This window comes from Halomonas sp. KHS3 (assembly GCF_000830495.1).
Lineage (GTDB): Bacteria > Pseudomonadota > Gammaproteobacteria > Pseudomonadales > Halomonadaceae > Vreelandella > Vreelandella titanicae.
Genome location: NZ_JWHY01000004.1, coordinates 288,358 through 346,028, shown reverse-complemented (window position 1 = coordinate 346,028; position 57,671 = coordinate 288,358). Strand labels below are relative to the sequence as shown.

The following is a 57,671-nucleotide window of genomic DNA, read 5'->3' as shown; positions in this document are numbered from 1 at the left end:
ATCGCCTCACGGTGGCGGTGCCCTACCCCGCTACATTGACGCGACTGGATGAATTGCAGTTTGCAACAGGCCTGAGCATTGAAGGTATCCTCGCGCCTGTTGATCAAATCACTGTCGTTCTCAATAGCTACCTTGCTCACAACGAGCGCGGCATGCTGGATGAGTTGGACGATGTGGTCAGCTCGCTGAGCATTATGCAGAACAACGGCGGTAACGATGTACCGCTGGAAGAGTCTTCCCAAAATAGCGAAGATGCACCCATCGTTAAATTTGTGAACAAAATTCTGCTAGATGCTATCCGCCGAGGCGCCTCCGATATCCACTTCGAACCTTACGAAGCGCTTTACCGAGTACGCTTTCGGGTTGATGGAATGCTCATAGAAGTGGCACGGCCACCATTCGCCATGCGCAATCGTATCGCGGCCCGGCTAAAAATCATGGCCCGCCTTGATATTTCCGAGCGCCGCCTGCCTCAGGATGGCTCGATAAAACTCAAGCTTTCGCGCACCCGCTCCCTCGATTTCCGGGTTAATTCGCTACCTACTGTCTATGGTGAAAAGTTGGTGCTGCGAATATTAGACCCTACCGCAATGCAGCTGGGTATTGAGCAACTTGGATTTACCGACGAACAACGGCGCCATTATGAGTACGCCTTAAAACAACCCCAAGGCATGATTCTAGTAACCGGCCCTACCGGTAGTGGTAAAACCGTTTCGCTGTATACCGGCATTAATATTCTTAATAAAGTGGAACGCAATATTTGCACCGCCGAAGACCCGGTTGAAATCAAAGTCGCGGGTATCAATCAGGTGAACGTATTGCCTAAGATCGGCCTCGATTTTGCCAGTGCGTTAAGGGCGTTTCTGCGCCAAGACCCTGATGTGGTCATGGTGGGCGAGATTCGTGACCTTGAAACAGCCGAAATTGCCGTCAAAGCGGCTCAGACAGGCCACCTGGTACTTTCCACGGTGCATACCAACTCGGCAACTGAGACACTGACTCGACTGGCTAATATGGGAGTCTCTTCGTTTAATATCGCCAGCGCCGTTAGCTTGATTGTTGCCCAACGGCTGGCTCGCAAACTATGCACACACTGCAAAGAGCCCATTGACATTCCCCACGAGGCGCTGCGCAAAGAAGGCTTTAGTAGCGAAGAAATTCATCAGGCAACGATCTACAAACCGTTAGGTTGCAAGCACTGTACTCACGGTTATAAAGGTCGAATTGGCATTTATGAGGTAGTGCCGATCACCGAAGCGATGCGTCAACTAATTATGCGTGATGCCAACGCCTTAGATATTGATCAACAGGTGCGCAAGGAGGGCTATCCAAGCCTTCACCGCAGTGGGTTACTGAAAGTCATGCAGGGTATTACCAGCCTGGAAGAGGTTAACCGAGTGAGCAAGGAGTAAGGCATGGCTAAAACGGCACGTCGACGCCAAACGCCCGCCATCAAGCTAGCGCGCTGGAAATGGATCGGTAAAGGCCCCCAGGATAGAGCGCTAAGCGGTGAGATGATTGGCCGCAGTAAAGCCGAAGTAGCCGCTAAACTCACCAAGCAAAATATCGTTATCCGCCGGATTAGTAAAAAAGGCAACCTAGGCGGCAACGGCCGAGTTAACCCCAACGACGTTATGGTCTTTGCGCGCCAGATGGCCACAATGGTTCGCGCCGGTATCCCCTTGCTACAGGCGCTTCAAGTGGTGGCAGAGAGCCTCAAAAAACCTGCTATGGTTGCCCTAATGCAACAGATGATAAGCGATGTATCATCGGGCTCCAGCTTCTCTGATGCATTGAACCGCCACCCCAAACACTTTGATCGCCTGTTTGTTAACCTGGTCAGCGCCGGCGAGCAGTCAGGTGCGCTGGATCAAATGCTTGATCGTCTTGCGACCTATAAGGAGAAGGTTGAGTCGCTGAAAGCGCGAGTAAAAAAAGCGCTTTGGTACCCCACCACCGTTATGACGATTGGCATTGCTGTGACCATGTTGCTGTTGATTAAAGTGGTGCCTGAATTTGAAAGCATGTTCCAGAGCTTTGGTGCAGAGCTTCCAGCACTGACCCAGTTGACCGTGAATTTATCCGGGCTTGCCCAGCGTTATTGGCTAGCGGCGCTCGGCGCGGTGATTGCTGCCGTCCTACTACTCAGAATAAGCATTCAGCGCTCGCCTAATGTCGCTTACCGCATGCACGCTTTGCTGCTTCGGTTACCGGTCATTGGCGACATCGTGCATAAATCCGCGATCGCGCGCTTTTCGCGCACGTTAGCGACTACCTTTGCCTCCGGTGTACCGCTCGTAGAAGGCTTAGATACCGCCGCCGGTGCCACCGGCAATAAAGTGTACGAACGCGCGGTGGCACAAACGCGCCAGGACGTAGCCACCGGACAACAGCTACACTTCGCCATGCGGATGACCAACCGCTTTCCCCCCTTGGCAATCCAAATGGTCAGTATCGGTGAAGAAGCGGGGTCGCTGGATGCCATGCTTAATCGTGTTGCCGATTACTACGAAGAAGAAGTCGACAATAAGGTCGATGCTCTTACCTCGCTCATGGAGCCGGTTATTATTGTAGTACTGGGCGTGCTCGTTGGCGGTGTGGTTGTCTCTATGTACTTACCCATTTTCGACTTGGGCGCAGCCCTCTAAGCACCAAATGCTTAGGCTCTGTCAGAAAACTGGCTGCGCTCGACCATACGGCGTTAAAAATCGGCTCAAAGTACTCATTTACACCATGTAAACTCCGTCTTTTCGCCGATTTTTGCCTTGTCTGGCCTTCGCTCGCCGACTTTTCAGACAGAGCCTAAAAAAACGCTAATTTCTAGAAACCTAAGGAGTTCCATGCATCACCCTCCGTTTATCCTGTGGTTAATCGTTTTATTGATTGGGCTATGCCTGGGCAGTTTTCTAAATGTGGTGATTACGCGTCTGCCGGTGATGCTGATGCGTGGCTGGCGTAATGAAGCCCGCGAAGCACTTGAGCTTAGCGCTGAACACTCACCACGTTTTAATTTGGTCACACCAGGCTCTATGTGTCCACGCTGTGAAGCCCCCATTGCATGGCACGACAACCTGCCACTGATTGGCTGGATAAAGCGCCGCGGCCGCTGCGCTGAGTGCCAAACGCCGATTAGCGTTCAATATCCTCTGGTAGAAGTAGCCGGTGGCTTACTGGCCATGGCGGTGCTAGCGCTCCACGGGCTTACGGCAGAATCAGCCTTCGTCTACGGGGCCTGCCTGATGCTGTTAGTGCTCGCCGTGATCGACTTTCGCACCCAGCTTCTCCCCGACATCATCACCCTCCCCTTGCTTTGGGCAGGGTTACTGTTTCAGCTCCTCTTCCAGCCACTGATGCTGCCAAGTGCCGTTATCGGCGCAATGGTAGGCTATCTTTCACTGTGGAGCTTTTATTGGCTATTCAAACTGGCCACCGGCAAAGAGGGTATGGGCTATGGCGACTTTAAGCTGCTGGCAGCACTAGGCGCCTGGCTGGGTTGGAGTTTTTTACCGCTAATATTGATACTTTCCGCAGGGCTTGGGGCCATTGTTGGGCTAGTTGCCCAGGCCTACTCACCTAACCTACGCGGCACACCGTTTCCCTTCGGCCCTTTTCTCGCCCTCGCCGGCTGGGTGGCGTTGTTAGTCGGTGATGAAATAATGGCAATGTATCTCAACCTGCTTATGTAAAATTGAGCCATGTGAACTTTGGCCATGTGAAACGTGGCCCTATAAACTTTAGCTATATGAGGCAGCAGATGATTATCGGATTAACGGGTGGCATCGGGTCAGGTAAATCGACCGTCGCTCGCGCTTTTGAAGCACTCGGCGCTGCCTGGGTCGATGCCGATGATGTCGCCAGGGAAATAGTCTTACCTGAAGAACCGGCGCTGCTAGCTATTAAAAACCGCTTCGGTGATCAGGTCATGCACCAGGATGGCACGCTTAATCGCGCCGCCCTGCGCGAGATTATTTTTAACGATCCAGAACAACGCCAGTGGCTAGAATCCATCACACATCCCAAAATAAGGGAGCGGCTATTGCAGCATTTAGAGCGGCTCAAAGTCCAGGGAGCGCCTTACGTGCTGCTTGTATCACCGTTACTGTTTGAGTCGGGTCAAAACACACTAGTAAACCGCGCGGTGGTTGTCGATGTGCCCCAAGCGCTACAATTATCGAGAACCCAACAGCGTGATGGGGTGAGTGAAAGCCAGGTGCGTGCTATTCTCGCCGCCCAACTTTCCCGCGAACAACGGCTAGCAAAAGCAGATGACGTGATCGATAACAGCGGTGACCACGCCAGCATGATGGAACAAGTGGCACGGCTTGATGAACGCTACCGTCGACAGCTTAACTACTGAGATATCGCACTTGTTAACGCAATTGGAGTTTTTTTATGGCTCGCCCTGCAAACGATTCCCCGCTAGAAGTTAATTGTCCGCAGTGCGCTAAGCGCGTGCCCTGGTTACCGGAAAGCACTTACCGCCCTTTCTGCAGTAAGCGCTGCCAACTATTGGATTTAGGTGCCTGGGCCGATGAGTCACACCGCATATCGGGCGAATCCGCCATGGATGAAGCCGATATAGAAACCTTACTGGCGCAAGCCGACAAGGATGCACCACTGACCTAGTTTTTACGAAAACTGACTTAACGAGCACTGACACTGACTATGGCCGAGATAAACGCTAACCCATCATCGCCTTCGGCCTATCATCTGCTGCTTCAACTGGAGCAGCAGTTTGATCATCTACTTGCAACCATTGAAGCCGCTGTTTCACTATACGAACAGCAACTACCAGCAACATGGCTCTTTCATCAAACGACGCCGTCTAGCGATTGGTTGCGTAAAGCCCTGTTCGATATGTGGCATGAGCAGGATCAAGATGGCCGTGAGACGCGCAACTATATTGCCGTAGTAGCCGCTAATGACGAGCTACTAATGACAATAGACGCTGTAAATCAAGCCAAGGTCAGTTTTAGTGACCAATTACAACATATCAAACAGGCATTTCCCCAAACACTTAGCGATGCAAAAAGTCGCCTACCGCAACGCCACCCTCACGTTGATGAAGTGTTACGCCGCAATGGACTTGCCCGTTTACATCTTAAACAGAGCTGGCGGCAGCTACCTATCGCACAAGCGCCTGTCTCACGCATTCGCTTTGCTTGGTACAGTAGTGGTCGCTCTATTAAACGCCTGTCAGTTCAAGAAGCTGAACATAAGCTATTGCAGCTTGATACTGATGCACCGCATATTCGTATTCAGCTACGCAAGCTAGCCGGTATTCCAAGCGGCGAAGTGCTTGCCCAGGTGCAAACTCAGGCCCCGCTGATGCGGGCAAACCTGTTTTTTACCGAACCACTCGACGATGGGCATACACGACGGGCACTGAATGCCGCTATGCCTATTTTTGTGCCTGACAATAACCAGCGGCTGCCCCACATTAACCTGCCTACGCCAGAACCTCCCACTGCCCGCACACGGGCAAGACGACGCGATGAGAAACTAGAGCAGGATGTATTTCTACCGAGCTTGAGGATTTATCGCTACCGTTAGCATAAAGGCACCTGCAAAGACTTCTACGGTGTTTTGGATGTGCTAGCTGCAGGCACTACATCCTGCTGCCATACCCCATAGCCAAGCAGCGCTTCGATCAGCTCGGCCAGGTCGTAATGATCCACACCATACTCGCTCAACAAAGCTTCAAAGCGCTGTTTAAAAATACGCTCCCGCTCTTGTTGCTGTTCCTCCTGCTGGCTTTCTAAATCTTCTTGCTCCAATGCCGCAAGCGAGCGTACCGGCGGGCCTGTCGGTATATCGAAACCGCTCTCTGGGTCATCTAATTGGCGTAAAGCCTGCGCAAAAGCATCGTCTAACTCACGAAACTTACGCAGCTTCTCGCGCTCATCTATCGGCTTTTGAACCTTTTGATATTTCATCGATGTTTCATTTACACCTTGCTTGAAATGGTCGATATGACTGCCAATGTCGCTTTTTTTGGCAAAAACTGTGCACAAACGCGTAAAGCTAACGAGCAAACTTGCCTTTGCCACCCAATTACCAGCATAAAGGCATCATTATTAGGTATATGAGGGTAACCCACACATTTATCAAACACGTCACAGTCAGCGACAACGCATTAATTGATGCCTCGCATCAACATTACCCACAAGTAGCCTGAATAGAGATTCCACTCTCATCAGTAAGCTGAACTTTTTCCTTTCAGCCAGGTTACCAACACTAACGCACTGGGAGAGTGCATTACAGGCAAGATAAGCACGACCTGTATGATTCACGTATTAGAGGCCAGATAATGTTCAACGCGATGACACGAGCTGAGATCTGGCTGCAGGACACACTTGATAAGCCACTCGGTATTGAAGACCTTGCGAATCACATAGGGTATTCATCTTCCCAAGTTCGGCGCCAATTTCGCCAAAGCTTTGACATCTCACCTAGCGCCTACCGTGAAATAAGGCGATTGGAGCGCGCAGCGGTGTTGCTAGGGCTTACTCCTCTCAATATAGCGCAAATTGCGATACGTTGCGGGTACCATAACCACTCGTCGTTTTCCCGGGCATTTCAACGTCGCTATCAGCTGAGTCCGCGCCATTTTCGACAAACCCTGAAAACCACGCTCATTCAGCCAAAACCGCATCCTGTTTTTAACACGCGCATCGAAAAAAGCAATGACCGACAAATGATCCTAATGCGCCTCTACAAAGCTCCCACGCATATTAAGGGGCTAGGGGATGCCAGCTATCAGAATAAGCAGCTAGCGTGCTTACAGGCGCGCCTTAGACTATCAACGACCGTCATTGCACTGCCCGACATACTCGCAGATAAGGCTAATGCACTTAATAGTGAATTTTTTCATTCATACCGTACCGACTTTGGTCTTTACCTATCGGATACGGACAATGCACAAGACATTGCGTTACCAGTGCACTACCGGCGGGTCGACATTCCCACCCACCACTACGCGAGCACGTGCTTTGACGACTTAGCTGATCTAAATAGCGCGTTGATGCATACCATCATGTATCTACTTCACAAGAAAAATGTCTGTCACGTTAGCGGCCACCCTCCGCAGGTATTATGGAAAGCGAACCATTTAGAACTTCGTATTCCCTTAATAGCCTAGCAGTGATGGCCACGTCTTAGCGATATAGCTGAACACAGGGCAATAAAAAAACCGGCATTCCTGTACAGAAATGCCGGTTGTTAACTAACTTAGTCTTCCATGCGCTCCAGCCAAGACTCGACGGTTTCATCGCCATACTGATCTTTCCAGCTACGCAGGCCCTTATGGTTGCCGCCACGAGTCTCAATGACTTCCCCCGTTTTGGGGTTTTTGTAAATTTTAAGACGACGCTTACGACGTGCATTGCCACTGGCTGTGGTTTTAGCCGTACGCTGGTCAGCAGCCGGATCCAATAAGGCAATGACATCGCCTGGGCGCTTGCCAAACTCAGTCATTAGCGCTTCAAGTTTGGCCTTAAATTCCAACTCACTTTTTAGACGCTGGTCGCCTTCTAAGCGCTGCAAATCTTCCTGAAGCTGCTTTAGCTGCTGCTCTTTTTGGATATATTCGTTAAGTAATGACATCGAGGTTCCTTTAATAGCTTATCCAACTGAATGGGGCTCAGCTGAATGGGATCTAACTGAGGTGCAGATTGACAACCTTGACACCCACTAGTTCAGAATGCAGGGACATTATTCCTGTAAAAAGAGTAACTGACAACAGTCTAGTTGATTTTCACTCAATTACTAATCGTTTTTTTAAAACTCAATTGCTGCTTAAAGAGTTTAACCCTAATAGAACATGGCGACTATACACACCTACCGTAGAGCTATTACAAGCACTCAACCACTACAAACAAAAGCGCCGCCCATAAGGGCGGCGCTTTTACAAACCAATAACTAATCGATAATTAGTCTTGGCCCATCTGCTGCTTGATCAAATCACCGATGGTGGTCGGGCCACCTGCAGTTTCCGGCTCTTGCTCACGCATCTTCTTCAGGTTCTGACGCGTATCGTCTTGGTCTTTCGCTTTTACCGACAGATTGATCTGACGACTCTTACGATCAACACTTACGATACGGGCTTCTACGCTGTCGCCTTCATTCAGCACATTGCGCGCGTCTTCTACGCGGTCAGCACTGATTTCAGAGGCTTTCAGCACAGCAATAACGTCAGTCGCCAATTCAACTTGAGCTTCTTTAGCATCAACTTCAATGACGCGACCCGTTACGATGCTGCCCTTGTCGTTGACTGACAGGTACTCAGCAACGGGATCAGAATCCATCTGCTTGATACCCAGCGAGATGCGCTCACGCTCTGGATCAATAGACAGGATAACAGCTTCAGCTTCATCGCCTTTCTTAAAGCTGCGTACGGCTTCTTCGCCAGTATCAGTCCAAGAAATATCAGACAAGTGAACCAGACCGTCAATACCGCCTTCTAGGCCGATAAAGATACCGAAGTCAGTAATTGACTTGATGGTACCGGAAACACGGTCACCCTTGTTGTAGTCAGTGTTGAAGGTTTCCCACGGGTTAGCAGTGCACTGCTTGATACCCAGAGAAATACGACGACGCTCTTCGTCGATATCCAACACCATAACGTCAACATCATCGCCCACTTGAACGACTTTAGACGGATGGATGTTTTTGTTAGTCCAGTCCATTTCAGAAACGTGAACCAGACCTTCAACACCCTCTTCCAGCTCGGCAAAGCAGCCGTAGTCAGTCAGGTTAGTGACGACCGCGTGTACTTTCATGCCTTCTGGATAACGCTCTTTAATGTTGACCCACGGATCTTCGCCCAACTGCTTCAGACCCAGTGAAACGCGATTACGCTCACGGTCAAACTTCAGAACTTTGACGTTGATCTCATCGCCAACGGCAACGATTTCGGACGGATGCTTAATACGCTTCCACGCCATGTCTGTAATGTGCAGCAGGCCGTCAACACCACCCAGGTCTACGAAAGCGCCGTAGTCTGTCAGGTTCTTAACGATACCCTTGATCTGCTGACCTTCTTGCAGAGTTGCCAGCAGCGCTTCGCGCTCGGCACTGTTCTCTGCTTCCAGAACCGCACGACGTGATACCACAACGTTGTTGCGCTTCGGATCGAGCTTGATGACTTTAAAGTCCAGCTCTTTGTTTTCCAGGTGCGCAGTGTCGCGAACTGGACGAACGTCAACCAACGAGCCCGGCAAGAAGGCACGGATAGAGTCAACTTCAACAGTGAAGCCGCCTTTAACCTTACCGTTAATAACGCCCTTAATGATTTCGTCTTTCTCGAAGGCTGCTTCAAGAATCTTCCAAGCTTCTGCACGCTTGGCTTTTTCACGAGACAGACGCGTTTCACCGAAACCATCTTCTACGGCTTCAAGTGCAACGTGCACGTCGTCACCGATAGCGATGTTCAGATTACCGTGCTCATCGCGGAATTGTGACGCAGGGATCTGACCTTCAGATTTCAGACCAGCGTTGACAGTAACCCAGTCACCGTCAATGTCGACAACCTGAGCCGCGACAATAGCGCCTGGCTCCATGTTGATGTCGTTAAGAGACTGTTCAAACAGCTCAGCAAAGCTTTCGCTCATGGTGTTCCTACGTAATTACGTTGTTGAGGCATAAATGCCTTCTCCGCACCACCAGCAAGTGCGGGCCTAATGTCACTCAGCCTTTGGGGGTGTTAACGCTGGTTAGACCTGACCGGGCTCACCGATGTGAGTTTAGTGCCCTGCCACGTCGTGACACCTATCCAAAAGCGCCGCAAGGGAGAATCAGACGCCGCTTACCAGCCCTTTTTGGGCGAGCAGTTCGGTCAGTCGATCAACCACTTCCGGTATGCTCAGGCGCGTGGTATCAAGCGTAATGGCATCATCTGCCGGCTTGAGAGGAGCCACACTGCGCTGCGTGTCGCGTGCATCGCGTGCCTGAATCTCCTTTAAAAGACTCGAAAGACTAGCATCCACCCCGGCTTCCTGCAACTGCAGATAGCGTCGACGCGCCCGTTCATCGGCGCTGGCGGTTAAAAAAATCTTCAGCGCCGCGTCAGGAAACACCACGGTACCCATGTCACGACCATCCGCCACCAAGCCCGGCGCTTGGCAAAAATCGCGCTGGCGCTGTAGCAGGGCTTGGCGCACCGCAGGAAGTGCCGCCACTTGAGAAGCTCGCTCGCCGGCCTGTTCGGTGCGAATCACCTGGCCAACATCTTCACCTTCAAGCAGTGTACGTGGCTGTCCCTCTTCAACAGGAAACGCCACATCTAACTGCTCTGCCAAGCGTGCCAGGCCCAACTCGTCGTCAACGGCTATGTTGTGCTTAACTGCTGCTTGAGCCGTCAGTCGATAAAGTGCGCCACTATCGAGAAGATGCCAGCCTAGGCGCTCTGCCACCAAGCCACTGATCGTACCTTTACCTGCGCCGCCAGGCCCATCAATGGTGACAACGGGAGCAGCAGCAACACGATCATTCATGCGCGCCCTCCACGCTAACGCCCATGCCAATACGCGTGGCTAATTCGACAAAGTCAGGGAATGAGGTCGCCACATTGGCGCAGTCTTCAATAACAATTTCTGCACTTGCACGTAGTGATGAAATCGCAAACGCCATGGCAATACGGTGATCGCCCAGACTATCGACACGCCCACCGCCGTAGCTCGCTTTTTGCGCATCGCCATTGCCGACAATATCGATGCCGTCGTCTACAACGGTGTGCTGCACACCTAACACAGCCAAGCCATCGGCCATGGCCTGAATGCGATCAGACTCTTTGACACGCAGCTCTTCGGCGCCCCTTAGACGAGTCACGCCATCGGCGTTGGCGGCGGCAATAAACAGCGCGGGGAATTCATCAATGGCTAACGGCACTTGCTCTTCGGGAATATCAATGCCTTTCAGCGGCGCATAGCGAATACGAATATCGGCCACCGGCTCCCCCCCCACTTCGCGCTCATTCTCTAACGCCAAATTCGCCCCCATCAGGGTAAGAATATTGATTACGCCAATCCGGGTGGGATTAATGCCGACGTGTTCAAGGGTGATATCTGAGCCTGGGGTAATGGCAGCTGCCACTAAGAAGAAGGTTGCAGATGAAATATCCGAAGGCACATCAATGGGGCCTGCGGTGAGCTTACCGCCCCCTTTGAGCCAGCAGGTATCGCCTTCACGGGAAACCGCATAGCCAAAACCATTGAGCATACGCTCGGTGTGGTCGCGTGTCGGTGCAGGTTCGCGTACCCGAGTTTCGCCTTCGGCGTACAGCCCCGCCAGCAACAGGCAAGATTTTACCTGGGCACTGGCCATGGGCATATCGTAATGGATGCCTTTAAGCTTGGCGCCACCATGAATCTTCAACGGCGGACGCCCGCCCTCAGCGGTATCAATGGTTGCGCCCATCAAGCGCAGCGGGTCAGCCACGCGCCCCATAGGCCGTTTGGTTAGTGACTCATCGCCGGTCAGCTCGCTATCAAACGCTTGGCCTGCCAGCAGTCCTGAAAAAAGCCGCATGGCGGTGCCCGAGTTACCTACATAGAGCGGGCCTGCGGGGGCTTTTAAGCCATGCATACCCACACCGTGAATCGTCACGCGGCCCTGGTGCGGCCCTTCGATCGCCACACCCATTTCCCGAAACGCCTGCAGGGTCGCCAGGCTATCCTCACCTTCCAGAAAGCCTTTTACTTCAGTGACACCCTCAGCCAGCGCGCCCAACATAATAGAGCGGTGCGACATGGACTTATCGCCAGGTACGCGCAAACGCCCCTGGGCTTGACCGCCCGGCTGCACACGGTAGGTGACCTTACCTTGTGGTTGCATATGATATTCCGCCTGATAACTGGTTTTGTTCAATAAAGAGTCGAAATAGTGCCGGGCGTGGCTAGCCCGATCAAAGGTGGCAATCAGCGCATCGCTGTCACCGGCTTCTACCGCATGACGCAATCGAGAGAGCCCCGCTTCAAAATCATCCAGCGATGCTAACACCGCCTGCTTGTTGGCAATAAAAATATCTCGCCACATCACCGGGTCGCTTCCCGCGATACGGGTAAAGTCGCGAAAGCCGCCCGCTGCGTAACGAAAAATATCTAGCCGCTCATCCTGACGGGCCAGCGTATCCACCAGCGAAAATGCCAGCAAGTGCGGCAAATGGCTGGTACGCGCCAACACTTGGTCATGGCGCTCTACGTCCATTTCCAGCACATCGGCACCACAGGCTTCCCATAAGCAGCGCACGCGCTGCAAAGCCTCACGGTCGACGTTCAGCTCAGGTGTCAAAATAACCTTGTGGTCTACATACAAACGCGGATTCGCCGCTGCCACACCGCTTTTTTCTGAACCGGCAATAGGGTGCCCCAGCACCATATTAGTGGGTACCCGGCCAAATACACGCTGAGCGCAGGCGCGGATAGTCGCCTTGGTACTACCAACATCGGTAATCACAACGTCAGCCGACGCGTTAGGTAGCGCTTCGGCCAAGCTTGCCATCACGCTCTCCATGGCGAGCACCGGCACCGCTAGCACTACCATGGTGGCGTCATTGACTTGCTCATCAAGGTGGGTACTGCCTGAATCGATCAGCCCCATCTCAATACCGCGTGCAATCTCAGCTTCGTCAGGGTCACAGGCAACAATTTGCCCCTGAAACCCTACCGCGCGCAGCGCTGCCGCTAGCGAACCACCAATCAATCCCAGACCAACAATCAATAGACGCGACTCATGACAGCCTGATGTTTTTACACCGTCTTCGACCATTAACGTCACAGCACGCCTATGGGGTAAGAGCCCAGCACGCGTAGTTCTGCCGCTCGTAGCTGCACCTCTTCAAGCACTGCCGCGACCTCAGGCTCATCACGATGGCCTTTAAAGTCGATAAAAAAGACGTAGTTCCACACACCGGTACGCGAAGGACGCGTTTCAAGGCGCGTTAAATCAATTTGGTGGCGATGAAAAGGCTCCAGCAGCGCATGCAGCGTCCCCGGCTGGTTGCGCATGGCAACCACAATAGAGGTTTTATCCTCTCCTGCCATGGGCACATCCTGGTTGCCAATAATCAAAAACCGCGTGGAGTTATCCGGGCTGTCTTCAATTTTTTCGGCAATGTGCTCAAGCCCATAAAGCTTGGCCGCCATATCACCTGCAATCGCCGCACTATGCCACTCGGTTTTGACTAACTTGGCCGCTTCCGCATTAGAGGAAACCGGCACGCGCTCCGCATGGGGATAGTGAGCATCCAGCCATTTACGGCACTGGGCAAACGACTGCGGGTGCGAGTAAATACGCGAGACCTTATCGCGGCGCGTCGTTTCACTGACCAGCAAATGGTGGTGAATACGCAGTACTACTTCGCCACAAATTTTAATCGAGGAATCCATAAAGGTGTCCAGGGTGTGATTAACCACCCCTTCGGTGGAGTTTTCCACCGGCACGACGCCGTAGTGTGCGGCCCCCGCCTCTACTTCACGAAATACCTCGTCGATGGCTGCCATGGGCAGGCTAACAGCGCTTTCACCAAAGTGCTTGAGCGCCGCCTGTTGCGTAAAGGTACCTTCAGGGCCTAAGTAAGCAACTTTTACCGGCTGCTCAAGTGCCAAACACGCCGACATGATTTCGCGAAACAGCCGCGCCATCTCTTCTGAATCGAGCGGCCCCTTATTCAACGCCATAATGCGCCGAAGCACCTGCGCCTCTCGCTCAGGGCGATAAAACACCGCATCTTTATCTTCAGCTAGCTTGACATGGGCCACCTGCTGGGCACAGCTGGCGCGTTCACTGATCAGGTTCAGAATATCGCTATCGAGCTGATCGATACGCTGGCGCAACTCATCCAGATTGATCGACGTGTCGGACATGGTGATTTAGCCCCTTGTTTTTTCAAAATCGGCCATAAATGCAATTAGGGCATCTACCGCAGACTCAGGCACCGCGTTGTAAAGGCTGGCACGCATACCGCCCACGCTGCGATGACCTTTCAAATTAAGCAGTCCCGCCGCATCGGCCTGCTGTAAAAACGCTTTATCCAGTGCCGAATCGGCCAGTACAAAGGGCACGTTCATGCGCGAACGGTTGGCTTTAGCAATTGGATTGCTATAAAGCTCGCTGGCATCAATCGCTGCGTAAAGTTTATCTGCCTTACGCTGATTGATAGCGTCCATCGCCGCCAATCCGCCAATATCGTCCTTCAGCCACTGAAACACCAGCCCGGCTAAATACCAAGCGTAAGTGGGGGGCGTATTGACCATCGAACCAGCGTCCGCCAGCATTTGATAATCAAATAGCGAAGGTATATTGGCCCTAGCTTTACCTAGCAGGTCGTCACGCACCACCACCAGCGTTAACCCGGCGGGGCCAATATTTTTCTGTGCCCCAGCGTAGATAACGCCAAATTCGCTAACGTCGATGGGCCCAGACAGAATGTTCGACGACATATCGCAGACCAGCGGCACGTGAGCACCATCGGCACGCTGAATATGCGGCGTATAATCAAATTCCAAGCCACCAATTGTCTCGTTAGAGGTGTAGTGCAAATAGGCAGCATCTGCGCTCACCCGCAGTTCGTCTTGTGCGGGTACCGCCGTATGACCGTTGGACTCACTGCTGGCAACCACATGGCAATCAAAACCAAGGTGCTTGGCCTCATTGAGCGCCTTCTTGCCCCAGATGCCGGTCTGAATAAAATTGCCTCTACCGCCTTGACCCAACAGGTTCATCGGCAGCATGGCAAACTGCAAGCTGGCCCCGCCCTGTAGAAACAGCACGCGGTAGTTATCCGGCACGCCCAACAGATGACGAAAGTCGGCTTCGGCACGCTCGGCAATGGCAATAAATTCATCGCTGCGGTGGCTCATTTCCATTACTGAAAGGCCGCGCCCCTGGTAGTCCAGCAACTCTTCCCGGGCGCGCTCCAGCACGGCCACTGGCAGGGCCGCTGGCCCTGCGCAGAAATTATAGTGACGTGTCATCAGTCCCCGTTTCCTGTGCATCATCGGATGTTTTATTCGCCTGTGCGTCTTCAAGGCTGCTTTCTTCAGGGTCACCCGCTCCTTCAAGAGCGCTTAGCTCGTCGCTCTCTTCCGGTTCATCAACGCGCACCGTCTTGACCAGCTTCTCCTCTTTGCCAAGACGAATCAGCATCACGCCCTGGGTATTCCGTGATGTGGTCGAGACCTCTTCCACACGGGTACGCACTAGCGTGCCGCGGTCGGTGATCAGCATCATTTCATCGCTGTCATAGACCTGCATCGCCGCCACGAGCGAACCGTTACGCTCGCTGGTTTGCATGGCGATGACACCCTGGCCACCACGACCACGCAGCGGGAATTCTTCCAGGCGCGTGCGCTTGCCGTAACCATTCTCACTGGCGGTCATAATGTAGATCTGACCAACGGCGGTCTCGGCTACAGTGCTCTCTTGGGCACCGTCTTGCGTTTCCCCTTCGGCATCCGCCTCGGCGTCGATCTGCTGGCTTTTAGGAATAATCAGGCTAATGACTTCCGCGTCGCCGGCTAGGCGCATACCACGCACCCCGCGGGCAGTACGCCCCATGGCGCGGGCTTTGCCCTCTTCAAAGCGAATCGCCTTGCCGTTAGACGACAGCAGCATGGCATGGTCATTACCCGTGGTAATCGCCGCGCCAACCAAGCGGTCGCCCTCTTCCAAATCAATCGCAATCAGACCGACGCTGCGTGGGCGCGAGAACTGCTCAAGGCTGGTACGTTTTACGGTACCTTTAGCCGTGGCAAAGAAGATGTAGTTATCAGGGTTGTAGTCGCGCACCGGCAAGATGGCGTTAACCGCTTCACCCTCTTCCAGCGGCAGCATATTCACCAGCGGCTTACCCCGCGAGCCACGGCTGGCGTTGGGCATTTCGTATACTTTCAGCCAGTACACTTTGCCGCGATTTGAGAACAGCAGTACAGTGTCATGAGTAGAAGCCACCAGCAGGTGCTCTATCACATCTTCGTCTTTCATGGCGGTAGCGGACTTACCTCGGCCACCACGGCGCTGGGCCTGATAATCCGACAGCGGCTGCGTCTTGGCATAGCCTGAACGCGACACGGTTACCACCATGTCCTCTTCGGCGATCAAGTCCTCCATCGACAAATCGAGGTGACTCGCCTGAATTTCAGTACGGCGGTCATCGCCAAACTGATCACGCACCGCTCGCAGCTCTTCGCGGATCACTTCCATCAAGCGGTCGGCGGAAGCCAGAATCTCGGTTAGCTCGGCAATTTTCTCAAGAATGCTGAGGTATTCATCAAGAAGCTTCTCGGTCTCAAGACCCGTCAAGCGGTGCAGGCGTAGCTCAAGAATCGCCTGCGCCTGGGCAGGCGAGAGTCGATAAGAGGTGGCTGCGGTATTTAAACCAAAACCCTCTTCCAGCTCTTCTGGCTTGCAAGAAGTAGCCCCGGCCCGCTCTAACATAGCGGTCACCTGACCGGGCTGCCAAGTCTTGGCGAGCAGCTTTTCACGCGCTTCAGCCGCGTTGGGTGAGGCTTTGATCAGCTCGATCACTTCATCGATATTCGAGATAGCGACGGCCAAACCTTCCAACAGATGCCCACGCTCACGGGCTTTTTTCAGCTCATACAGCGTGCGCCGAGTAACCACTTCGCGCCGGTGACGAATAAAGGCTTCCAGCATCTCTTTAAGATTGAGCGTGCGTGGCTGGCCATTTTCCAGCGCCACCATGTTAATCCCGAACACGTTTTGCAGCTGCGTTTGAGCAAACAGGTTATTGACCACTACTTCGCCGGACTCACCGCGCTTGATTTCAATCACCACGCGCAGACCATCTTTATCCGACTCATCGCGTAGTTCGGCGATACCTTCAATCTTCTTCTCTTTCACCAGCTCGGCGATCTTCTCGATCAACCGCGCCTTATTCACCTGATAAGGCAGTTCGGTGATGATGATGTGATCGCGACCGGTTTTGTCGTGGTGCTCAATGGTGTGGCAAGCGCGCACATAAATACGCCCACGGCCTGTACGGTACGCCGACAAAATACCCGCGCGACCATTAATGATCGCGCCGGTGGGGAAGTCAGGGCCGGGGATATACTCCATCAAGTCATCCACCGACAGCGTGTAGTCATCGATGAGGGCCAAACAGCCGTCAATCACTTCACGCATATTGTGCGGTGGAATATTGGTCGCCATACCTACCGCGATACCCGACGAGCCGTTAATGAGCAGGTTGGGTACCTTGGTGGGTAATACGGCGGGGATACGCTCGGTACCGTCGTAGTTATCCACCCAATCGACGGTATCTTTTTCAAGGTCAGCAAGCAGTTCATGGGCAAGGCGCGACATACGCACCTCGGTATAACGCATGGCGGCCGCGTTATCCCCATCAATAGAACCGAAGTTGCCCTGACCGTCGACCAGGACATGGCGCATCGAGAAGTGCTGCGCCATACGTACGATAGTGTCGTATACCGCGCTATCACCGTGCGGATGGTATTTACCGATGACATCGCCGACGACACGCGCCGACTTCTTGTACGGTTTATTCCAATCATTACCCAGTTCATGCATGGCAAACAGCACACGCCGGTGAACCGGTTTAAGGCCATCCCGCACATCTGGAAGCGCGCGGCCGATAATGACGCTCATCGCATAGTCGAGATACGACTGTTTAAGCTCGTCTTCAATATTGACGGGCAAGATTTCTCTGGCGATGTCACCCATGAAAGTCAGATCCTTTGCACTGCATTGGCACTGCGAGAGTTGAAAGCGCTGGTAAACACCGCTCTGAAATTACCATAGAGCGGCGCGCAAATACTGCGACATCATACCACCGCAAAAGCAGCAAGGGCAGCCAGGGAGCTCACCAAAGCCGTTTAGACGCTAAATGCCTCTTTCCCCAAGGTTATCGCGGCCAACGCTTCACGCACCTCGCCCTCGATTGCAGCGGCCTTATTGGCGCGCATATCGAGTAGCACGAAGGTTAAATCCGCACGGGCGATGACGGTGCCATCCTTACGCCCACCGTTTTTACGAACAATACGATGGTGGCAAAGCCCGCTGCGCTCACCAACGTCGATGATCCCGGTCATCACTTCCAAATCATCCCCTTGGCGGGCAGCGGCCAGATAATCAATGTTCAAATTGACGACGACGAATGCCCGCCCGGCCTGATGGAGCTCTTTGATCATCTCTGGGTGTTGATCAAAGAAGTCCCAGCGCCCTTCTTCCATAAACTCAAGATAGCGAGCGTTATTGACATGCCCATAGCCATCCAGATGATAGCCTCTAACGCGTAAATGAACTCGCGACAGCGATGCACTCATATCGACTCCTCTACAGTGATTGGCAACGACTCAATCAAACACAAGTTTGAAACACGTGCAACAGAGACGATTGGTGACAGCCGCTGGTAGGAATGCCCCGCTTTCGCCATAATGTGCCACCTTTTAAACAGGATTGGCTCCATGTGGTTTAAGCACTTGCATTTATACCGCCTGCACGACGCGCCCGAATTATCCAGCGATGAGCTCGCTAGCGCTTTACAAGAGCATGCCGCCAAACCACTCGGCAACGCCGACGCACGCCGCCTGGGCTGGACTGCACCTGCTGGGCGTTTGGGCGCAGGGCAGCTTGTTCACGAAATTCAATCACATCGGCTGCTTTCAGCGCTGCGTCAAGAGCGCCTACTGCCCGCCTCTGTTGTAAAAGAGGAAGTCGATGAGCAGGTGGCGGATATTGAGGCCAGCGAAGGCCGCAAAGTGACCCGCAAAGAGAAGACCGCGTTAAAAGAGCAGGTAACCGAGAATTTATTGCCCCGCGCTTTTGTGCGTAGTCAGAAAATTGATCTTTGGTGGGACATTCGCGGCCAGATGATAGGCATCAATGCCAGTTCACGCACCCGCGCCGAAGATATTCTGGATTTGCTTCGCGAAACCCTGGGCAGCCTAAAAGTCACCCCACTGAGTTCACAGACGCTGCCTATTCGCGCCATGACCACTTGGCTAGGTGACGCGGCCAGTCGCCCGGCCGATCTTCAGCTTGGTGACCAGGTTGAACTCAAAGCTAAAGGTGATGACGGTGTACTGCGCGCTCGTCAGGTCGATTTAGACAGCGATGAAATTCAGCAACTGCTTGAGACCGGCCGCCAAGCCAGTAAACTCGCGATTAGCCTGGAAGGACGGCTAAGTTGTGTGTTACACGATGATTTGGCGCTGAAATCGTTGCGCTTTGGCGATGCCTTGATTGAAGAAGCCGATCACGCTGACGACGGAGACGACGCGCTTGCCCGTCTGGAAACAGACTTTATTCTAATGGCGCAGGCGCTATCTACCGATATTCCACGCTTGATAGAGTGGCTTGGCGGCGAGACACAGCGGGAACCCGCGGCGCAGTAAGGGCTCTATAGTCATTCAAGACTGTTATCCGAAGTCGTCTTTTCGCCTCGATGTTATTAATCGATATTTACTATTTATCATCCAACGGTTCGCATGACTCATCACAACAACGCTACCAACGCCTCTACCGAGACAGACCCGTGGGCCGATATTCGGCCCTTTATGGATCATGAAGTGGCCGATGTGCTGGCCAGACTCTCACGGGACAACGAGCTGCTGGATGCACTGACCCGCTTTCGGCTGCCGCGCATGGCGCGCTGGGCACCATCCCTGGCGCGTGTTTTTGCCAGCCGTGCCGTACGTCGTGAAGTCAAAGACGTAACGACGGTTTATGAGTTTCAAATGCGTATTGCCCATTACATGGAGCGCATGATTCGCACCACCACGGATGCCTTTGAAGTTACCGGCCTCGACAAACTCGACGCCAACGGCGCTTACCTGTTCATAGGTAACCACCGCGATATCTCGCTGGATCCCGCGTTCGTCAACTATGCGCTGTATCAAGCAAACCGCGACACCGTGCGTATCGCGATCGGTGACAATCTGCTTAAAAAGCCCTATGTCACAGATCTAATGCGGCTTAATAAAAGCTTTATCGTGCCACGCAGCGCCCGAGGTAAGCGGGCTATGCTGGCAGCATACCAGCAACTTTCCGCTTATATTCGCCATACCATTACCGAAGACCAGCACTCAATCTGGATGGCACAGCGGGAAGGGCGGGCCAAGAACGGCATCGATCACACTGAACCCGCCATTATCAAAATGTTGATCATGGCCAGGCGAGCCGCAGAACGAGACATGGTATTTGGCGAGGCAATTGCTGAGTTAAAGCTGGTGCCGGTATCGATTAGCTATGAATACGACCCCTGCGATGTCCAAAAAGCCCAGGAGCTGCACGATATCGACACACTGGGTAGCTACGCTAAAAGTGAGTTTGAAGATATTCGCTCCATTGTAGCCGGCATTACCGGCTCCAAAGGGCGTGTACGGCTGCACTTTGGCACACCGGTAGGTTCTGATATGGCCACGCCCGACGAAGTCGCTGCTGAGATTGACCGCCAGGTGATTGGTGGCTATCGACTGTTCCCCAGTCACTATTTGGCTTTAGAGGCGCTGGGCGAAGCACCGGAGCTGGTGGCACGCAAAGCCATCACTCGACAAGACCGTGAACGCTTTAATGCCCGGCTTGCCGAAGTGCCGGAGCCTCTGCGCCCCTACTGGCTTGCCCAGTACGCGAACCCTGTTAAACACAAGGCAGGGCGACTGACGCTCTAAATCAGCGTTTTAAGCTGCCATTTTAATAACGGGCAATTCATGCCCGTTGGCGGAAAAAATGCTATGGTCGATGCATTGATTGGTTTCGCATGGCGCTGTCGTCAATTGCGATCCTAAGGAGACCCCCATGTCCGGTTCAGAAATTCAGAAAACACGTATCATCAACGAGCTACGTGGCTTTATTCGTAAGCTGCTGCAAGATCCAAAGATCCTTGAGCAATCACTGGCGATTGCCAGAGAACAGCTGACCGAAGGCAATAGCCCTGCGGTGATGGCGCGGATTGCCAACGAAATTTCCGATACCACCAGCGTGCATATACCGGAAGACCCGGCTGAACACTCTGAGGCTGATAAGCTCTTTTTAGAACTGCTGCGTGAAGTCGTTCAAGAAGAGCAAGCGCTTTATTAATCGTTTCTAGGACGTAACGGTATCGGCGAAGCGTTTAGCGACTTCGCCGTCTTTTTTACTATCGCCTGACCGGCACCCTTATTCACTCGGAATTAACCTTCACCATGTCTACTACCGCCACGCGCAACATTTTGGTGACTAGCGCGCTCCCTTACGCCAACGGAGCCATTCACCTCGGTCACTTACTTGAGTATATCCAGACTGATATCTGGGTACGTTTCCAGAAAAGCCGTGGCCAGCATTGCTACTACGTATGTGCCGATGACGCCCATGGCACCGCCATTATGCTGCGTGCCGAGCAGGAAGGCATTACCTCTGAAGCCCTGATTGAGCGGGTTTCCAACGATCACCAAACAGACTTTGCCCGTTTTGGCGTTGGGTTCGACAATTACCACTCGACCCACTCCGCTGAAAACCGCCACTTCAGCGAAATGATTTATAAGCGCTTACGGGATAAAGGCCATATTGCCACCCGTGATATCGAGCAGATGTTTGACCCCCAGAAAGGCCTGTTTCTGGCTGACCGTTTTATTAAAGGCACCTGCCCTAAATGTGGCGCTGAAGACCAGTATGGCGATAACTGCGAAAAGTGCGGCGCTACCTATACTCCCGCCGACTTGATCAACCCCGTTTCAGCCATTTCAGGCGCAACGCCCGAAGTACGTACATCGACCCACTACTTCTTTAAACTGCCTGACTTTGCCGACTTCCTGCAGGGCTGGATTGACGACGGCCATGTGCAGCCGCAAATCCGCAATAAGCTGATGGAGTGGTTTGAGTCTGGCTTTAACGAGTGGGATATTTCCCGGGATGCGCCCTACTTCGGCTTCGAAATTCCCGATGCCCCGGGCAAATACTTTTATGTCTGGCTGGATGCGCCAATTGGCTATTTGGCCAGCTTCAAGAACCTGTGTGACCGCGAAGGTATCGACTTCGACAGCTACTGGAACAAAGGCTCTGATGCCGAGGTATATCACTTTATCGGCAAAGATATCGTCTACTTCCACGCGCTCTTCTGGCCCGCCATGCTGCATGGCGCGGATCTGCGCACCCCCACCGCCGTCAACTGCCACGGTTTCCTGACGGTAGACGGCGCCAAGATGTCGAAATCCCGCGGCACCTTTATTAAAGCCGCCACCTACGCCGACCATCTCAACCCGGAATACCTGCGCTACTACTTTGCCGCCAAGCTTACTTCCAAAGTTGATGACCTGGATCTGAATTTGGACGATTTTGCCGCGCGGGTAAATTCAGATTTAGTCGGCAAGGTGGTCAACATTGCCAGCCGCTGCGCCGGTTTTGTTAAAAAGCTCGGCAGTGGCAGCCTCTCAAGCCACTGCGCTGAGCCACAGATGGTCGCCCGCTTTATTGCCGCCGGTGATGATATTGCCGAAGACTTTGAAGCCCGGGAATTTAGCCGGGCAATGCGCAAAATTATGGAACTGGCGGATGAAGCCAACACCTATATTGCTGATAAAGAACCCTGGGCGCTGGCCAAGCAGGATGGCCGTGACACAGAGGTGCTTGAGATATGCTCGGTAGGCATTAATCTGTTCCGCCAGTTGATGGTTTATTTGGCTCCTGTGGTACCCGCCATGGCTGAAGAGGCCCGTGTTTTTCTTAACGTTGAGTCGCTGGACTGGCACACTCGACAGAGTGTGCTCACCGAGCACACAATCAACAAATTCAAGCCGCTGATGACCCGCGTTGAACGCGACAAAATCGATGCCATGATTGAAGCGTCGAAGGAAGATCTCGTGGAAGAGCAAAAATTGAAAGAAGCACCCAAAGGCCCGCTGGCGGAAGAGCCTATCGCCGAGGAAATCGACTTTGCCGCCTTTGCTAAAGTCGACCTGCGCATTGCGCGTATTGCCAAAGCCGAATACGTAGAAGGCGCCGACAAACTGCTGCAATTGACCCTCGACCTGGGTGGCGAAACCCGCAACGTCTTCTCCGGCATTCGCTCCGCCTACGCCCCGGAAGCCCTGGAAGGCCGCTTAACGGTCATGGTCGCCAACCTGGCTCCGCGCAAAATGCGCTTCGGCGTATCGGAAGGCATGGTGCTGGCCTCTGCTAACGAAGATGGCATCTACCTGCTCTCTCCCGATGCAGGTGCCGAGCCGGGTCAGCGGGTAACCTAACCCGTCGCATAAGCGGTAAGCAGGTTAAAGGGCAGAGACTCAAAAGCGCTCTGCCCTTTGCATTTTTATTACAGCGGCAATTTTATTCAAACTTCCTCCTGCATAGGTTTTTCACACATCAAACTTCCTTGCCTCCCACTAGCCAGCGCCGCCTTTTCTTCGCACAATACGCTGCCATGAGTGAGTTATTTATCATTTTGATCAGCACTGCCCTGGTCAACAATTTCGTACTGGTTCAGTTCTTGGGCCTATGCCCGTTTATGGGCGTCTCCAATAAACTGGAGTCGGCCATGGGCATGTCCCTGGCCACTACCTTTGTGCTGACCCTGGCATCGGCCGCTAGCTTCGTGGTTTATCACGGCCTGCTTGTGCCGCTGGATGTAACCTACCTGCGTACCATTAGTTTTATCGTGGTGATCGCCGCCGTGGTGCAGTTTACCGAAATCATGGTGCGCCAACTGAGTCCGCTGCTGCACCAGGTGCTGGGCATTTTCCTGCCGCTGATCACCACCAACTGCGCGGTATTGGGTGTAGCCCTGCTGTCGTTAAACCGTGAATTAAGCTTTTTCCACACCACCCTTTATGGATTGGGCGCAGCACTGGGCTTCTCGCTTATTTTGGTGCTGTTTGCCGCGATGCGCGAACGTTTAGCGGGGGCGGATATTCCCAAACCCTTCCAAGGCGCCGCGATTGCTATGGTCACCGCCAGCCTTATGTCGTTAGCATTTTTAGGGTTTTCAGGGTTGGTGCAGGGATGAAGGCAGCGCGCAATGAATAGCACCATTGATATCATTGGAATCCTCAGCGCCGTCGCGGTATTAACCGGCTTGGGTATCGGTTTTGGCGCCCTGCTGGGCTTGGTGAGCGAGCGCTTTAAGCGCGAAGATAACCCGCTAGTTGAGCAAATTGATGCGCTACTGCCGCAAACCCAGTGCGGCCAGTGCGGCTACCCAGGCTGCCGCCCTTACGCTGAAGCCATTAACCAGGGTGATGCGCTGAATAAATGCCCTCCGGGTGGCGAAGCGACGATTCACGCCCTTGCCGATCTTCTCGGGCGCGACCCCGAGCCCCTGGATGGCGAAGCGCAAAGCGAAGCCAAGGTGGCATTTATTCGCGAAGCGGAGTGCATTGGCTGCACCAAGTGCATCCAGGCCTGCCCGGTCGATGCGATTATCGGCGCGGCTAAATTAATGCATACCGTGATTGAAGACGAGTGCACCGGCTGCGATCTCTGCCTTGACCCCTGCCCCGTGGACTGTATCGATATGCTGCCACGCTCAGCCCCGCTCACCCAGTGGCAGCCGGTAGTGGCGCACTCATCAAACATGATTGCCAGCGACCGCCAACCCGCTTCAGGGGTGTCTTGATGTCGAACGCCTTTGACTTCCCGGGAGGGATTTACCCCCCCGAACGCAAACAGCGTTCAAACCAATCCGCGCTGATTGAAGCGCCACTGCCCCGCCGGGTCACTCTCCCCCTTCAGCAGCACAGCGGTCAGCCAGCGAAGCCCTGTGTGGCGCAAGGAAATGCGGTAAAAGTGGGCAGCGTGATTGCCAAACGTGAAGGTATGGTCTCTAGTGCCCTGCACGCCAGTATTAGCGGTACGGTGAGCGAGGTTAGCACTACCCAAATCAGCATTGAGGGTGACGGGCAAGATGAGTGGCTTAGACTGCCACCATTGGTGTGGCAAAATGTCGAACCCCACGCGCTGCTTGAGCGTTTAAACGAGAGCGGCATCGTCGGCTTAGGTGGCGCCGGGTTTCCCACCCATATTAAAGCGCGGGTGGTCGAACAACATACGATTCACACCCTGGTGATTAACGCCGCCGAGTGCGAGCCCTATATCACCGCCGATGATCTTACCCTGCGCCACTACGCTAACGAGGTGCTTGAAGGCGCACAGATAATCGCCAAACTGTGTGGCGCGCAGCATATCGTTATTGGCATCGAGGATAACAAACCCGAGGCCATTGACGCGCTGAAGCAAGCCCTAACCAATAGTCAGCCAGTCCCCGTCGAGCTGGCCGTGATCGCCACCCGCTACCCCAGCGGCGGCGAACGACAACTGATTAAAAAACTGCTAGACCTCAACGTACCCAGTGGCGGGCTGCCTGCTGATGTTGGCGTGCTGTGCCACAACCCAAGCACGCTACTGGCGATACTACACGCAGTGCGCGATGGTCAGCCGCTGGTTTCCAGGGTGGTCACGCTGACTGGAGAGGCCATCACCCAGCCCGGCAATCGCTGGGTGCGTCTGGGCACATCGGTTAGAGAGCTGCTGGAGCAGGCAGGGTTAAATACCCCAGAGTTACACCAAGTGATTCAAGGTGGCCCCATGATGGGCACGCCACTGCTAACGCTCGATACGCCGGTCACCAAGCTTACCAACTGTTTAATCGCGGCAACGCTTGAAGAGTTACCGCCGCCCCCAGCAGAATCGCCCTGCATTCGTTGCGGTGAGTGCGAAAGCGTTTGCCCGGTAGCACTGCTGCCGCAACAGCTGCACTGGTACGCCCGCGCTCAGGATGATGCCAAGCTTGAGCGCTACCACCTATTTGATTGCATTGAGTGCGGTGCCTGCAGCTACGTCTGCCCCAGCCATATTCCGCTCGTGGTGGATTACCGGGAAGCTAAAAGCCGGTTACGCCTGCAGCGAATTGAGACAGCAAAAGCGGAGCACGCCAAGCACCGTTTTGAGTTTCGCCAAGCGCGGCTTGCTCGGGAGGAGGCTGAGAAACAGGCACGCAAGCAAGCCCGCCAGGCGCAACAGCGGCGCCCTTCTAACACTGCCGCAACCAACAGCGAAAAGGTCGACTTACGCGGTCTGCGCATCGCCCATGCCGCCGCCAAAGCATCGGTCAAAAAGGCTGAAAAAACCCTGGCGCGCGTCGCTCAGGAAGATCCTAAACAATCCCTGGATGACTTAGAAATGCAGCTTGCCACCGCCCAGGAGAACTTGAAAGCAGCCGAGTTGCAGCTTGCCCAGGCGCGCGAACAGCAGTCTAGCGAGGAGTCGCCATGAGCATGATGCACGCCTCAGGCGTTAAAGATGCCATGACGGCAACCGCGGTGCCACCAACGGCAAGCTTAATGCGCTGGGTAATTGCAGCAACCCTGCCAGGCATCGCCACCATGAGCTACTTCTTTGGCCTTGGAGTTATCAGCAATGTACTGTTAGCCGCCGCTTTTGGTATTGCGCTTGAAGCCGCCGTGCTACGGCTACGCAAGCGCCCCATTCGTGTGACGCTGAATGACTCAAGTGCCCTGCTTACCGGCGTTTTGCTGGGCACGTCACTGCCACCCGCTAGCCCCTGGTGGCTTGTCGGCGTGGGTATGATCGCGGCAATTGTAGTCGCCAAGCAGCTATACGGCGGCTTGGGGCATAACCCGTTTAACCCCGCCATGGTGGGCTATGCGCTGCTATTGGTGTCGTTTCCTACCTACATGACGCTATGGGCACCGCCCCAGGAAATGCTACCTAATGATTTATGGGCGCAAATCACCGGAACTCTACCGACCGCCCAACTAGATAGTTTGAGCGGCGCAACACCGCTAGATGCTTTTAAGCACAAAGGGGACGCCGTGCTTGCCAGCGAGTTTTGGGCGGCTAACCCACTGCCGAATGGAACCCTAACTGCCTGGCGATGGGTAGCACTTGCTTGGCTAGTAGGTGGTGTGGTGTTGTTAGCGAAGCGGATTATTAGTTGGCATATTCCGATCGCGATGCTTGGCAGCCTAGTACTACTGGACACGCTGTTTTATCTCAGCGACCCCAGCCACTTTGCTTCACCGCTGTTTCACCTGCTCACCGGGGCAACGCTATTCGGGGCGTTCTTTATTGCCACCGACCCGGTCTCCGCTGCCACCAGCCAACGCGGCAAACTTATTTATGGCGCGGGGATCGGCGCGCTGGTTATCATTATTCGCACCTTTGGCGGCTACCCCGATGCTGTGGCGTTTGCGGTCTTACTGATGAACCTGTGCGTACCATTACTGGATATATATAGCGTGCCGCGGCCCACTGGCCAGCAAAAAGCTTCACCGGGTAAGCCAGGAGAACAGCCATGACGCTGCTCCAGGCCATGCGGCGTGGCGCCTTCGCGCTGGGCACCTTTGCACTGATTACCGCCGGCAGTGTCGCGCTTACCCGCGCGCTAACCGCCGAACGTATAGAGACACATCAGTTGGCTTACCAACACCGCCAGTTGCAGGAAGTACTGCCCCAAGCGCTGGCGAATACCCCCGTCACCCAGGTACTGGAGAGCACCTTTACCCTTCCCAACCCACAAGCGCTAGGGCTGGCGAGTGATAGCCAAGGCTGGTGGGTAAGTGGCAGCGAGAACAATAACCCGAGCCGAAACGGAAGCAGCGCAGTGATCTTGCCGGTGGTAACCCGCCAGGGATATAACGGCAAAATCCACCTACTGATTGGCATTGATGAGCACCAGCGTATCAGCGGCGTGCGCGTTACCCAGCACCAGGAAACGCCTGGGCTAGGCGATGACATTGAGCGCAGCCGCAGCGACTGGATCACCCGGTTTAATGGTTTAAGGTTAGATAGCTTGCCACCAGAAGGCTGGGCGGTAGCTAAAGATGGCGGTCACTTTGATGCGTTCACCGGTGCAACGATTACGCCCCGAGCCGTGGTCAACGCTGTCCATAAAGCGCTTCAGTACGCCGCCGATACACCGCTACCGATGTCATTTGAGGAGCCCACCTTATGAGCCAGTGGCGCGAACTAGCCCAAAGCGGCCTTTGGTCGAATAACCCCGCGCTGGTGCAACTGCTGGGACTTTGCCCGCTGCTAGCCGTGAGTGGAAATGTCGTCAATGCGCTGGGGCTGGCGCTGGCTACGCTACTGGTAATGGTAGGCGCCAGCACGGCGATTTCGCTGATTCGTCACCAGGTGCCCAGCGCGGTGCGCTTGCCCGCTTTCGTAATGGTGATTGCAGCTTTTGTTACCTGCGCTGAACTGCTCATGGCCGCCTACGCCTACCCGCTCTATCAGGTATTGGGGATTTTTATTCCGCTGATCGTGACCAACTGCGCCATTCTTGGCCGAGCCGATGCATTTGCTTCCCGCCAGCCGGTGCTTCCAGCGGCCATCGATGGCTTTATGATGGGGTTGGGTTTTGCTGCGGTACTGGTGTTACTTGGCGCTCTGCGCGAGTTGCTGGGCCAAGGCACGCTGTTTAGCGATATGGCGCTACTGTTTGGGCCGCAAGCGGCCAGTTGGCAGCTGACGATTGCCGACGACTACAAGTTCCTGTTTTTCGTGCTGCCGCCCGGCGCGTTCTTTGTGGCGGGCCTGTTAATCGCGCTGAAAAACGTTATCGATCAACGCAATGCTGCCCGTGCCAAGCCAGTCGCGGCAGCACCCCGAACTGAGCGCCGCGTACGGGTTACCGGCACGATTAAATAGTTGGCAAGATGCCGAAAGTACACATGTAAGCAACTGCTTGTATTTATAACGCGTATTTATTAAGAGACCCGCCATGAATGCCCAAAAGCGTCATGAAATCTTTGCTCGCCTTCAGGCAGAGAACCCGCACCCCACCACCGAGCTTAACTGGAACACGCCCTTTGAGCTGCTGGCTGCCGTACTGCTTTCTGCTCAAGCCACCGATGTAGGCGTCAATAAAGCCACGGCGCGGCTCTACCCGGTCGCTAACACGCCCCAAGCGATCATTGATTTAGGTATCGATGAGCTTAAAGCGCATATCAAAACCATCGGCTTGTACAACACCAAAGCCGAAAACCTGATGAAAACCTGCCACATCCTCGTTAATCAGCACGGTGGCGAAGTGCCCGACACCCGCCAAGCGTTGGAAGCCTTACCCGGCGTAGGCCGTAAAACTGCCAATGTGATTCTCAACACGGCATTCGGTCAGCCCACCATGGCGGTGGATACGCATATTTTCCGGGTATCCAATCGCACCGGCATCGCTAAAGGCAAAGATGTCGTTGAGGTGGAGCAAAAACTGCTGCGCCATGTGCCAAAAGGGTTTCTGCACGATGCTCACCACTGGCTAATTCTGCACGGCCGCTACACCTGTATCGCGCGCAAACCCCGCTGTGGTAGCTGCATTATCGAGGATCTGTGCGACTACAAAGACAAAACCGAACTTGCTTAACGGCTAGCAGCCTGTCGGGCTTGACCGATCGTCGCGAGAAGAACGGATTTTGAGCCAAATTTATCGATCGATTGAGGCGAATAGCGCGCTATTTAACGAAATCGATCGAATAAAGTTGGCCAAAATACCGGGATTCGCAGTAGATCAGTGTTAAGTCCGACAGGCTGCTAGGCCATCAAGTCGAACTCATCAGCAACTGGCGGTAAGCCTCACGCCAAGCGGGCCACTCCCAAGCGGTAGTATCAAGTAGTTCAGGGCGAGTCGCTGGATCGTTAAGCCAAGCACTGAGCCGGTCGTAAAGCCCTTCCCGGGTACCGTCATAGCGATAGGCAGGCGGATAAAGCGCCGGGAAGCAGAGCCGATCCGGCACCAGCGGCAACGCCCCGCGCTGGGCCGCCTCCATGATCGCCAACCCCTGAAATTCATGCCAAGTGGTCGAAACCACAATATCCGCGCTATCCAACAACTCACGGTAGGCCTCCTCCGGCTGTGGCCCCCAAGCCACAATATGCTTGGCTAAGCGCTGCTCGGCCTCGGCAAAAATAGCGGGGACTTGGCGGAAACGCTGACCAAGCACCGCCAGTTCAAACGCTACACCGGCTTCGCTTAACGCAAACAACACGGTGAAGAAGTCGTCGGGATTTTTGTCATACTCCCAGCGGTGATTCCAAATAATTCGCTGTGGCACCATTTTTTGAAAAGCCGTTTGCTGGCAAGGTGCTAAGTTTTTAGATGCTAAGTTTTCAAGCTCTACGTTTTCAGGTGCTAAGTTTTCAGGGGCTGTGCTATCAGGAATGGGCACCGGCAATACCATAGCCCGCTCGCGTATCGCTTCTAATGGCTTAGCTGCCGGAAGGTTTTCCGGCATTTTTTTCAAAAAAGCTCGCGCGCCATCAATAAAGGAGTCACGGTTATAGGCGCTGTTAAACACCACGCTATCCGCCGCCAGCGCCGTATAGAGATTGACCATTTTGGCCTCTACTTGTGGCATTTGATCGCTCGACTCAGGATAGGCGAACTGGTTTTCATGAAAGTAGACAACCTTTTTTGCTCGACCCAGATGCGGGAACAGCCCTACCAGCGTTGCCAGATCAACCATCGAAGTGGCTAGCACTACATCAAACGACTGGCTGAGAGTATCGTGCTCTTTGAGCATCCAGCTCAGCGGATTGCCACGAATACGCCAAGCAAAATGTCGTGGCGGCAGGCTCAACTGCGTCCACGACACCTCCTCAAGCTGCGCCATTAAACTTTGTGCCCAGTAGCGATGGCTCACCGCCTCGTAGGCAGATAACAGGAGAACGCGCATTTACAGCCCTAACAGCCAGATCAGTGGAACGCCATAACATGTTAAGCAATGGCACAGAGGCGAGCAGTGTAACAAAGCGCGCTTACTAGCTCTTATGCAATAGCTCCCTGAACTTGCATGCATTCGGCCAAGGTCGTCTTGGCTGACCTGTTAGATCTATCTAGACTGCATCCATGCAGCTTTAAAACAAATAAACGTTAAAACAAATAAAAGCAGGAGAGCTCCATGGCTAAAGTGCTCGTCGTCGATGACGAACCCAACATTGTTTTATCGCTAGAATTCCTGATGGAGCAAGCGGGGTTTGAGGTCGTCACTGCCGAAGATGGTGAACAGGCCCTGGCAAGAGTGAATGATAGCCAGCCTGATCTACTGCTACTTGATATTAGCTTGCCGGGGATTAGCGGTTTTGACGTTTTAGAGCGACTGCGGAGCGAAGCGGCTACCGCCCAGCTCCCCATTATTATGTTGACCGCTCACGGGCGTGACGTTGAGCGGGAAAAAGGCATGGCGCTGGGCGCCGATGATTACATCACCAAGCCCTTCTCTACTCAGTCGCTGGTCGAAAAAGTCAAAGCGCTACTGATTGAGGAGCAGCCATGACCCGAGGCGGGCTGCCCAAGCGTCAGCGCCTGATTGGCCTCTGGTTGCTACTTAGCGGCATCAGCCTGCTGGGTGGAGCCATTTTCGCCGCTTGGCTGGATGCCAAGCTTGCTCCCACAGGCGTAACGCGCATCGCTCTCTGGCTAGGCAGTTTCTCCGGTGGCGCGACGATTTTTTTAGTCGGTTTGCTGCTTGAGCGCATGCTGTTTACCCCGCTGCGCCATTTACAGGTGCAGCTGGCACGCCTGGTCGCCAACCCGGACGCCCGAGACGAGCACCCACCCGAAGGTTGGCTAAAAGGGCTGGGGCCCGACCTACGTCGAGTACGCGAAAGTTGGCGATCAGATCGCAGTCGCCTTGCCACCGCTCACGCTGACGGCGCCCGCAGCGCTGCACGTATTCGTCAGGAGCTGGAAACGCTGCTGCAAGTGCTCGAAACACCGCTGCTACTGTGTGATCACCACCGCCGGCTCATGCTGTTCAATCAGGCAGCCGAGGACTTCTTTGAGGGTAATACCGGGTTAGGGCTGGGTAAACGCCTGGAGGCGCTGCTGCCAGTAGTAAGCTTACAGCAAATGCTCGGTCAACTGCCTAATGACGGCTCCCCGCGGGAGTTACTCGCTCCCTGTGATGACCGCTGGCTCAAAGTCATTTTACGCCGCGTACCGGGTAGCGATGGCGAAACACTGCTGACTTTTAGTGACGCCACCGCCTCTTGGTCGAGCGAAATGGGCGTTAGAGCGGAACTGGCGGCCATGCTGACCCCGCTTCGCCAGCATACCGCCAGCCTGACCAGCGCTGCTGATGCGCTGATACAGCTGCGCGATCAAAATGACGCCAGTACATCCTCTTTACGCCAGCGTTTTGAGCGGGTAATCCACGAGGAAGGCGTTACGCTTGGCGACAACGTGGCTAAAATCGGCCAGCTACTCGACGACATGCAACACCAGGGCGAGCGCTTGACGCCCATGTGGTCAAACGATTTCTGGCAAGCGTTGGATGAGCGTCTTGATCCGGAGCACCGCCTAATCACCCCGGTGGGCATGCCAGCCTGGTTTAAAGGCGACGCTCCGGCACTCATTGCGCTGTTCGACTCTTTAGTCAAACACCTCAATACCCATCTGCCTGACAGTGGCTTTGAGGGTGAGATGTGCCTGGGCAATAAGCGCGTCTATCTCGACCTTATTTGGCGTGGCAAAGCAATCCCTGAACACGAACTGGCGGAGTGGCGCCAGCAGCCGCTAAACTCCCTGCCATTGACGCCAAGCGTCGCGGATGTGCTGCGCCAACACGCCAGCGACATCTGGAGCCTTGCCGACGATGACGGCGTTCATTCACGCCTGCGACTCCCCCTGCCCGCCATGGAGCGCGTCGGCGCCCCACGCGAAACCGCCCCGCCGCGCCCTGAATTCCATGACTTTGGCATTGCCGACCTGCCTCCACCAGATGAAGCGCTGGCCAGCCGAACACTGCGCAGCCTGGAAATAGTCGCCTTTGATACGGAAACCACCGGGCTTGAGCTACGCCGAGGCGACACCGTCATCAGTCTTGGCGCCTGCCGCGTGGTCAACGCCCGTTTATTGGCAAGCGAGGTCTTCGATCAAAAAGTTGATCCGCAGCGGCCGATCCCGCCGGCTAGCACCGCGATTCACGGCCTTACCGATGCCGATGTGATCGGTGCGCCACCGCTGGATATTGTGCTTACCCGCTTTCGTGATTATGTCGGCGAAGCCGTCTTGCTGGCCCATAATGCCGCCTTTGATCTGCTTGCCATTAGCCACAAAGGGGTCGTTTTTGATATCCCTGTGATCGATACCCTACTGATTTCACGGGCACTGGACGAAGCACTCGATGGGCATGATCTGGATAGCCTTGCCCAGCGCTATGATCTGGCTTTTCCGCCGGGCACCCGCCACACTGCATTAGGCGATGCTCGTGTTACCGCCGAGCTATGGCTAGCTTTGCTGCCACGCCTAGAAGCCCGCGGCGTCGATACCCTCGAGCAGTTGTTAGCGCTGCAAGCCAACGCCTTCGACCGACAGGATGCCAGTGCCTAATGAAACCGTTCGGTGTTAAATCACGCCAAACAGAGCGCCTAATGGCTCTGGTGGCGATTGCCCTGCTACTGTTCTGCCCGCCGCTGATTATCGTGGTGGATCGCCTTCCCGCGTTTAGCGTGGGCTGGCTACCGCTCTATCTATTTATCGCCTGGGCTGGGGTGATCGGCTTAACCGCCTGGCTGATGGAACAGCGTGCAGGCCGCTAACCATGCGTAGTGAGGCGATTATCCTCGGCACCGCTTTTGGCTACTTGGCGCTGCTGTTTGTGGTCGCCGCCTGGGGCGACCGGCGGGCAGAGCAGGGTCGTTCCATCATTGGCTCGCCAACGGTATATGCCCTTTCTATTGCTGTTTACTGCACGGCCTGGACGTTCTACGGCAGCGTAGGGCGCGCCACTGAGTATGGCCCCAGTTTTATGCTCATCTATCTGGGGCCGACGCTGGCGATGCTGTTGGCCCCTTTTGTTATACGCAAGATGGTGCGCATTGCAGCGCGGCAACGGATCACCTCAATTGCCGACTTTATCAGTGCCCGCTACGGCAAAAGCACCAGTTTAGGCGCACTGGTTGCCCTAATGGCGCTGATTAGCATCACCCCCTATATTGCCCTGCAGTTAAAAGCCATCACTGTTAGCCATGCGGTACTGATCAATTATCCCCGCGCGGCCGACACTACGTTGGTGGATGAACACTTCTGGATGGATAAGTCCCTCTGGGTCGCCCTGGTGTTGGCGGTGTTTATTATTCTGTTTGGCACACGCCACCTGGATGCCAGCGAGCGCCATGAAGGCATGGTGGCAGCGATCGCCGTGGAATCTATCGTTAAGCTGGTAGCCTTTATGGCCGTTGGCGTGTTCGTGGTGTTTGTGATGTTTGAAGGCCCCGCCGCGCTGTTTGCCCAGGTAGCGGCCACGCCGGCCCTTGTCGATAGCATGCGGTTGAATAGTGTTCCTGGTGGGGTCACCGGCTGGGTGGGCATGCTGGTGCTGGCCTTTTTGGCCTTCTTAACCCTGCCTCGCCAATTCCAGGTATTGGTGGTGGAGAATGTCGATGAGCAGCACTTAGCCAGAGCAAGCTGGCTATTCCCCCTCTACATGCTGCTGATTAATCTGTTCGTTATTCCCATTGCGCTGGCTGGCCTGCTGTTAGGCGTAAGCGCAGGTGATCCAGACAGCTTCGTACTCACGCTGCCGCTCTCAGCTGGTTTAGAAGGGCTGCCGCTACTGGTCTTTATTGGTGGTCTGTCTGCGGCGACAGGCATGGTGATTGTGGAGACAATCGCGCTTTCCACTATGGTTAGCAATCAGTTGGTGATGCCACTGCTGCTGCGCTCACGGCGCCTGCACCTGAGTACCAAAGGGGAGCTTGCCGGTTGGCTGTTGGGTATTCGCCGCATCGCTATCGTGCTGATTCTACTGCTCGGATATCTCTATCATGCGCTGATTGGTGACTCCTATAGCCTTGTCACTATTGGCTTGGTCTCCTTCGCTGGGGCCGCGCAGTTTGCTCCAGCGCTTTTGATTGGACTCTATTGGCGCGGCGCTACTCGCCAAGGCGCCACTGTTGGCTTAATCGCCGGCTTCTTAATCTGGTGTTATACGCTGCTGCTTCCCGGGTTTGCCCAGTCCGGCTGGCTAGATGCTTCGCTGCTCACTGAAGGCCCCTGGGGAATTGCCTGGCTGATGCCCTATGGTTTATTCGGTCTGGAGAACTGGGATATTTACACCCATTCGTTGCTCTGGAGCATGTTGGCCAACGTGGGGTTATTGGTGGGTGTATCGCTATTTACCCGCCCCACGCCCCTTGAGCAAACCCAGGCGGCACTGTTCACCGAAGCGATGCACCCCAATTTGCAAACCACCTCACTATCTACATCACTATGGCGCGGGCAAACTACCCAGGGTGCACTCAAAGAACTACTCGTTCGCTATCTTGGCACCCCGACCACCCGCCGTGTATTTAGCCATAGCGGAGCCAAAAGCGCTTATGCAGCGGACGAGCCCGCCACCGCGGAGCTGATTACTCGCGCCGAACAGGCACTGGCGGGGGCGTTGGGTAGCTCCTCAGCGCGAGTATTGATCAACTCGGTGGTACGCGGCGAAGCACTGGATATTGAGTCGATTCTGAGCATTCTGGACACGACCTCACAAACTCTGGAGTACAACCGCCGTTTGGAGCAGAAGTCTCAGGAGCTGGTGCAAATTGGCGAAGAACTGCGTAGTGCCAATGAGCGCCTGCGTGAGCTGGATCGCTTGAAAGATGAGTTTGTCGCCATGGTCAGCCACGAGCTACGCACGCCGCTCACCTCGATTCGCGCCTTTGCCGAAATATTGCGCGATAGCAGCCAACTGCCTGATGAAAAACGTCAGCATTTTCTTGGCGTGATCGTCCATGAGAGCCAGCGCCTGTCACGTTTAATTGAAGAAATTCTGGATCTTGCCCGTCTGGAGAGCGGCCGTTTAACGCTTAACCCCGTTCCTCTTGATCTTGCCGCCCTGACTCGGCATAGCATTGATGCTATTGCGCATCTGCATGAGGAGCGCGGCATAGTGCTAGACGTTAGCTTAGAAGCTGATCCTGCGATGGTGGTTGGCGATCATGACCGTTTAGAACAGGTGATTATTAACCTGCTTGATAACGCGGGTAAGTTTGCCGATCGGGAGCAGCCAAAAGTGCGCCTCACGCTTTATCGTCATCGGCGTCATTTCCGTCTGAGTGTAGAGGATAACGGTGCGGGTATTAGCGAAGATGAGCGTGAGCGGGTATTTGAAAAATTCCATCAAATTCAGCAAGGCGATGATATTCCCCGTGGTCGGCCAAGGGGCAGTGGCTTAGGGCTACCGATTAGCCGGGGCATTATTGCCCACCTGGGGGGACGGCTTTGGGTCGAAGATGCTAAAACCTTAGGCGGTGCCTGCTTAACGCTAGAACTCCCCGCTGCGCCTCCAACATAAAGCGTTGATTCCTTATTGGTGACAACGGCTAGCCTTGCTCACTAAAACTAAGTTATTCTTTACTCCAGAGTTCTACTTTCGCCTAAAGAAGCATGTCGTGGATGAGCCGATGAAAAATGAGTGTCACCTTCCTCAAAAAGCGAACACAAATGAGTACACTATTGCGATCCAGCCAATAGTGGATGCTCAGCTACGTCATGTCGCCGATGAACTTCTTTATCGGGCTAATGAAACGAATCAGACTGCTAACGTTTTTGATAATGTCCAAGCCACCGCCAGAGCATGTGCTATTGCTGTCTATGAAATTGGCCTGGATAAACTTTGCGGCACACGCCAGCTGTTTATTAATGCTTCTGCAGACTGGCTCACCAATCCAGACCTGACTGGGCTACCTAGTCAACAAATAGTCATTGAGGTTCTCGAGGATACTTCGCCTACTAAAGAAGTTATTGATGCCTTGCACTACATTAAAAGCCAAGGGTATAAATTAGCGTTAGATGATTTTATCCTAGATGAACATAACCATGCATTTCTGCCCTTCTGCGACATCGTCAAATTTGACATATCCAACGACTTACCTAAAAACCTAATAAAAAAGCTACACAAAGAAGGGATTACGCTTCTGGCTGAACGAGTTGAGACACAGGAAGAGTTCAAGCAGTGTAAAGCGCTAGGTTTTACTCTTTTCCAGGGCTATTTTTATGAGCGCCCCAAAACCCAACTAACTCAAACAGCTCGTCTCTCAACGTCACGCGCCAATCAAATGCAGCTACTCTCCGCACTGTATAGTGACAATGTGCGTCTCTCTGAAATCAGTACGTTAGTGGCTAGGGATCCTTACTTACTGAGCGCAATATTCAAGCGCGCAAACTCCGCGGAGAAGGGCTCACGTCGTCCCACGACGAAACTGATTGATTGTTTACATATTATAGGGCTGAGGGAGCTACGTACCCTGGTTACCATTGTTATGCTCGCTAACAACAGCCCTGTGAGCAAACTTAACCTTATCAAAGGGTTAACCCGGGCATTTGCATGTGAAATGATGGCCGACCAACGTAGACTCGATGAACAGGAAAGCTTTATCGCGGGTTTATTCTCGCTAATGCCTACCATCCTGGGGATTAGTGCCGAACTCATGAAGAATGAAATCAGGCTTGGGCGCTTTATTGAAGATGCTATCAATCAGCGTATAGGCTCATTAGGTAAGTTACTTAATGATGTGGAGGCCGCAGAGAGTCAATTTTCTCCTCTAGATTTTCCATCCGACGTCATGCTCCAAGCGGCTTCTAAAGCGCGCTCGCTTGTTTATACCGACGCTAGCTGATTTATTTTATACGCTGCTTTGAGCGCTAGCACTCAAACGTTTAATCTGCTGTAGATCAAACTTCAGCAGTAATCGCTCGTCTTCGCGCAGGCGCCGCAGGTCAACCCAGCCATCTGCAGCCTGACCGCGAGCTTTGTTATACCGCTGCTGATCCAATAGGCGCTGCTGCAGTCGCTCAAAAGCGGCTACAAGCAACGCCGATTCAGTCGACGTTAGCGCATCCGTTGCATGGCTTAGCGCGATCAATCGCTCGCGTGTGGGTATATCGCGCAGCCCGTACCGCAAGCAGAGTAAGCGTGCAGCGCTAATCAACGGCAACAAGCCTTGATGCTTAAGATTAAGGGCTTGTTCGTGAGGGGCATCCAGGCCCGGGCTTGAGGCAAGCCGCCCAAAGCGATCCAGCGCCACCGGCAACTCATCCAGTAGCGCCGCCATTTCATCCATAAACAGTGGCGCTTTGGGAAGTGTCGAAGCGATGCTCTCACCCAACTGCTTAGCAAGCGCCGGATTACCAGCGATCGGGGCAAAATCGAGTAAGATATTAGTCTGTTGTACGCGCTTTACCCGGCGGTCAGCGCTCCAAATGTCTAGCTGCGCGTGCCACTCACTCAGCCGTTTGCGCCACATCGGCCATCGCGCCATGACATGGCCATTGCAGAGCGGAATACCGGCCTCATCCAGGCGCTGGGTAAACCGCTCACCCAGCGCTTGAAAGTAGCCGTCGATCTCTACGTGGCGATGGTCAGGATAATCGTCAATAATCAGCGCATTATCCTGGTCGGGGCCTAGCAGGCTCTCAAAACGCGCCGCGGAACCTAGTAGCAGTATGCAGTAGTCGACTGGCGGAGCGCCCCACCCCTGCGCCTGCATTTCGTCCAGGGATTGCGCAATAGCCTGACGATAAAGTAAAGCATTGTGGTCGCTGATGATTTGGCTAATACGCCAGGCGGGTAAATCATAATGCACCAACGTTTCGACCAGCGGCAGTTGCCACGCATAGACGTCAGCTAATGAGGTTTGCGGCGAGGGGAATGTAGAGAAGAGTTTCGAGAAGAGATGATCTAACGGCGCATTAAGCGCCGAGGCATTAAACGTTCCATCCTCATGGAACAGAGAGCGCCAGGGTGAGGCTTGGTGTACTAAACGCATACGCCTCTCCTTTACTAGAATGATATGATGGCGTTGTTGCTACTCGCCCTCGCCTGCCCTGCGCGGGTCTGGCTCGAACATCGCTTCACCTACTTCATCAATATAGCGTTGCGCTTTGGTGATCATCATGGCATCACAGGCCTCTCGCCCTGGGAGCATATCGGAACGCTCAAAGCGGTGCTCAAGAGTTTCACCACTGGCGTCGGCCTTGCGAATCCAGCCACTGACGCGGTACTGACCGCTCTGATTGTCTGGCTGAGAGACAATCTCGTAACCTTTGTATTCCACCGGCTCAGCAGCTTTGGTGGTAGCACCTGGCTCAGCCTGACGATCACTACCGAAGAGACCGGAAAATAATTTCTTAAGCATAATGGCTCCTTTGCTTGCAGGGCGGCAAGGAGATGGCCACCCTGCAAGATATAAGCTGCTTTTATCAGCGCTTAATTAGCTCTGCTTACGACCCTTGCCTGCGGCAATGCGCAAACGCAGCGCGTTTAGCTTAATAAAGCCTTCGGCATCTTTCTGATTGTAAGCGCCAGCATCATCTTCAAAGGTAGCGATTGATTCATCAAACAGCGACTCATCGGACTTGCGGCCCACTACGGTAGCGCTGCCTTTGTAGAGCTTCATACGCACGACACCCGCTACATTCTTTTGGGTCTCGTCAATGGCCGCCTGCAGCATGCGACGCTCAGGGCTCCACCAGTAACCGTTGTAGATCACTTCTGCGTACTTCGGCATCAACTGATCTTTTAGGTGGGCTTCTTCGCGGTCTAGGGTGAGCGACTCAATGGCACGGTGAGCACGCAACATAATAGTGCCCCCTGGCGTTTCATAACAGCCACGAGATTTCATGCCCACGTAGCGGTTTTCAACAATATCCAAACGGCCAATACCGTTGTCGCCACCCAGTTTGTTGAGCTTTTCGAGCACTTCATGGGCTTTCAACGGCTCGCCGTCGATGGCCACGATATCGCCCTTTTCAAACGTCAGCTCAACATAGGTGGGCTGGTCGGGCGCGGCTTCAGGAGAGACACTCCAGCGCCACATATCGTCTTCAGCTTCGGCCCAGGGATCTTCCAAAATGCCGCCCTCATAGGAGATGTGCAGCAGGTTGGCATCCATTGAGTAGGGCGATTTTTTCTTTTTATTAGAAAAATCGACCGGAATTTTATGCTCTTCGCAATACGCCATTAGCTTTTCGCGGGAAGTTAAATCCCACTCCCGCCAAGGGGCGATCACTTTTACGCCGGGCTTCAGGGCATAGCCGCCAAGTTCGAAACGCACTTGGTCGTTGCCTTTACCCGTAGCACCATGGGAAATAGCGTCGGCACCCGTTTCATTGGCAATTTCGATCAACCGCTTAGCAATCAGCGGACGAGCGATAGAGGTACCCAGCAGGTATTCGCCCTCATAGATAGTATTGGCGCGGAACATCGGGTAGACGTAGTCACGCACGAACTCTTCACGCAAGTCTTCGATGTAAATCTCTTTCACGCCAAGCGCTTGCGCTTTAGTTCGCGCCGGTTCGACTTCTTCGCCCTGACCGATGTCGGCAGTAAAGGTCACTACCTCGCAGTTGTAGGTTTCTTGCAACCACTTAACGATAACGGATGTGTCCAGGCCGCCTGAATATGCCAGCACAACCTTTTTGACATCGGACATTCTTTGCTCCTCGTTGACCATAAGATATTCATTAGTAAAAACTACACTTGCCACTAGCGCCTGGCGAATGTGATAGCTCGTATTTGATAGCTCGTTGGAGTAAACCGTTGAGACTGACGTTGAGTATAGCGTTCTCAATGCCCAGCGAATACCGTCAACGACGCCTGGGGGCTAAAGCTGCTAGAATCTCCCCATTCAAAGCGGTGGTTTGCCGCTGATGTTGACTGATGACTCGCTTTACTATTACTCGCTTTAAACCAAGGAGAGCTGCATGAGCGAGGCTATTGCCCGCGAATTAATGGCCCAACGTTTTCGCAGTTACCTGCCTGTGGTCGTTGATTTAGAAACCGGGGGATTTAATGCCCAAGGCGACGCTGTACTCGAGATAGCCGCCGTCACGCTGACCATGGATCCGGAGGGCAACCTGCTTCCTGATGCCACCTATGCCTACCACATTCAGCCCTTTGAAGGGGCGAATGTAGAGCAGTCTGCGCTCGATTTTACCGGTATCAACCTGGACGACCCCCTGCGTCGCCAGGTGGCGCTGAGCGAGTCTGAAGCGCTGGGCGAAATTTTCCGTCCGATTCGTAAATCGATCAAAGCCCACGACTGCACGCGCGCTATTTTAGTCGGCCATAATGCGGCGTTCGACCAAGGCTTCTTGAACGCGGCGGTCAATCGCTGCGGCATTAAGCGCAATCCTTTTCACCCATTCTCAAGCTTTGATACCGCCACCCTTGCAGGCCTGGTCTATGGTCAAACGGTACTTGCCCGGGCCTGTCGTGCCGCAGGCATCGAGTTTGACAACAAAGCCGCTCACTCCGCTCGTTATGACACCGAGCGCACTGCCGAACTGTTTTGCGCGATGGTTAATCGCTATAAAGACCTGGGTGGCTGGCAGCTTGCCCAGCGCGAGCAAGAGATGGATGGTGCGGATTAACACCTCGCCGTCAACAACGTAGCCGCTGATGCAGAGAGCCATTGATGCAGAGAACTGGGCTTTACGCTAAACTTCGCCCCATTACAGCAATCTGGTTTAGCACCGACAATGCCGGGTAGCGGGTATTTGGCGGTGATAAATATATCGATTAAAACTATCCGTTTTTAGGAGATGAGACGTTTCCATGGCCCAGCATAATGCCTTTTACGCCCAATCAGGTGGCGTCACCGCCGTGATCAACGCCAGCGCCTGCGGCGTTATCGAAGCCTGCCGTCAAGCCCCCGATCAAATAGGCAAGGTTTACGCCGGTCATAACGGCATTATCGGTGCCTTAACGGAAGACCTTATCGACGTTACCCAGGAGAGTGATGAGGCAATTGCAGCGCTGCGCCATACGCCGGGCGGCGCTTTTGGCTCCTGCCGCTATAAGCTCAAAGACATCGACACCCACCGTGCCCAGTACGAGCGCTTGATCGAAGTCTTCAAAGCCCACGATATTCGCTACTTTTTCTATAACGGCGGCGGCGATAGCGCCGACACCTGCTTAAAGGTCTCTCAACTTTCCGAGAAGCTGGGCTATCCGCTGACCGCTATCCACGTGCCTAAAACCGTCGATAACGACCTACCGATTACCGATAACAGCCCGGGCTTTGGCAGCGTAGCCAAGTATATTGCCACCTCAACGCTGGAAGCATCGCTGGATATCGCCTCCATGTGCGCTACCTCCACCAAGGTATTTGTGCTCGAAGTGATGGGCCGCCACGCGGGCTGGATTGCCGCTGCAGGTGGTTTAGCCGGCGAAGCCGAAGGCGAGCCGCCGCATATGATTATCTTCCCGGAAATCCCCTTTAACCGTAAGGCCGCCATGGCGCGGGTTGAAGAGAGCGTTAAACAGTATGGCTACTGCGTTATTGTGGTCTCTGAAGGCGCTCGCTACGAAGATGGCACTTTCCTGGCCGATGCAGGTAACACCGATGCGTTCGGCCACCGCCAGCTTGGCGGCGTGGCACCAACACTTGCCGGTATGATCAAGCAGGATTTGGGCTACAAGTATCACTGGGCAGTGGCCGACTATCTGCAGCGCGCGGCGCGTCACCTGGCGTCTAAAACCGACGTTGAACAAGCCTATGCGGTGGGTCGCGAAGCGGTAACCTTGGCGCTGGCGGGTAAAAACGCCATGATGCCCGCCATTCGCCGCATCTCTCAGGCGCCCTACCAGTGGGATGTGATCTCTGCCCCGCTCTCCCAGGTGGCCAACCAAGAGAAGTTTATGCCCCGGGACTTTATCAGCGAAAACGGTTTTGCCATTACCCAGACCTGCCGGGACTACCTCTCACCGCTGATTCAGGGCGAGGACTTCCCACCGTTCGAGAATGGCCTACCCAAAGTCGCCAAACTGAAACTGGCCAAAGCAGAACGCAAGTTGCCCATTTTTACGCTGTAAACGGTTAACGGATCACCGGTCATTGCGAACTGAGATTGCTTCGTCGCTTCACTCCTCGCAATGACCTACCCTTATGTCATTGCGAACGCAGTGAAGCAATCTCGGGGTTGGCTGCCACAATACACTTAGATTCCCGCGTCGCTTCGCTCCTCGCAATGACATAATCTTATTTATCCACCTTTACTACTTGGAGTTAGCGTAGCAACCAGGAAAGCACTAACAGCAATAACAGAATTCCCGCCACACCCTGCCAGAAACGCCGCGGCTCCTGGCGGCTCTCTTCCCGATTGGGCAGCCGCCCGAGCGGCACCCTAAGCGCATGCAAAAACTCAGACATACGCCTAAACCGCAACGCCCTTTGTGGATCCAAGGCGCGGCGTAGTGCATCGTCTAATTCCTGGGAGATTTCAGGATTGGTTGTTCGCGCACTACGATAGGTCAACTCTTCGAGGTCGGTATGGCTGCGCAGCCTGTTGGGTGTCAGTGTGTAAGGTAACGCGCCGGTCAAAAGCCAGTAAGTAGTGGAGGCTAGCGAGTACTGATCACTACGCCGACCGATGCTGTCGCCCAAGGCATACTCAGGTGCGCTGTGTTCGTTAAAGCCAATCTGCCTGAGCAACTCACCTGAGTGGCGATGCCCTTCCCCATCACGCATATGGCAGGCACTAAAATCGGTGAGCACGAGCTTGCCATGTGGGTCGATCAAAATATTATCGGGATTGATCTGCTGATGAATAATGTCCCGATGATGCAGCGCTTGCACCGCTTTACCCAACTGATTGGCAATGTCCAGGCGCTGGGTCAAGCTGGCTTGAGGATGGCGCTCTGCCCACTGTCGCAGCGTCTCGCCTTCAATATGCTGCATCAGATAATAGAGGTAGCGTCGTGGCCGAGATGGCTCCATCACCTTAACCACAAAGGGCGAGTTAACCCGCTCCACTACCCACTGCTGGAGCAGAAAGTGCTCAAGATAGGCATTGCGCAACGAGAGCTCGGGGCTGGGCGCTTTCATGACCATTTCCCGTTCGCTATGCACATCACGGACACGGTACACCCGCGACTGCGCCGTTCGCGATAGCACGGCGAGAACCTCCAGGCCATCTAAACGCTCACCCGGCGCCAGCTCAGGGGGAATGGGTAGATCACCGTAGAGCTGCCCCGGGTGCTCGGCGACCTCATCGGGTAATTCATCGATACGTACCAGCTGAAAGCAGAACTGATCACCGCCATAGCCACGCTCCTGGGCGCGCTGCTTCGCCTCATCAGCTAGCCGCTCGCAGGCGGCATCCAGATCACTGGCATCCTGGCGAATCAAGCGCACATAGTCGGAAGGTAGCAGCGTGCCGCGCACGCCCTGGGTAGTAAACAGGAACAGATCGCCCTGCTTAAGCGCAATGTGGGTGTAATCGATATCGACACTGCCATCCAGACCCAGTGCCCGTGAAGGGTAACGATAGCCGCCTAAATCAGTCACATGGTCGCGGCTTAGCTGTTCAAACTCGGCACCCCGTAAGCGAAAGACCAGCGTATCCCCCATATGGAACAGGTGGGCTTCACGGCCACGAAACACCATCGCCGACATGGATGAAACAAAACTCCCCTCTTTCACATGCTGGCTTTGGCTGTAGCACCAGCTATTAAGCGCGCGCAGTACGCGGGTGGCAGAGGTTTTTACGTCCCAGTGATCGGGGGTGGAGAAGTAATCGGCCAGGAAGCCGCGCACGCTGATATCACCGGCCTGTTTGGCCATGGTATTGCGTGAAATGGAGTCGCTGATCACCGCACAGCCGCCTTTGGCGCGAAGCAGCGGCGCTTCAGGAAAGCGAACTGACATTGAGCTGCGATGCAGGCGCCGATCGGGCGCGACAAACGCTTGACCATAACTAATGAGCAACTGGGCGTGCGACAAGTCATCCTCCTAGGCTGCCGACTCGATCGAGGGACATCACTGCCAACCAATAGCGCTATGATACACGCAGCGGAACAGAAACGATGCCCACCAAACGTCTCTATCGTATTCGTCCAAATGGCAGGACATATGAATGATCACCCACGAACAACCTATGTCGCATTGGTAATCGTGCAGTCATGTTCGTATAATTCTCCGCCATAAACGACTCTGACACGTTTGCCTAACCACGGCACGACTCTAGCCACAGCACTACCAAGGAATCAACGATGAACTTCGATAATATCCCTGCTGGAAAGGATCTCCCCAACGACGTTTACGTGGTGATCGAAATTCCAGCCAACCACGACCCGATCAAATATGAAATTGATAAGGACATGGGCGCGCTACTCGTTGACCGCTTTATGGCCACTCCCATGTTCTACCCCGCCAATTACGGCTTTATCCCGCATACCCTCGCCGACGATGGCGATGCGCTGGACGCCTTGGTGGTTACCCCGCACCCGGTTCAACCTGGCAGCATTATTCGCGCGCGCCCGGTAGGCATTCTGAACATGACCGACGAAGCCGGTGAAGATGCGAAGTTGATCTGCGTACCCCATGCCAAGCTAAGCTCGCTCTACGACGATGTCCACGAAGTTACCGACCTGCCTGAGCTACTGCGCCAGCAAATTGCTCACTTCTTTGAGAACTACAAAGATCTCGAGAAAGGCAAATGGGTAAAGGTTGAGTCATGGGAAGGTGCTGACGCTGCGCGTAAGGCGATTGAAAAGTCCGTAACCGCCTATCAAAAAGCGTAAAAATCTCCTTGCGGTGTATTTCTCCGCCGCCAATGGGATAAGAGGCCGCCTTCTGGGCGGTCTTTTTATATGCGCAGGATTAACGCATTATTAACGGCCGCGTCACGTCACCGCAGCGTATACGCCAGGGACTTAAGGTTGCGGTATGCTGTTCGCCTTTCATTGCGATGCCATTGATTAAGGACGCACCGTGTTATCTCTTAAACGCCTGAGCCTGTTTACATTATTGATTTTCTTTCTTGGCTTGCTACCGCTAAGTGCAAACGCCCAATGGTTTTCATCGTCTAGCAACCAAGACGAATTTTTGCCGGTTATGGAAGCCTTTCAGCCGACTGCTTGGCATGATGGCGATACGCTCTATATCGGCATGGATATCGCAGATGAGTACTACCTATATCGCCACCAGTTCGCGGTAGTCAGCCAAACTGAGGATGTCAGTCTCGGCGACCCCATTATCCCCCAAGGCATCTTTACCAACGATGAGTTTATGGGCGATGTGTATGTGTTCCGCGATCAGGTAGTGTTTGAAGTACCGCTGGAAGCACCCTACTCAGGCCCGCTCAATATTGCCCTGACCTTTCAAGGCTGCGCAGATGCCGGGCTCTGCTACCCTCCAGAGCAAACAACCCTAGAGGCCAGCGAAACCCAACCCCCCAGCCAGTTTGCCGATTGGCAAGCCGATAGTACGGCATCCAGTCCAGCAGCCAACACTCCAGCCGCTAACACCTCTGAACAGATTGGTTTCGCCGCTCCCAAAAGCGAAGATAGCCGCTTTAGCGCTTTGATTAGCGATGCTAGCCTACCACTGGCGCTGGGGCTGTTTTTTATTGCTGGCCTGGGGCTTACCTTTACCCCCTGCGTGTTGCCGATGATTCCAATTTTGTCATCGATCGTGGTTGGCCAGAACCCCACCCGCCCCCGCGCCTTTGCCCTTTCGTTAAGCTATGTGCTTGGCATGGCGCTGACCTACGCCCTGGTCGGGGTGTTAATGGGACTGTTTGGCGCCGGGCTTAATCTTCAGGCGCGACTGCAGTCAGCACCGGTATTGATCATCTTTGCAGTGCTCTTCACGCTCTTTGCCCTGGCCATGTTTGGGGCATTTAACCTCAATCTGTCGCCTCGTTTAGCCAACCGTGTTGACGCTTGGCAGGCACGCGCTCAGCGCAGTGGCCCGGCCGGCCTAGCGCTGGCTGGTGCCCTCTCGGTATTGGTGGTATCACCCTGTGTAACGGCGCCTTTGGCCGGTGCGCTGGTGTTTATCTCTTCAACAGGGGATGCCGCGATGGGCGGCGCAGTGCTGTTTGCGCTGGGCATGGGCATGGGCGTGCCGCTGCTTTTGGTCGGTACCTTTGGTGCCACACTGCTGCCCCGTTCCGGCGCCTGGATGAACGGCGTAAAAATTGCCTTTGGCCTTTTGCTGCTGGGCGTAGCGATTTGGATGGTCGAGCGTTTAGTGTCCGCGCCTATTGCGCTGCTGCTATGGGCAGCCCTTGCGATCGGCACGGCACTGGCACTTGGGGCGCTGAATTTCAATCAGCCGCAGGGGTGGCCGCGGGCACGCCAAACGCTGGGGCTTATGCTGCTAGCTTGGGGGATAGTGTTGGTGATTGGCGCCGCTCAGGGGGGCAGTAACCCCTTGCGCCCCCTGGCGGCAACCTCCAGCATTTCCGGCGAACCTCAGGCAGAAGCACTCGACTTCATCGAGGTAAACAGTTTAACTGAGCTTGAAGCGGCTATTGCACAAGCTGAAGACGCCAACCAGCCCGTCTTTGTCCACTTTACCGCCGACTGGTGTATTTCATGCAAGCTGCTGGAGCGGGATGTTTACCCCGACCCGCAGGTCGTCGCAGCGCTTAATGATTACACCTTGATCGCCGCCGACGTCACCCGCACGGACTCTCAAAGCCGTGAGTTGCTCAACCAATATAATCTTTTCGGCCCACCCAGCCTGCTCTTTTTCAGCCAGGGTGAGGAGATTCGCGATGCACGCATTCAAGGCGAAGTGACCGCCGATCAGTTGCGCGAACATCTGGAGTCAGTTAGCCAGTGGCTAGCAAATAGCTAAGTTCAAACCCTACGCTGGCTACTCATTGAGGCACTACTGCCGCTTTCTGACGCGAATATCGTCAAACAATTGTTTAATTCTTAACTACAGGGTGGCTTGGATGTTGGCGTAGGCAGTTGCTGGACATCCTGGCACTTTTTCGGCAAACTCCGCTCCCATATTAGCTAAAAACTTGCTTTTTTAACGGTGAGAACGGGGTAACGTTCGCTAACATGCAGCGTTCTCTTCATTTTTAAATTTGGTTTACTGCGCAACGTACGCGCCATAAAGAGCTTCCTGCACTTATGCTCGCGCGCTTTGTGACTACCTTTATGACATTGATGGGGCTATGCCATGGATATCCGCAAAGTTAAAAAACTGATTGAGCTACTCGAAGAGTCCAATATTAGCGAGATTGAAATTCAGGAAGGCGAAGAGTCAGTACGCATCAGCCGTCACCCTAATGGCGCTTCGTGGCAGCCACAGCCTATGCCGCAGTATGCGCAGCAACCTGGCTATGCGCCTGCTCCCCCCGCAGCGGGCGCTCCAGCATCAGCACCGGCTGCTGAAGCAGAGCCTCAGGGCGCAAGCTACCGTGGCGAGGCAGTCAACTCTCCCATGGTAGGCACCTTCTACCGCAGCCCAGCGCCGGGCGCCAAATCGTTTGTGGAAGTCGGCGATAGCGTCAAACAAGGTGACACTGTATGCATCATTGAAGCCATGAAAATGATGAACCAGATTGAAGCTGACCGTGACGGTGTAGTGGAAGCCATCCTGGTGGAAGATGGCGAGCCTGTAGAATTCGATCAACCCATGATCGTTATCGCTTAATCTTTCATTTTCAACACGGGTGGACTCTCCCATGCTGGACAAGGTACTTATCGCCAACCGCGGCGAGATTGCCCTCCGTATCCTACGGGCCTGTAAAGAACTCGGCATCAAAACCGTAGCGGTACACTCCAAAGCTGATCGTGAACTGATGCACGTTCGCCTGGCGGATGAAGCCGTGTGTATTGGCCCGGCATCGTCAGCGCAGTCTTACTTAAATATTCCGGCCCTGATCAGTGCAGCCGAAGTCACCGACTCGACCGCTATTCACCCCGGCTACGGCTTTTTGTCTGAAAACGCCAACTTTGCTGAACAGGTTGAGCGCTCTGGCTTTACTTTTATTGGCCCCCGCGCCGAGACGATTCGTCTGATGGGCGACAAAGTCAGCGCCATCCAGTCGATGAAGGAAGCGGGTGTTCCCACGGTGCCAGGCTCAGACGGCCCCTTGGGTGATGATGACGCAACTAATCTTGCCACGGCACGTCGCATTGGCTACCCGGTGATCATTAAGGCTGCCTCCGGCGGCGGCGGTCGTGGTATGCGCGTGGTGCACACTGAAGGCCATCTGCTTTCAGCGATTACCGTTACTCGCACTGAAGCCCACGCCGCCTTCGGTGACGGCACGGTCTACATGGAAAAATTCCTTGAGAAGCCGCGCCACGTGGAAGTACAAGTATTAGCCGACGGCCAGGGTAACGCGATCCATCTTTATGACCGCGACTGCTCGCTGCAACGTCGTCACCAGAAAGTGCTTGAAGAAGCCCCGGCGCCAGGTCTTGACCCAGACGCCCGTGCTCAGGTGCTTGAAGCGTGCCGCCAGGCATGTATCAAGATCAACTACCGTGGTGCGGGCACCTTTGAATTCTTGTATGAAGATGGCGAATACTTCTTCATCGAGATGAATACCCGCGTTCAGGTCGAGCACCCGGTCACCGAAATGGTCACTGGCGTGGATATCGTCAAAGAGCAGTTGCGTATTGCCTCAGGCCTGCCGCTGTCGATTCGCCAGGAAGATGTGCAACTCAACGGCCACTCCTTCGAGTGCCGTATTAACGCCGAAGACTCGCGTACCTTTATGCCGTCTCCCGGCAAGGTAACGCTGTTTCACGCACCGGGTGGCCTCGGCGTGCGGATGGATTCCCATCTCTATACCGGCTACACCGTGCCGCCGCACTATGACTCTCTGATCGGCAAACTGATCACCTGGGGCGCGGATCGTGAAATAGCCCTGACACGGATGCGTAACGCCCTCGACGAGCTACTGGTGGAAGGCATTAAAACCAATATCGACTTGCAAAAGGATTTGGTTCGCGACAGCTACTTCCGTCAAGGCGGTGTCAACATTCACTACCTGGAAAAGAAACTCGGCAGCTAATGCAGCAGCCAAGCGCTTTCCAGCGCACTGTGTGATACCCAGCGGGGTGGCCATGTCCACCCCGTCCTTGTCTTTACTCCATGTGTCTTTACTCCATGTGTCTGTACTGTATTTATCTTTAATTCGCCTTGCGGAGAACCTCCATGCCCTGGCTTCAACTCAAAGCCCACGTCGCCCCCGAACAGGCAGAGTTCCTAGAAGAACTACTGCTTGACGAAGGCGCAACGGCTATTGGTCTTCAGGATGCCCACGATGATCCGGTATTTGAGCCAGAGCGTGGCACCACACCGCTGTGGGAAGATACCATCCTTACCGGCTTATACGATGACCTGGAGGGGGTCGAGAGCATGCTGGAGCGTATCGAGGCCGCCTGGTCAGAGCAGATGCCTGGTGAGCCCTGCCCGACCATCGAGTATGAGCTGCTCGCTGATCGAGATTGGGAGCGCGAGTGGATGGATGACTTCACGCCGCTGCGCATGGGTCAACGCCTGTGGATTGTACCCAGCTGGCACGAACCACCCGAGGCCGACGCCGTTAACCTGATACTCGACCCAGGCCTCGCCTTTGGTACCGGTACGCACCCAACCACAGCGCTGTGCCTGGAGTGGCTGGACGAGCTCGCCGTGGCTGGCCACTTGGCCCAGCAAACCGTACTGGATGTGGGCTGCGGTTCTGGCATTCTCGCTATCGCCGCGCTCAAACTGGGCGCTAGCCACGCCGACGCCACCGACATTGATCCCCAGGCGTTGCAGGCCAGCCGAGACAACGCCGAACGGAATGGTATTGCCGAATCGGACCTAAACCTCTACTACCCTGAGCAGTTAAGCGACGGCGGTGACTATCCTATCGTAACCGCCAATATTTTAGCGGGGCCGCTGGTCGAACTAGCGCCAATGATTGCCGGGCACGTGGCGCCAGGTGGGCGCATTGCGCTATCGGGGGTGTTGGCAAACCAGGCCAATGAGGTTTACGAGGCCTATGCAGCGCAAGGCATTGCTATGGATGAACCGGTGATTCGCGAAGGCTGGGTGCGGCTTAGTGGCTTGCGTCCACGTTAAAGCGGCAATTGGCCTTCACCCCACCACCGAGTAGGCGTATCATACGCCTCCTTGAAACGCCTACTCGCCGTTAGCACTGCACCCATAGCTTAAAACCAACAAAGTCTGACGCCATGACGTTAACCACACTACCTGCCAGCATTGGCCCGTTTGCATTACCTAATCGAGTAATGCTTGCGCCCATGGCTGGCGTCACTGACCGACCTTTTCGCCAGCTATGCCGACGGCTTGGGGCTGGCTGGGTAGTGGGCGAAATGGTCACTTCAGACCCTAGTTTGTGGCATACTCGTAAATCGCAGCTGCGCATGGATCACCGCGGTGAACCTGACCCGAGAGTGGTGCAAATTGCCGGAGGCGACGCTGAAATGCTCGCCCAGGCAGCGCGCTTGAATGCCGAGTTAGGCGCCCAGATTATCGATATCAATATGGGCTGCCCGGCTAAAAAAGTATGTAACAAGGCGGCAGGGTCGGCGCTCCTTCGAGATGAAGCCTTGGTGGCCGAAATTCTCGATGCAGTAGTGGCAGCAGTTGATATACCCGTGACGCTAAAAATACGCACGGGCTGGTGTGCCGAATCCAACAACGCCCTGCGCATTGCCCGGCTCGCCGAGTCAGCCGGCATTCAATCGTTAGCGATACATGGCCGTCATCGCCAGCAGCGCTATACTGGAAAAGCAGAGTACGACACAATTGCCGAGATTAAGTCTCACCTATCGATCCCGGTGATTGCCAACGGCGACATAACAAGTCCGGAAAAAGCCGCCGAGGTACTCGCTTATACCGGCGCTGATGCCGTGATGGTAGGCCGCGCTGCGCAGGGCAACCCATGGATATTTCAACAGATCAGCCACTACCTCCAGCATGGAGAGCGGATGGCACTGCCAAGTCTTTCGGAGCGTCACCAAGTGCTCCATGGGCACGTTGAGGCGCTGCATGAGTTCTATGGCACCACCATGGGTGTACGTATCGCGCGCAAGCATGTCGGCTGGTACCTCAGCGATGACCAACGCTTTACGCCGCCCCAACAGCGCGCGCTTAAGCAGCAGTTCAATGCGTTAGCGTCACCTGAAACGCAATTTGATTGGATCAACAACGCGATGGCCCCCGGCGCCGCCTCGCGTTTGCTAGCCAAAGGAAACCTTGCTGCATGACCGAACGCGATCTTCTATCTAGCGACACCTATTCAAGCGATAGCTATTCCAATGATGTCGGCTCCAGCGATAGTTACTCCCATTTAGCAGGCACGCTAGCGGATCCTGCGGCCAACTCACCGCCGCAGCCGCTTCGGGAGGCAGTGGAAACGGCCATGCGACGCTACTTTGAACATTTAGATGGCAGCCAGGCGACCGATCTATACGCCATGGTGATGGCCGAAGTTGAGGCGCCTTTACTTGCCTGCGTCTTGGAGCACACCGACGGCAATCAGACCCGTGCCGCCGATGCGCTAGGGCTAAACCGTGGCACCCTGCGCAAAAAACTCAAGCTATACGGACTTATCGAAGGTGACGCCCCATAACCAGGGGCGTTGTTGTTTTTAATTCTCGACTCTGCACACGAGCACTCTAATGGCTGATACCCCTCTCATGGCTGATAATCCTTCCCTGACTGACAGCAACGCCACTCCCGTCCGCCGCGCCCTGCTGAGCGTTTCTGATAAAACCGGCATTGTGGAATTTGCTCGGGGCCTCACTGAGCACGGTGTTGAACTCCTCTCCACTGGTGGCACCTTCCGTCTACTGCAAGAAAATGCTATTGCCGTGAAAGAAGTGTCTGAGCACACAGGCTTCCCCGAAATCATGGATGGCCGCGTTAAAACGCTGCACCCGAAAATTCACGGCGGCATCTTGGCTCGTCGCGGCCAGGATGATGCAGTCATGGCTGAGAACGATATCACGCCGATCGACATGGTGGTGGTCAATCTCTACCCCTTTGCCGCCACGGTAGCCAAGCCCGATTGCACACTTGAAGATGCTATCGAGAATATCGATATCGGCGGCCCCACCATGGTTCGCGCCTGCGCCAAAAATCACGCCTACACCACGATCGTCGTCAATAGCAGTGACTACGCGCGAGTGCTGGGCGAGCTGGCCGCCCAAGATGGTCAGGTCAGTAGCGCTACGCGCTTTGACTTAGCGGTTAAAGCCTTTGAGCACACCGCCGGTTATGACGGTGCGATTGCTGACTACCTAGGCCGTAAGGTCAATGCCGCTGATGAAGCGTTCCCACGCACCTTTAACCTGCAGCTCGATAAAAAGCAGGATATGCGGTACGGCGAAAACCCGCACCAAAAGGCAGCTTTCTACGTTGACCCCCAGGCAAGCGAACCCAGCGTTGCCACAGCAAAAATGCTTCAGGGCAAACCCCTCTCGTATAACAACGTCGCCGATACTGACGCTGCATTTGAATGCGTAAAAGCGTTTAGCGAGACGGCCTGCGTAATTGTTAAGCACGCCAACCCTTGCGGCGTCGCCATTGGTGCAACCGCCTTAGCAGCTTACGACAAAGCCTTTGCCACCGACCCTACCAGCGCGTTTGGCGGCATTATCGCCTTCAATACGCCGCTAGAGGCCGAAACCGCCCAGGCGATTATTGACCGCCAGTTTGTCGAGGTGATTATTGCCCCGGGCGTCAGCGATGAAGCCGCCGCGATCGTGGCTAATAAGCAAAACGTACGCTTACTGGACGTCAGCGCTCACTGGCCCGGCGAGCAACAGCCTGCACTAGACTTTAAGCGCGTCAACGGCGGCTTGCTGGTGCAGGAACGTGACGACGGAATGGTCACCCGCGACGAATTGACCGTGGTCAGTCAGCGCGCTCCCAGCGAGCAGGAACTGCGTGACCTTGCTTTTGCTTGGCGGGTAGCTAAATTCGTTAAGTCCAACGCCATTGTGTATGCCAAAGAGGGCCAAACGGTGGGCGTTGGCGCGGGTCAAATGAGCCGTGTTTATTCGGCTAAAATTGCAGGCATCAAGGCCGCAGACGAAGGACTTTCGGTTCCCGGCTCGGTGATGGCGTCTGATGCTTTCTTCCCTTTCCGTGACGGCATCGATGCTGCCGCAGCGGCAGGTATTACCGCGGTTATTCAGCCCGGTGGTTCCATGCGTGATCAGGAAGTGATCGACGCCGCCAACGAAGCAGGCATTGCCATGGTATTTACCGGTATGCGCCACTTCCGCCACTAAGCCCAAGTAACCCAGATTAGAAACACTAAGCCCCTTAGGCGCTCTTTTGATAGGAGCATGCCTAAGGGGCTTTCTTACTATCTCAATAAACGCTAATGGATCACTGCCTATCAACTCAATATCGAGTTTCTAGCCAATATTGAGCCTTTCAGCCCAGATCAATACACAGATACTTGGTTTCCAGATACTCTTCCAAGCCCTGATGACCACCTTCACGGCCTAGGCCCGAGGCTTTTACACCCCCAAAGGGCGCAGCAGCGTTAGAAATGGCGCCAGTATTAATACCCACCATACCGTACTCCAGCGCCTCGGCAACACGCCATACGCGAGCAAGATCACGGGAGTAGAAATAAGACGCCAGGCCATACTGGGTATCGTTGGCCATCTCAATAGCGGTCTCTTCATCATCAAACGGGAAGACAGCGGCTAGCGGACCAAAGGTCTCTTCGTGGGCCACCTTCATCTTGTCAGTGGCAAAACTGATCAGCGTAGGCGTGAAGAAATTACCGCCCAGCGGGTGCGGATGCCCACCTAACAGCAGCTCAGCGCCATTATCAATGGCATCCTGCACATGCTCACTGACTTTCTTAACAGCATTTTCATCGATGAGCGGCCCAATATTAATATTGGGCTTGGTGCCATCACCCACATGCAGCTCGCTGTTCATGGCAACAGCCAGCTTTTCACAAAAGGCGTTAATTACACTGGACTGAACCAGGAAGCGATTAGTGCAGACACAGGTTTGCCCGGCGTTACGGAATTTAGCGGCCATGGCGCCTTCCACAGCGGCGTCTAAATCGGCATCCTCAAACACGATAAAGGGCGCATTGCCGCCTAGCTCTAGCGATATTTTTTGGATATGTTCCGCCGCTTGGGCCATCAGCTTGCGCCCCACTTCGGTCGAACCCGTAAAGGTGATCTTGCGCACTTTGGGCGATTGGGTCATCGCTTGGGCAATATCGCTAGCGCTACCTGGCACCACATTAAAGACACCGCGTGGGATGCCTGCCCGCTCAGCCAACAGCGCCAAGGCCGTTGCGGAAAATGGCGTTTGGCTAGCGGGCTTCACCACTATCGTGCAGCCAGCGGCCAATGCAGCCCCGGCTTTACGGGTAATCATCGCCGCCGGGAAATTCCAGGGCGTAATCGCACCCACAACACCAACGGGTTGCTTGGTGACGACGATACGTTGATTGGCGTTCGCAGCGGGAATCGTTTCGCCATAAACGCGCCGCGCCTCTTCGGCAAACCAGCGTAAGAAGCTGGCTGCATAGGCAATTTCGCCCGCAGCTTCTTTAAGTGGCTTGCCCTGCTCAAATGTCATCAGCATGGCTAAATCCTGCTGATGCTCCAACATCAGGTCGTGCCACTTCATCAGCAAGTCAGCGCGTTCTTGAGCAGTCAACGCCCGCCAAGCCGGTAGCGCAGCGTCCGCCGCATCAATGGCCCGCTCGGTTTCGGCTTTACCCAAGCGAGGTATATCGCCAATCGCTTCACCGGTGGCCGGATTCAATACCGTGATCTGCTCACCGCTATCTGCCGCGACCCAACTGCCGTCAATATAGGCAAAGGGGCAATATAGCTGTGTTTCTTTAAGCGCTTCCATGACAGGCTCCTGACCAAAAATGATGGCCTTGTAGGCTCATTAACGTCTTCATGCTAAGACGAAACACCCCTTTAAACCAAATTTACGGCGTGCATAATCGGTCAATGACAGCCGTAAACGTTAGCTAATGAGCATTAAAAATTCTTGCCGGGTTGCTTGGTTTTGACGAAATCCACCCAGCATGACAGACGATGTCATGCTGGAGTTTTGCTTCTCCACGCCACGCATCATCATGCAGAGGTGCCGCGCTTCAATAACCACAGCAACGCCCTTTGCCTCGGTCACTTCCTGCACCGCCTCTGCAATCTCGCGGGTTAGGTTCTCCTGAATCTGCATACGGCGAGCATACATATCGACGATTCTGGCAAATTTAGATAGCCCCAACACTTTGCCGTTAGGCAAATAGGCGATATGGCATTTGCCTATGAACGGTAACAGGTGGTGCTCGCACATTGAGTAGAGCTCAATGTCTTTTACCAACACCATCTCATCCGTTTGCGACTCAAACACCGCCCCATTGATAATGTCGTCCAATGACTGAGTGTAGCCCGCATTGAGAAACTGCATGGCCTTGGCCGCACGTTTAGGCGTATCTCGCAGACCTTCCCGGGCGGGGTCTTCCCCAAGTGCTGAGATTATCTGGCGGTAGTGCTCGGCGATATCATCGGACATATTTAGCCTCATCAATAGCTATCTCAAAAACGATGCGCAATCGCTTCCAGGCGGTCACCAAGGTCATCCCCTTTTGCGCATGAAAAGTAACATCATTATTAGGAGGACATTAATCGGCGTCATCCACCACCTTCATTGTACAAAAGGTATACTTTAAAAAAGCACTGCACAATGAGTATTAAGCAAAGAGTGTATTTTACCGCATCTAGGCTGCCTGTGGCTCCCCAGGCTTTGTACGAAAACTGCTGGCCCTCACTCAGGGGCTTTTTTGCGCAGCCTTGAACTGCGTCAGAGCGCCGCGCCACTCAATTTGTCCCCCCAATGCCTGTGATATAATAAAGCGTTTTTATTTAACTGCCTTTATTGCAGGCGCCAACATTGAGAGCTCGCCATGTCATTCAAGCCAACGCCTTTGTGGTTAACCGCCCTTGCAGCCCCCTTTCTTGCTACACCGCTCTTGGCTACCGCTGCAGACGCTACGCTTTCGCTGCCCAATGAAGCAACCGTCGGCGTAGAGGTTGTGGAAGAGCTTGCGTTTGAATCAAACCAAACGCGCCTTAACGATATTTTGCTACACCCTACTCAGGCTGCTAGCGCCTCACACTCTTTACCGGAATACTGCGTTATCGTAGGCAGGGCGCAACGGGTTGATGAGCGCATTCGCGTTACCACCCAAGAGGCGACCTGTATTGAAACACACGACGCTGACAGCGATATTTTCACTGGCGAATTTAGCGCCAGCGCTTATGGCGAAGATGGCCAATATGGTATCGCCTGCGAAGGTTCACAGTGCGCACTCTCCCCTGGTCAGACATTCCTTCTCACACTGGATCAACCCGTAGAGATTGAAGAACTGGACAATCCGTCTGCAGAGCTTAACGAACAGCGTCGCCAAGCAGACGGAGAAGGTATCGCCAACCCTGTGCCGCGCGACGAAGCCGTGCCTGATTGACCTTGTTCTAATATCGCCATAACAAGTCAGTGGTGAGCTGAAAGCTCATTACGCCAGCCAGCGTGGGTTCTCTAACTGCAGGCACTGCTGCTCTAATTGGCGGATATGCTGATCCCAGTAGCCACTATCCGCCAGCCAGGGGAACGCCCGAGGAAAAGCGGGATCCTCCCAACGTGATACGAGCCACGCTGAGTGCCTGATCAGCCGATAACTCCTAAGCGGCTCGATAAGCGCCATCTGCTCGCTAGGAAACGGGCACGTCTCTTCATACCCTTCGGTAATTTCACTTAACTGCGATCGCCATCCCTGCGGGTCATCGGTGGGCAGTAGCATCCAAATATCCTGCATGGCGGGCGCCATGGTGCAGTCGTCAAAATCGACCAGGGTAAACTGCTCGTCACGCCCCAGCACATTCCCCAAATGGCAGTCGCCATGGCAGCGAATCATGCTGCTGGCGGGCACATTATGT

The 57,671-nt window shown here is 54.3% G+C and carries 50 protein-coding genes and 2 pseudogenes (2 of these 52 only partly in view); 35 read left to right on the top strand and 17 right to left on the bottom strand.

What is annotated here, in order from left to right:
- From pilB to RO22_RS12350, 6 genes are all read left to right on the top strand, one after another.
- A protein-coding gene (pilB, locus tag RO22_RS12375) for a type IV-A pilus assembly ATPase PilB (protein WP_041158443.1) crosses the window boundary here: on the top strand, window positions 1-1,412 show its 3' portion. It extends 337 nt beyond the left edge of the window; only the last 1,412 of its 1,749 coding nucleotides appear in the window; its start codon lies off the left edge, out of view; it ends in the stop codon at window positions 1,410-1,412.
- A 3-nt stretch (window positions 1,413-1,415) separates the two neighbouring features.
- Window positions 1,416-2,648 carry a type II secretion system F family protein gene (locus RO22_RS12370; RefSeq protein WP_027959305.1) on the top strand — a complete coding sequence of 411 codons (1,233 nt, stop codon included), beginning with the start codon at window positions 1,416-1,418 and terminating at the stop codon, window positions 2,646-2,648.
- A 192-nt stretch (window positions 2,649-2,840) separates the two neighbouring features.
- Window positions 2,841-3,686: a prepilin peptidase gene (locus RO22_RS12365; RefSeq protein ID WP_027959304.1), complete on the top strand. Its 846-nt coding sequence runs from the start codon at window positions 2,841-2,843 to the stop codon at window positions 3,684-3,686.
- Between the two features lie 68 nt (window positions 3,687-3,754).
- The gene (gene coaE / locus RO22_RS12360) at window positions 3,755-4,357 is read left to right on the top strand and encodes a dephospho-CoA kinase (RefSeq protein WP_027959303.1); all 603 of its coding nucleotides are present in this window, start codon (window positions 3,755-3,757) and stop codon (window positions 4,355-4,357) included.
- Window positions 4,358-4,392: 35 nt separating this feature from the next.
- On the top strand, window positions 4,393-4,626 hold the full coding sequence (gene yacG / locus RO22_RS12355; RefSeq protein WP_022523595.1) for a DNA gyrase inhibitor YacG: 234 nt from the start codon (window positions 4,393-4,395) through the stop codon (window positions 4,624-4,626).
- 39 nt (window positions 4,627-4,665) lie between these two features.
- Window positions 4,666-5,553 (top strand): hypothetical protein, encoded by an 888-nt coding sequence (locus RO22_RS12350; RefSeq protein WP_022523596.1) that lies wholly within the window; start codon window positions 4,666-4,668, stop codon window positions 5,551-5,553.
- Window positions 5,554-5,576: 23 nt separating this feature from the next.
- On the opposite strand, the gene RO22_RS12345 is transcribed toward RO22_RS12350, so the two are convergent.
- Window positions 5,577-5,936 (bottom strand): hypothetical protein, encoded by a 360-nt coding sequence (locus tag RO22_RS12345; protein WP_035537408.1) that lies wholly within the window; start codon window positions 5,934-5,936, stop codon window positions 5,577-5,579.
- Window positions 5,937-6,310: 374 nt separating this feature from the next.
- Between RO22_RS12345 and RO22_RS12340 the strand changes: the two genes are divergently transcribed.
- A complete protein-coding gene (locus tag RO22_RS12340) occupies window positions 6,311-7,141 on the top strand; it encodes a helix-turn-helix transcriptional regulator (protein ID WP_027959300.1) in 831 nt (276 codons plus the stop codon).
- Between the two features lie 89 nt (window positions 7,142-7,230).
- Here RO22_RS12340 and RO22_RS12335 read toward each other — a convergent pair whose 3' ends face one another.
- From RO22_RS12335 to RO22_RS12300, 8 genes are all read right to left on the bottom strand, one after another.
- Entirely contained in the window at window positions 7,231-7,605 is a 375-nt protein-coding gene (locus tag RO22_RS12335) for a histone-like nucleoid-structuring protein, MvaT/MvaU family (protein ID WP_022523599.1), read from the bottom strand.
- A gap of 326 nt (window positions 7,606-7,931) precedes the next feature.
- Window positions 7,932-9,611: a 30S ribosomal protein S1 gene (gene rpsA, locus RO22_RS12330; protein WP_008957327.1), complete on the bottom strand. Its 1,680-nt coding sequence runs from the start codon at window positions 9,609-9,611 to the stop codon at window positions 7,932-7,934.
- A gap of 183 nt (window positions 9,612-9,794) precedes the next feature.
- A complete protein-coding gene (gene cmk, locus RO22_RS12325; RefSeq protein ID WP_027959299.1) occupies window positions 9,795-10,493 on the bottom strand; it encodes a (d)CMP kinase in 699 nt (232 codons plus the stop codon).
- A complete protein-coding gene (locus RO22_RS12320) occupies window positions 10,486-12,765 on the bottom strand; it encodes a bifunctional prephenate dehydrogenase/3-phosphoshikimate 1-carboxyvinyltransferase (protein ID WP_041158442.1) in 2,280 nt (759 codons plus the stop codon). Before RO22_RS12320 ends, cmk begins: the two co-directional genes overlap by 8 nt.
- A 5-nt stretch (window positions 12,766-12,770) precedes the next feature.
- Window positions 12,771-13,862: a prephenate dehydratase gene (gene pheA, locus RO22_RS12315; RefSeq protein ID WP_022523603.1), complete on the bottom strand. Its 1,092-nt coding sequence runs from the start codon at window positions 13,860-13,862 to the stop codon at window positions 12,771-12,773.
- 6 nt (window positions 13,863-13,868) lie between these two features.
- Window positions 13,869-14,972 (bottom strand): 3-phosphoserine/phosphohydroxythreonine transaminase, encoded by a 1,104-nt coding sequence (gene serC, locus RO22_RS12310; protein ID WP_022523604.1) that lies wholly within the window; start codon window positions 14,970-14,972, stop codon window positions 13,869-13,871.
- A complete protein-coding gene (gyrA, locus tag RO22_RS12305; protein WP_027959296.1) occupies window positions 14,956-17,700 on the bottom strand; it encodes a DNA gyrase subunit A in 2,745 nt (914 codons plus the stop codon). Before gyrA ends, serC begins: the two co-directional genes overlap by 17 nt.
- Window positions 17,701-17,852: 152 nt before the next feature.
- A complete protein-coding gene (locus tag RO22_RS12300) occupies window positions 17,853-18,302 on the bottom strand; it encodes an acyl-CoA thioesterase (protein ID WP_041158441.1) in 450 nt (149 codons plus the stop codon).
- A 141-nt stretch (window positions 18,303-18,443) separates the two neighbouring features.
- Here RO22_RS12300 and RO22_RS12295 point away from each other — a divergent pair, with 141 nt between their 5' ends.
- The 12 genes and pseudogenes from RO22_RS12295 to RO22_RS25335 form a co-directional block, all read left to right on the top strand.
- A complete protein-coding gene (locus RO22_RS12295; protein WP_027959295.1) occupies window positions 18,444-19,373 on the top strand; it encodes a recombination-associated protein RdgC in 930 nt (309 codons plus the stop codon).
- A gap of 93 nt (window positions 19,374-19,466) precedes the next feature.
- Window positions 19,467-20,648 carry a 1-acyl-sn-glycerol-3-phosphate acyltransferase gene (locus RO22_RS12290; RefSeq protein ID WP_009286584.1) on the top strand — a complete coding sequence of 394 codons (1,182 nt, stop codon included), beginning with the start codon at window positions 19,467-19,469 and terminating at the stop codon, window positions 20,646-20,648.
- 127 nt (window positions 20,649-20,775) lie between these two features.
- Window positions 20,776-21,057, top strand: a complete 282-nt coding sequence (locus RO22_RS12285; RefSeq protein ID WP_022523639.1) for a hypothetical protein — start codon at window positions 20,776-20,778, stop codon at window positions 21,055-21,057.
- 104 nt (window positions 21,058-21,161) lie between these two features.
- The gene (gene metG / locus RO22_RS12280) at window positions 21,162-23,198 is read left to right on the top strand and encodes a methionine--tRNA ligase (RefSeq protein ID WP_041158440.1); all 2,037 of its coding nucleotides are present in this window, start codon (window positions 21,162-21,164) and stop codon (window positions 23,196-23,198) included.
- Between the two features lie 176 nt (window positions 23,199-23,374).
- Window positions 23,375-23,956, top strand: coding sequence for an electron transport complex subunit RsxA (gene rsxA, locus RO22_RS12275; protein WP_007114112.1), 582 nt, complete (start codon window positions 23,375-23,377; stop codon window positions 23,954-23,956).
- 12 nt (window positions 23,957-23,968) lie between these two features.
- Window positions 23,969-24,565, top strand: a complete 597-nt coding sequence (gene rsxB, locus RO22_RS12270; RefSeq protein ID WP_027959293.1) for an electron transport complex subunit RsxB — start codon at window positions 23,969-23,971, stop codon at window positions 24,563-24,565.
- Window positions 24,565-26,220 carry an electron transport complex subunit RsxC gene (rsxC, locus tag RO22_RS12265; protein ID WP_027959292.1) on the top strand — a complete coding sequence of 552 codons (1,656 nt, stop codon included), beginning with the start codon at window positions 24,565-24,567 and terminating at the stop codon, window positions 26,218-26,220. Before rsxB ends, rsxC begins: the two co-directional genes overlap by 1 nt.
- Window positions 26,217-27,266: an RnfABCDGE type electron transport complex subunit D gene (locus RO22_RS12260; RefSeq protein WP_009286581.1), complete on the top strand. Its 1,050-nt coding sequence runs from the start codon at window positions 26,217-26,219 to the stop codon at window positions 27,264-27,266. The genes rsxC and RO22_RS12260 overlap by 4 nt, the downstream gene beginning before the upstream one ends.
- Window positions 27,263-27,922: an electron transport complex subunit RsxG gene (gene rsxG / locus RO22_RS12255; protein ID WP_009286580.1), complete on the top strand. Its 660-nt coding sequence runs from the start codon at window positions 27,263-27,265 to the stop codon at window positions 27,920-27,922. Before RO22_RS12260 ends, rsxG begins: the two co-directional genes overlap by 4 nt.
- Window positions 27,919-28,620, top strand: a complete 702-nt coding sequence (locus tag RO22_RS12250) for an electron transport complex subunit E (protein ID WP_041158439.1) — start codon at window positions 27,919-27,921, stop codon at window positions 28,618-28,620. The genes rsxG and RO22_RS12250 overlap by 4 nt, the downstream gene beginning before the upstream one ends.
- Before the next feature lie 73 nt (window positions 28,621-28,693).
- Complete coding sequence (nth, locus tag RO22_RS12245) at window positions 28,694-29,332, top strand: endonuclease III (RefSeq protein ID WP_009286578.1); 639 nt, start codon at window positions 28,694-28,696, stop codon at window positions 29,330-29,332.
- A 749-nt stretch (window positions 29,333-30,081) separates the two neighbouring features.
- Window positions 30,082-30,249: pseudogene (locus tag RO22_RS25335) on the top strand (hypothetical protein); the annotation flags it as partial.
- Here the strand turns inward: RO22_RS25335 and RO22_RS25330 are convergent.
- Window positions 30,186-30,578, bottom strand: a pseudogene (locus RO22_RS25330) (DUF3524 domain-containing protein); the annotation flags it as partial. The pseudogenes RO22_RS25335 and RO22_RS25330 overlap by 64 nt on opposite strands.
- Before the next feature lie 288 nt (window positions 30,579-30,866).
- Between RO22_RS25330 and RO22_RS12235 the strand changes: the two are divergent.
- The 5 genes from RO22_RS12235 (at window position 30,867) to RO22_RS12215 (ending at window position 37,578) form a co-directional block, all read left to right on the top strand.
- Entirely contained in the window at window positions 30,867-31,241 is a 375-nt protein-coding gene (locus RO22_RS12235) for a response regulator transcription factor (RefSeq protein ID WP_022523646.1), read from the top strand.
- Window positions 31,238-33,298, top strand: coding sequence for a 3'-5' exonuclease (locus tag RO22_RS12230; RefSeq protein WP_041158438.1), 2,061 nt, complete (start codon window positions 31,238-31,240; stop codon window positions 33,296-33,298). The genes RO22_RS12235 and RO22_RS12230 overlap by 4 nt, the downstream gene beginning before the upstream one ends.
- Complete coding sequence (locus tag RO22_RS12225; RefSeq protein WP_022523648.1) at window positions 33,298-33,507, top strand: hypothetical protein; 210 nt, start codon at window positions 33,298-33,300, stop codon at window positions 33,505-33,507. Before RO22_RS12230 ends, RO22_RS12225 begins: the two co-directional genes overlap by 1 nt.
- A 2-nt stretch (window positions 33,508-33,509) precedes the next feature.
- The gene (locus RO22_RS12220; RefSeq protein WP_041158437.1) at window positions 33,510-36,254 is read left to right on the top strand and encodes a sensor histidine kinase; all 2,745 of its coding nucleotides are present in this window, start codon (window positions 33,510-33,512) and stop codon (window positions 36,252-36,254) included.
- 97 nt (window positions 36,255-36,351) lie between these two features.
- Window positions 36,352-37,578, top strand: a complete 1,227-nt coding sequence (locus RO22_RS12215; RefSeq protein WP_235270503.1) for an EAL and HDOD domain-containing protein — start codon at window positions 36,352-36,354, stop codon at window positions 37,576-37,578.
- A 6-nt stretch (window positions 37,579-37,584) separates the two neighbouring features.
- On the opposite strand, the gene RO22_RS12210 is transcribed toward RO22_RS12215, so the two are convergent.
- The 3 genes from RO22_RS12210 to RO22_RS12200 form a co-directional block, all read right to left on the bottom strand.
- Entirely contained in the window at window positions 37,585-38,727 is a 1,143-nt protein-coding gene (locus RO22_RS12210) for a DUF294 nucleotidyltransferase-like domain-containing protein (RefSeq protein WP_041158436.1), read from the bottom strand.
- 39 nt (window positions 38,728-38,766) lie between these two features.
- Window positions 38,767-39,096, bottom strand: coding sequence for an HlyU family transcriptional regulator (locus RO22_RS12205; RefSeq protein WP_022523652.1), 330 nt, complete (start codon window positions 39,094-39,096; stop codon window positions 38,767-38,769).
- Window positions 39,097-39,171: 75 nt separating this feature from the next.
- On the bottom strand, window positions 39,172-40,392 hold the full coding sequence (locus tag RO22_RS12200; RefSeq protein ID WP_027959286.1) for an argininosuccinate synthase: 1,221 nt from the start codon (window positions 40,390-40,392) through the stop codon (window positions 39,172-39,174).
- Between the two features lie 271 nt (window positions 40,393-40,663).
- Here RO22_RS12200 and rnt point away from each other — a divergent pair, with 271 nt between their 5' ends.
- Window positions 40,664-41,332 carry a ribonuclease T gene (gene rnt, locus RO22_RS12195; RefSeq protein ID WP_009286574.1) on the top strand — a complete coding sequence of 223 codons (669 nt, stop codon included), beginning with the start codon at window positions 40,664-40,666 and terminating at the stop codon, window positions 41,330-41,332.
- A 184-nt stretch (window positions 41,333-41,516) separates the two neighbouring features.
- Window positions 41,517-42,776, top strand: a complete 1,260-nt coding sequence (locus tag RO22_RS12190) for a 6-phosphofructokinase (protein WP_009286573.1) — start codon at window positions 41,517-41,519, stop codon at window positions 42,774-42,776.
- A 193-nt stretch (window positions 42,777-42,969) separates the two neighbouring features.
- Here the strand turns inward: RO22_RS12190 and RO22_RS12185 are convergent, their stop codons facing one another.
- On the bottom strand, window positions 42,970-44,685 hold the full coding sequence (locus RO22_RS12185) for a bifunctional protein-serine/threonine kinase/phosphatase (RefSeq protein ID WP_009286572.1): 1,716 nt from the start codon (window positions 44,683-44,685) through the stop codon (window positions 42,970-42,972).
- A gap of 269 nt (window positions 44,686-44,954) precedes the next feature.
- On the opposite strand from RO22_RS12185, the gene ppa reads away from it, so the two are divergent.
- The 8 genes from ppa (at window position 44,955) to purH (ending at window position 53,972) form a co-directional block, all read left to right on the top strand.
- Entirely contained in the window at window positions 44,955-45,485 is a 531-nt protein-coding gene (gene ppa, locus RO22_RS12180) for an inorganic diphosphatase (protein ID WP_022523655.1), read from the top strand.
- 190 nt (window positions 45,486-45,675) lie between these two features.
- Window positions 45,676-47,550: a protein-disulfide reductase DsbD gene (gene dsbD, locus RO22_RS12175; RefSeq protein ID WP_041158435.1), complete on the top strand. Its 1,875-nt coding sequence runs from the start codon at window positions 45,676-45,678 to the stop codon at window positions 47,548-47,550.
- Between the two features lie 333 nt (window positions 47,551-47,883).
- A complete protein-coding gene (gene accB / locus RO22_RS12170) occupies window positions 47,884-48,360 on the top strand; it encodes an acetyl-CoA carboxylase biotin carboxyl carrier protein (RefSeq protein WP_022523657.1) in 477 nt (158 codons plus the stop codon).
- Between the two features lie 31 nt (window positions 48,361-48,391).
- Window positions 48,392-49,732, top strand: coding sequence for an acetyl-CoA carboxylase biotin carboxylase subunit (gene accC, locus RO22_RS12165; RefSeq protein WP_022523658.1), 1,341 nt, complete (start codon window positions 48,392-48,394; stop codon window positions 49,730-49,732).
- A 143-nt stretch (window positions 49,733-49,875) separates the two neighbouring features.
- Window positions 49,876-50,790, top strand: a complete 915-nt coding sequence (prmA, locus tag RO22_RS12160; protein ID WP_041158434.1) for a 50S ribosomal protein L11 methyltransferase — start codon at window positions 49,876-49,878, stop codon at window positions 50,788-50,790.
- A 113-nt stretch (window positions 50,791-50,903) separates the two neighbouring features.
- The gene (dusB, locus tag RO22_RS12155; protein WP_081742526.1) at window positions 50,904-51,941 is read left to right on the top strand and encodes a tRNA dihydrouridine synthase DusB; all 1,038 of its coding nucleotides are present in this window, start codon (window positions 50,904-50,906) and stop codon (window positions 51,939-51,941) included.
- A complete protein-coding gene (fis, locus tag RO22_RS12150; protein WP_022523661.1) occupies window positions 51,938-52,306 on the top strand; it encodes a DNA-binding transcriptional regulator Fis in 369 nt (122 codons plus the stop codon). The genes dusB and fis overlap by 4 nt, the downstream gene beginning before the upstream one ends.
- A 49-nt stretch (window positions 52,307-52,355) precedes the next feature.
- Entirely contained in the window at window positions 52,356-53,972 is a 1,617-nt protein-coding gene (gene purH, locus RO22_RS12145) for a bifunctional phosphoribosylaminoimidazolecarboxamide formyltransferase/IMP cyclohydrolase (RefSeq protein ID WP_171051139.1), read from the top strand.
- Between the two features lie 148 nt (window positions 53,973-54,120).
- On the opposite strand, the gene RO22_RS12140 is transcribed toward purH, so the two are convergent.
- Window positions 54,121-55,578: an NAD-dependent succinate-semialdehyde dehydrogenase gene (locus tag RO22_RS12140; protein ID WP_041158433.1), complete on the bottom strand. Its 1,458-nt coding sequence runs from the start codon at window positions 55,576-55,578 to the stop codon at window positions 54,121-54,123.
- A gap of 120 nt (window positions 55,579-55,698) precedes the next feature.
- Window positions 55,699-56,250 carry a GTP cyclohydrolase I FolE gene (gene folE, locus RO22_RS12135; RefSeq protein WP_022523664.1) on the bottom strand — a complete coding sequence of 184 codons (552 nt, stop codon included), beginning with the start codon at window positions 56,248-56,250 and terminating at the stop codon, window positions 55,699-55,701.
- Between the two features lie 391 nt (window positions 56,251-56,641).
- Here folE and RO22_RS12130 point away from each other — a divergent pair, with 391 nt between their 5' ends.
- Window positions 56,642-57,202, top strand: a complete 561-nt coding sequence (locus RO22_RS12130) for a hypothetical protein (RefSeq protein WP_009286567.1) — start codon at window positions 56,642-56,644, stop codon at window positions 57,200-57,202.
- 48 nt (window positions 57,203-57,250) lie between these two features.
- On the opposite strand, the gene RO22_RS12125 is transcribed toward RO22_RS12130, so the two are convergent.
- A protein-coding gene (locus tag RO22_RS12125) for a serine/threonine protein kinase (RefSeq protein ID WP_041158432.1) crosses the window boundary here: on the bottom strand, window positions 57,251-57,671 show its final stretch. Its footprint extends 554 nt past the window's final position; the window shows 421 of its 975 coding nt (coding positions 555-975); the start codon falls outside the window, past its right edge; its stop codon occupies window positions 57,251-57,253.

Excerpts from the sequence above, each read along its gene's own strand:
- RO22_RS12370 (WP_027959305.1), top strand. The coding sequence starts at position 1,416 with ATGGCTAAAACGGCACGTCGACGCCAAACGCCCGCCATCAAGCTAGCG.
- RO22_RS12365 (WP_027959304.1), top strand. The coding sequence starts at position 2,841 with ATGCATCACCCTCCGTTTATCCTGTGGTTAATCGTTTTATTGATTGGG.
- coaE (WP_027959303.1), top strand. The coding sequence starts at position 3,755 with ATGATTATCGGATTAACGGGTGGCATCGGGTCAGGTAAATCGACCGTC.
- yacG (WP_022523595.1), top strand. The coding sequence starts at position 4,393 with ATGGCTCGCCCTGCAAACGATTCCCCGCTAGAAGTTAATTGTCCGCAG.
- RO22_RS12350 (WP_022523596.1), top strand. The coding sequence starts at position 4,666 with ATGGCCGAGATAAACGCTAACCCATCATCGCCTTCGGCCTATCATCTG.
- RO22_RS12345 (WP_035537408.1), bottom strand. The coding sequence starts at position 5,936 with ATGAAATATCAAAAGGTTCAAAAGCCGATAGATGAGCGCGAGAAGCTG.
- RO22_RS12340 (WP_027959300.1), top strand. The coding sequence starts at position 6,311 with ATGTTCAACGCGATGACACGAGCTGAGATCTGGCTGCAGGACACACTT.
- RO22_RS12335 (WP_022523599.1), bottom strand. The coding sequence starts at position 7,605 with ATGTCATTACTTAACGAATATATCCAAAAAGAGCAGCAGCTAAAGCAG.
- rpsA (WP_008957327.1), bottom strand. The coding sequence starts at position 9,611 with ATGAGCGAAAGCTTTGCTGAGCTGTTTGAACAGTCTCTTAACGACATC.
- cmk (WP_027959299.1), bottom strand. The coding sequence starts at position 10,493 with ATGAATGATCGTGTTGCTGCTGCTCCCGTTGTCACCATTGATGGGCCT.
- RO22_RS12320 (WP_041158442.1), bottom strand. The coding sequence starts at position 12,765 with ATGGTCGAAGACGGTGTAAAAACATCAGGCTGTCATGAGTCGCGTCTA.
- pheA (WP_022523603.1), bottom strand. The coding sequence starts at position 13,862 with ATGTCCGACACGTCGATCAATCTGGATGAGTTGCGCCAGCGTATCGAT.
- serC (WP_022523604.1), bottom strand. The coding sequence starts at position 14,972 with ATGACACGTCACTATAATTTCTGCGCAGGGCCAGCGGCCCTGCCAGTG.
- gyrA (WP_027959296.1), bottom strand. The coding sequence starts at position 17,700 with ATGGGTGACATCGCCAGAGAAATCTTGCCCGTCAATATTGAAGACGAG.
- RO22_RS12300 (WP_041158441.1), bottom strand. The coding sequence starts at position 18,302 with ATGAGTGCATCGCTGTCGCGAGTTCATTTACGCGTTAGAGGCTATCAT.
- RO22_RS12295 (WP_027959295.1), top strand. The coding sequence starts at position 18,444 with ATGTGGTTTAAGCACTTGCATTTATACCGCCTGCACGACGCGCCCGAA.
- RO22_RS12290 (WP_009286584.1), top strand. The coding sequence starts at position 19,467 with ATGACTCATCACAACAACGCTACCAACGCCTCTACCGAGACAGACCCG.
- RO22_RS12285 (WP_022523639.1), top strand. The coding sequence starts at position 20,776 with ATGTCCGGTTCAGAAATTCAGAAAACACGTATCATCAACGAGCTACGT.
- metG (WP_041158440.1), top strand. The coding sequence starts at position 21,162 with ATGTCTACTACCGCCACGCGCAACATTTTGGTGACTAGCGCGCTCCCT.
- rsxA (WP_007114112.1), top strand. The coding sequence starts at position 23,375 with ATGAGTGAGTTATTTATCATTTTGATCAGCACTGCCCTGGTCAACAAT.
- rsxB (WP_027959293.1), top strand. The coding sequence starts at position 23,969 with ATGAATAGCACCATTGATATCATTGGAATCCTCAGCGCCGTCGCGGTA.
- rsxC (WP_027959292.1), top strand. The coding sequence starts at position 24,565 with ATGTCGAACGCCTTTGACTTCCCGGGAGGGATTTACCCCCCCGAACGC.
- RO22_RS12260 (WP_009286581.1), top strand. The coding sequence starts at position 26,217 with ATGAGCATGATGCACGCCTCAGGCGTTAAAGATGCCATGACGGCAACC.
- rsxG (WP_009286580.1), top strand. The coding sequence starts at position 27,263 with ATGACGCTGCTCCAGGCCATGCGGCGTGGCGCCTTCGCGCTGGGCACC.
- RO22_RS12250 (WP_041158439.1), top strand. The coding sequence starts at position 27,919 with ATGAGCCAGTGGCGCGAACTAGCCCAAAGCGGCCTTTGGTCGAATAAC.
- nth (WP_009286578.1), top strand. The coding sequence starts at position 28,694 with ATGAATGCCCAAAAGCGTCATGAAATCTTTGCTCGCCTTCAGGCAGAG.
- RO22_RS12235 (WP_022523646.1), top strand. The coding sequence starts at position 30,867 with ATGGCTAAAGTGCTCGTCGTCGATGACGAACCCAACATTGTTTTATCG.
- RO22_RS12230 (WP_041158438.1), top strand. The coding sequence starts at position 31,238 with ATGACCCGAGGCGGGCTGCCCAAGCGTCAGCGCCTGATTGGCCTCTGG.
- RO22_RS12225 (WP_022523648.1), top strand. The coding sequence starts at position 33,298 with ATGAAACCGTTCGGTGTTAAATCACGCCAAACAGAGCGCCTAATGGCT.
- RO22_RS12220 (WP_041158437.1), top strand. The coding sequence starts at position 33,510 with ATGCGTAGTGAGGCGATTATCCTCGGCACCGCTTTTGGCTACTTGGCG.
- RO22_RS12210 (WP_041158436.1), bottom strand. The coding sequence starts at position 38,727 with ATGCGTTTAGTACACCAAGCCTCACCCTGGCGCTCTCTGTTCCATGAG.
- RO22_RS12205 (WP_022523652.1), bottom strand. The coding sequence starts at position 39,096 with ATGCTTAAGAAATTATTTTCCGGTCTCTTCGGTAGTGATCGTCAGGCT.
- RO22_RS12200 (WP_027959286.1), bottom strand. The coding sequence starts at position 40,392 with ATGTCCGATGTCAAAAAGGTTGTGCTGGCATATTCAGGCGGCCTGGAC.
- rnt (WP_009286574.1), top strand. The coding sequence starts at position 40,664 with ATGAGCGAGGCTATTGCCCGCGAATTAATGGCCCAACGTTTTCGCAGT.
- RO22_RS12190 (WP_009286573.1), top strand. The coding sequence starts at position 41,517 with ATGGCCCAGCATAATGCCTTTTACGCCCAATCAGGTGGCGTCACCGCC.
- ppa (WP_022523655.1), top strand. The coding sequence starts at position 44,955 with ATGAACTTCGATAATATCCCTGCTGGAAAGGATCTCCCCAACGACGTT.
- accB (WP_022523657.1), top strand. The coding sequence starts at position 47,884 with ATGGATATCCGCAAAGTTAAAAAACTGATTGAGCTACTCGAAGAGTCC.
- accC (WP_022523658.1), top strand. The coding sequence starts at position 48,392 with ATGCTGGACAAGGTACTTATCGCCAACCGCGGCGAGATTGCCCTCCGT.
- prmA (WP_041158434.1), top strand. The coding sequence starts at position 49,876 with ATGCCCTGGCTTCAACTCAAAGCCCACGTCGCCCCCGAACAGGCAGAG.
- dusB (WP_081742526.1), top strand. The coding sequence starts at position 50,904 with ATGACGTTAACCACACTACCTGCCAGCATTGGCCCGTTTGCATTACCT.
- fis (WP_022523661.1), top strand. The coding sequence starts at position 51,938 with ATGACCGAACGCGATCTTCTATCTAGCGACACCTATTCAAGCGATAGC.
- purH (WP_171051139.1), top strand. The coding sequence starts at position 52,356 with ATGGCTGATACCCCTCTCATGGCTGATAATCCTTCCCTGACTGACAGC.
- RO22_RS12140 (WP_041158433.1), bottom strand. The coding sequence starts at position 55,578 with ATGGAAGCGCTTAAAGAAACACAGCTATATTGCCCCTTTGCCTATATT.
- folE (WP_022523664.1), bottom strand. The coding sequence starts at position 56,250 with ATGTCCGATGATATCGCCGAGCACTACCGCCAGATAATCTCAGCACTT.
- RO22_RS12130 (WP_009286567.1), top strand. The coding sequence starts at position 56,642 with ATGTCATTCAAGCCAACGCCTTTGTGGTTAACCGCCCTTGCAGCCCCC.